Origin of the sequence: Streptomyces sp. ICBB 8177 (genome assembly GCF_003144095.1) — a bacterium.
GTDB lineage: Bacteria > Actinomycetota > Actinomycetes > Streptomycetales > Streptomycetaceae > Streptantibioticus_D.
Map to the genome: position 1 here is coordinate 1571421 of NZ_NSKH01000018.1, position 55930 is coordinate 1627350.

At 73.9% G+C, this 55930-nt stretch carries 54 protein-coding genes and 1 riboswitch (1 of these 55 running past the window's edge); of the genes, 29 read left to right on the forward strand and 25 right to left on the reverse strand.

From position 1 onward, the window contains the following. The 10 genes from sufB to dapD all read left to right on the forward strand — a co-directional run. Positions 1-998, forward strand: partial view of a Fe-S cluster assembly protein SufB gene (gene sufB, locus CK485_RS15525; RefSeq protein ID WP_109450965.1) — the 3' portion only. The gene continues 424 nt to the left of window position 1, outside the view; the window shows 998 of its 1422 coding nt (coding positions 425-1422); the start codon falls outside the window, past its left edge; it ends in the stop codon at positions 996-998. Positions 999-1085: 87 nt separating this feature from the next. Continuing rightward, complete coding sequence (gene sufD / locus CK485_RS15530; protein WP_109450968.1) at positions 1086-2264, forward strand: Fe-S cluster assembly protein SufD; 1179 nt, start codon at positions 1086-1088, stop codon at positions 2262-2264. Next, positions 2261-2599, forward strand: coding sequence for a non-heme iron oxygenase ferredoxin subunit (locus CK485_RS15535; RefSeq protein WP_109450972.1), 339 nt, complete (start codon positions 2261-2263; stop codon positions 2597-2599). The genes sufD and CK485_RS15535 overlap by 4 nt, the downstream gene beginning before the upstream one ends. Before the next feature lie 7 nt (positions 2600-2606). After that, positions 2607-3371 (forward strand): Fe-S cluster assembly ATPase SufC, encoded by a 765-nt coding sequence (sufC, locus tag CK485_RS15540; protein ID WP_109450975.1) that lies wholly within the window; start codon positions 2607-2609, stop codon positions 3369-3371. Continuing rightward, entirely contained in the window at positions 3368-4627 is a 1260-nt protein-coding gene (locus tag CK485_RS15545) for a cysteine desulfurase (RefSeq protein ID WP_199239360.1), read from the forward strand. The genes sufC and CK485_RS15545 overlap by 4 nt, the downstream gene beginning before the upstream one ends. An 11-nt stretch (positions 4628-4638) precedes the next feature. Continuing rightward, positions 4639-5103 carry a Fe-S cluster assembly sulfur transfer protein SufU gene (gene sufU / locus CK485_RS15550; protein ID WP_109450978.1) on the forward strand — a complete coding sequence of 155 codons (465 nt, stop codon included), beginning with the start codon at positions 4639-4641 and terminating at the stop codon, positions 5101-5103. Further along, on the forward strand, positions 5100-5435 hold the full coding sequence (locus tag CK485_RS15555; RefSeq protein WP_109450981.1) for a metal-sulfur cluster assembly factor: 336 nt from the start codon (positions 5100-5102) through the stop codon (positions 5433-5435). Before sufU ends, CK485_RS15555 begins: the two co-directional genes overlap by 4 nt. Before the next feature lie 264 nt (positions 5436-5699). Continuing rightward, on the forward strand, positions 5700-6026 hold the full coding sequence (locus tag CK485_RS15560; protein WP_109450983.1) for a multidrug efflux SMR transporter: 327 nt from the start codon (positions 5700-5702) through the stop codon (positions 6024-6026). Beyond that, on the forward strand, positions 6023-6565 hold the full coding sequence (locus tag CK485_RS15565) for a TetR family transcriptional regulator (RefSeq protein WP_109450987.1): 543 nt from the start codon (positions 6023-6025) through the stop codon (positions 6563-6565). Before CK485_RS15560 ends, CK485_RS15565 begins: the two co-directional genes overlap by 4 nt. A gap of 88 nt (positions 6566-6653) precedes the next feature. Then, positions 6654-7643, forward strand: coding sequence for a 2,3,4,5-tetrahydropyridine-2,6-dicarboxylate N-succinyltransferase (dapD, locus tag CK485_RS15570; RefSeq protein ID WP_109450991.1), 990 nt, complete (start codon positions 6654-6656; stop codon positions 7641-7643). A gap of 83 nt (positions 7644-7726) precedes the next feature. Here the strand turns inward: dapD and CK485_RS15575 are convergent, their stop codons facing one another. Both CK485_RS15575 and CK485_RS15580 read right to left on the reverse strand, forming a co-directional pair. Beyond that, the gene (locus tag CK485_RS15575) at positions 7727-8299 is read right to left on the reverse strand and encodes a DinB family protein (protein ID WP_109450994.1); all 573 of its coding nucleotides are present in this window, start codon (positions 8297-8299) and stop codon (positions 7727-7729) included. 145 nt (positions 8300-8444) lie between these two features. Continuing rightward, positions 8445-10211 carry an endonuclease/exonuclease/phosphatase family protein gene (locus tag CK485_RS15580; protein WP_241968465.1) on the reverse strand — a complete coding sequence of 589 codons (1767 nt, stop codon included), beginning with the start codon at positions 10209-10211 and terminating at the stop codon, positions 8445-8447. A gap of 506 nt (positions 10212-10717) precedes the next feature. On the opposite strand from CK485_RS15580, the gene CK485_RS15585 reads away from it, so the two are divergent. Further along, entirely contained in the window at positions 10718-12295 is a 1578-nt protein-coding gene (locus tag CK485_RS15585; protein WP_109450999.1) for a hypothetical protein, read from the forward strand. 60 nt (positions 12296-12355) lie between these two features. Here the strand turns inward: CK485_RS15585 and CK485_RS15590 are convergent, their stop codons facing one another. Together CK485_RS15590 and CK485_RS15595 are read right to left on the reverse strand one after the other, a co-directional pair. Further along, positions 12356-13795, reverse strand: a complete 1440-nt coding sequence (locus CK485_RS15590) for a TerD family protein (protein ID WP_109451001.1) — start codon at positions 13793-13795, stop codon at positions 12356-12358. Between the two features lie 79 nt (positions 13796-13874). Continuing rightward, entirely contained in the window at positions 13875-14696 is an 822-nt protein-coding gene (locus tag CK485_RS15595; protein ID WP_109451004.1) for an NAD(P)-dependent oxidoreductase, read from the reverse strand. Between the two features lie 208 nt (positions 14697-14904). On the opposite strand from CK485_RS15595, the gene CK485_RS15600 reads away from it, so the two are divergent. The 3 genes from CK485_RS15600 to CK485_RS15610 all read left to right on the forward strand — a co-directional run bounded on the left by CK485_RS15600 (position 14905) and on the right by CK485_RS15610 (position 18209). Continuing rightward, positions 14905-15867 (forward strand): 5-dehydro-4-deoxyglucarate dehydratase, encoded by a 963-nt coding sequence (locus CK485_RS15600; protein ID WP_109451007.1) that lies wholly within the window; start codon positions 14905-14907, stop codon positions 15865-15867. 69 nt (positions 15868-15936) lie between these two features. Next, positions 15937-17169 (forward strand): hypothetical protein, encoded by a 1233-nt coding sequence (locus CK485_RS15605; protein WP_109451010.1) that lies wholly within the window; start codon positions 15937-15939, stop codon positions 17167-17169. Positions 17170-17237: 68 nt separating this feature from the next. Then, positions 17238-18209, forward strand: a complete 972-nt coding sequence (locus tag CK485_RS15610) for an aldo/keto reductase (protein WP_109451013.1) — start codon at positions 17238-17240, stop codon at positions 18207-18209. 65 nt (positions 18210-18274) lie between these two features. Here the strand turns inward: CK485_RS15610 and CK485_RS15615 are convergent, their stop codons facing one another. From CK485_RS15615 to CK485_RS15625, 3 genes are all read right to left on the reverse strand, one after another. After that, positions 18275-18694 (reverse strand): hypothetical protein, encoded by a 420-nt coding sequence (locus CK485_RS15615; protein WP_109451015.1) that lies wholly within the window; start codon positions 18692-18694, stop codon positions 18275-18277. Between the two features lie 75 nt (positions 18695-18769). Further along, positions 18770-19570 (reverse strand): class I SAM-dependent methyltransferase, encoded by an 801-nt coding sequence (locus tag CK485_RS15620; RefSeq protein ID WP_109451017.1) that lies wholly within the window; start codon positions 19568-19570, stop codon positions 18770-18772. A 136-nt stretch (positions 19571-19706) separates the two neighbouring features. Further along, complete coding sequence (locus CK485_RS15625; RefSeq protein ID WP_109451021.1) at positions 19707-20501, reverse strand: IclR family transcriptional regulator; 795 nt, start codon at positions 20499-20501, stop codon at positions 19707-19709. 108 nt (positions 20502-20609) lie between these two features. Here CK485_RS15625 and CK485_RS15630 point away from each other — a divergent pair, with 108 nt between their 5' ends. Both CK485_RS15630 and CK485_RS15635 read left to right on the forward strand, forming a co-directional pair. After that, positions 20610-22172, forward strand: a complete 1563-nt coding sequence (locus CK485_RS15630; RefSeq protein WP_109451024.1) for an aldehyde dehydrogenase (NADP(+)) — start codon at positions 20610-20612, stop codon at positions 22170-22172. A 70-nt stretch (positions 22173-22242) separates the two neighbouring features. Beyond that, entirely contained in the window at positions 22243-22950 is a 708-nt protein-coding gene (locus CK485_RS15635; RefSeq protein WP_241968360.1) for a hypothetical protein, read from the forward strand. A 32-nt stretch (positions 22951-22982) separates the two neighbouring features. Here CK485_RS15635 and thpD read toward each other — a convergent pair whose 3' ends face one another. Genes thpD through ectA form a run of 4 tightly spaced genes read right to left on the reverse strand, consistent with a single transcriptional unit; the run spans position 22983 to position 26191 of the window. Further along, complete coding sequence (gene thpD, locus CK485_RS15640) at positions 22983-23888, reverse strand: ectoine hydroxylase (RefSeq protein ID WP_109451027.1); 906 nt, start codon at positions 23886-23888, stop codon at positions 22983-22985. Between the two features lie 3 nt (positions 23889-23891). Further along, positions 23892-24290, reverse strand: coding sequence for an ectoine synthase (locus CK485_RS15645; RefSeq protein ID WP_109451030.1), 399 nt, complete (start codon positions 24288-24290; stop codon positions 23892-23894). A gap of 55 nt (positions 24291-24345) precedes the next feature. Next, positions 24346-25614 carry a diaminobutyrate--2-oxoglutarate transaminase gene (gene ectB / locus CK485_RS15650; protein ID WP_109451032.1) on the reverse strand — a complete coding sequence of 423 codons (1269 nt, stop codon included), beginning with the start codon at positions 25612-25614 and terminating at the stop codon, positions 24346-24348. 58 nt (positions 25615-25672) lie between these two features. Next, a complete protein-coding gene (gene ectA, locus CK485_RS15655) occupies positions 25673-26191 on the reverse strand; it encodes a diaminobutyrate acetyltransferase (protein WP_109451034.1) in 519 nt (172 codons plus the stop codon). Positions 26192-26603: 412 nt separating this feature from the next. Between ectA and CK485_RS15660 the strand changes: the two genes are divergently transcribed. Beyond that, positions 26604-27695 carry an amidohydrolase family protein gene (locus CK485_RS15660; RefSeq protein ID WP_109451037.1) on the forward strand — a complete coding sequence of 364 codons (1092 nt, stop codon included), beginning with the start codon at positions 26604-26606 and terminating at the stop codon, positions 27693-27695. A 55-nt stretch (positions 27696-27750) separates the two neighbouring features. Here the strand turns inward: CK485_RS15660 and CK485_RS15665 are convergent, their stop codons facing one another. Then, positions 27751-28506 (reverse strand): Clp protease N-terminal domain-containing protein, encoded by a 756-nt coding sequence (locus CK485_RS15665; protein ID WP_109451040.1) that lies wholly within the window; start codon positions 28504-28506, stop codon positions 27751-27753. 268 nt (positions 28507-28774) lie between these two features. Between CK485_RS15665 and CK485_RS15670 the strand changes: the two genes are divergently transcribed. After that, complete coding sequence (locus CK485_RS15670; RefSeq protein WP_109451044.1) at positions 28775-29923, forward strand: SCO1860 family LAETG-anchored protein; 1149 nt, start codon at positions 28775-28777, stop codon at positions 29921-29923. A 142-nt stretch (positions 29924-30065) separates the two neighbouring features. On the opposite strand, the gene cobC is transcribed toward CK485_RS15670, so the two are convergent. The 9 genes from cobC to CK485_RS15715 form a co-directional block, all read right to left on the reverse strand. Then, positions 30066-31577 (reverse strand): Rv2231c family pyridoxal phosphate-dependent protein CobC, encoded by a 1512-nt coding sequence (gene cobC / locus CK485_RS15675; RefSeq protein ID WP_109451047.1) that lies wholly within the window; start codon positions 31575-31577, stop codon positions 30066-30068. Continuing rightward, the gene (locus tag CK485_RS15680) at positions 31561-32916 is read right to left on the reverse strand and encodes a cobyrinate a,c-diamide synthase (protein WP_109453066.1); all 1356 of its coding nucleotides are present in this window, start codon (positions 32914-32916) and stop codon (positions 31561-31563) included. Before CK485_RS15680 ends, cobC begins: the two co-directional genes overlap by 17 nt. A gap of 89 nt (positions 32917-33005) precedes the next feature. Then, a complete protein-coding gene (cobO, locus tag CK485_RS15685) occupies positions 33006-33602 on the reverse strand; it encodes a cob(I)yrinic acid a,c-diamide adenosyltransferase (protein WP_109451049.1) in 597 nt (198 codons plus the stop codon). Continuing rightward, the gene (locus CK485_RS15690) at positions 33602-35662 is read right to left on the reverse strand and encodes a putative cobaltochelatase (protein ID WP_109451051.1); all 2061 of its coding nucleotides are present in this window, start codon (positions 35660-35662) and stop codon (positions 33602-33604) included. Before CK485_RS15690 ends, cobO begins: the two co-directional genes overlap by 1 nt. After that, on the reverse strand, positions 35659-37290 hold the full coding sequence (locus CK485_RS15695) for a cobyric acid synthase (RefSeq protein ID WP_109451055.1): 1632 nt from the start codon (positions 37288-37290) through the stop codon (positions 35659-35661). Before CK485_RS15695 ends, CK485_RS15690 begins: the two co-directional genes overlap by 4 nt. Continuing rightward, positions 37287-38252: a cobalamin biosynthesis protein gene (locus tag CK485_RS15700; RefSeq protein WP_109451059.1), complete on the reverse strand. Its 966-nt coding sequence runs from the start codon at positions 38250-38252 to the stop codon at positions 37287-37289. The genes CK485_RS15695 and CK485_RS15700 overlap by 4 nt, the downstream gene beginning before the upstream one ends. Positions 38253-38305: 53 nt before the next feature. Further along, positions 38306-38435: riboswitch (cobalamin riboswitch) on the reverse strand. A 176-nt stretch (positions 38436-38611) separates the two neighbouring features. Continuing rightward, on the reverse strand, positions 38612-38845 hold the full coding sequence (locus CK485_RS15705; protein WP_109451062.1) for a hypothetical protein: 234 nt from the start codon (positions 38843-38845) through the stop codon (positions 38612-38614). Beyond that, positions 38842-40080 (reverse strand): inorganic phosphate transporter, encoded by a 1239-nt coding sequence (locus CK485_RS15710; protein ID WP_109451066.1) that lies wholly within the window; start codon positions 40078-40080, stop codon positions 38842-38844. Before CK485_RS15710 ends, CK485_RS15705 begins: the two co-directional genes overlap by 4 nt. Positions 40081-40269: 189 nt before the next feature. Then, entirely contained in the window at positions 40270-41661 is a 1392-nt protein-coding gene (locus CK485_RS15715; protein WP_109451068.1) for an FAD-dependent oxidoreductase, read from the reverse strand. A 156-nt stretch (positions 41662-41817) separates the two neighbouring features. On the opposite strand from CK485_RS15715, the gene CK485_RS15720 reads away from it, so the two are divergent. From CK485_RS15720 to CK485_RS15745, 6 genes are all read left to right on the forward strand, one after another. Continuing rightward, a complete protein-coding gene (locus CK485_RS15720; RefSeq protein ID WP_241968361.1) occupies positions 41818-42501 on the forward strand; it encodes a class II aldolase/adducin family protein in 684 nt (227 codons plus the stop codon). An 81-nt stretch (positions 42502-42582) separates the two neighbouring features. After that, complete coding sequence (locus tag CK485_RS15725) at positions 42583-43701, forward strand: alpha/beta fold hydrolase (protein ID WP_109451076.1); 1119 nt, start codon at positions 42583-42585, stop codon at positions 43699-43701. A 133-nt stretch (positions 43702-43834) separates the two neighbouring features. Beyond that, the gene (locus CK485_RS15730; RefSeq protein WP_199239362.1) at positions 43835-45199 is read left to right on the forward strand and encodes a hypothetical protein; all 1365 of its coding nucleotides are present in this window, start codon (positions 43835-43837) and stop codon (positions 45197-45199) included. 187 nt (positions 45200-45386) lie between these two features. Then, positions 45387-46985, forward strand: a complete 1599-nt coding sequence (locus CK485_RS15735) for an ABC-F family ATP-binding cassette domain-containing protein (protein WP_109451081.1) — start codon at positions 45387-45389, stop codon at positions 46983-46985. 448 nt (positions 46986-47433) lie between these two features. Next, positions 47434-47655, forward strand: coding sequence for a helix-turn-helix domain-containing protein (locus CK485_RS15740; protein WP_241968362.1), 222 nt, complete (start codon positions 47434-47436; stop codon positions 47653-47655). A gap of 385 nt (positions 47656-48040) precedes the next feature. After that, on the forward strand, positions 48041-48853 hold the full coding sequence (locus CK485_RS15745; protein WP_109451083.1) for an enoyl-CoA hydratase/isomerase family protein: 813 nt from the start codon (positions 48041-48043) through the stop codon (positions 48851-48853). 35 nt (positions 48854-48888) lie between these two features. On the opposite strand, the gene CK485_RS15750 is transcribed toward CK485_RS15745, so the two are convergent. Further along, positions 48889-49617, reverse strand: coding sequence for a hypothetical protein (locus CK485_RS15750; RefSeq protein WP_109451085.1), 729 nt, complete (start codon positions 49615-49617; stop codon positions 48889-48891). Positions 49618-49798: 181 nt separating this feature from the next. Here CK485_RS15750 and CK485_RS15755 point away from each other — a divergent pair, with 181 nt between their 5' ends. From CK485_RS15755 to amaP, 5 genes are read left to right on the forward strand one after another with little or no spacing between them, the layout of a single operon-like run. Further along, on the forward strand, positions 49799-50299 hold the full coding sequence (locus tag CK485_RS15755) for an Asp23/Gls24 family envelope stress response protein (RefSeq protein ID WP_109451088.1): 501 nt from the start codon (positions 49799-49801) through the stop codon (positions 50297-50299). 28 nt (positions 50300-50327) lie between these two features. Further along, the gene (locus tag CK485_RS15760) at positions 50328-50546 is read left to right on the forward strand and encodes a hypothetical protein (protein ID WP_109451092.1); all 219 of its coding nucleotides are present in this window, start codon (positions 50328-50330) and stop codon (positions 50544-50546) included. Continuing rightward, positions 50543-50941, forward strand: coding sequence for an Asp23/Gls24 family protein (locus tag CK485_RS15765; protein WP_109451095.1), 399 nt, complete (start codon positions 50543-50545; stop codon positions 50939-50941). Before CK485_RS15760 ends, CK485_RS15765 begins: the two co-directional genes overlap by 4 nt. After that, positions 50938-51540: a DUF6286 domain-containing protein gene (locus tag CK485_RS15770; RefSeq protein WP_109451098.1), complete on the forward strand. Its 603-nt coding sequence runs from the start codon at positions 50938-50940 to the stop codon at positions 51538-51540. The genes CK485_RS15765 and CK485_RS15770 overlap by 4 nt, the downstream gene beginning before the upstream one ends. A gap of 7 nt (positions 51541-51547) precedes the next feature. Then, the gene (amaP, locus tag CK485_RS15775) at positions 51548-52144 is read left to right on the forward strand and encodes an alkaline shock response membrane anchor protein AmaP (protein WP_109451100.1); all 597 of its coding nucleotides are present in this window, start codon (positions 51548-51550) and stop codon (positions 52142-52144) included. Between the two features lie 29 nt (positions 52145-52173). Here amaP and CK485_RS15780 read toward each other — a convergent pair whose 3' ends face one another. From CK485_RS15780 to CK485_RS15790, 3 genes are all read right to left on the reverse strand, one after another. Continuing rightward, entirely contained in the window at positions 52174-52938 is a 765-nt protein-coding gene (locus tag CK485_RS15780) for an SDR family oxidoreductase (protein WP_109451102.1), read from the reverse strand. A gap of 3 nt (positions 52939-52941) precedes the next feature. Next, entirely contained in the window at positions 52942-54816 is a 1875-nt protein-coding gene (locus CK485_RS15785) for a glycoside hydrolase family 15 protein (RefSeq protein WP_109451105.1), read from the reverse strand. 96 nt (positions 54817-54912) lie between these two features. After that, on the reverse strand, positions 54913-55881 hold the full coding sequence (locus tag CK485_RS15790) for an SURF1 family protein (RefSeq protein WP_109451108.1): 969 nt from the start codon (positions 55879-55881) through the stop codon (positions 54913-54915). Positions 55882-55930: the final 49 nt, after the last annotated feature.

Consider the following 55930-nt stretch of genomic DNA (forward strand, 5'->3'; position numbering starts at 1 on the left):
AGGACCTGGAGAAGCAGGGCGTCATCTTCCTGGACACCGACACGGCGCTCAAGGAGCACCCGGAGCTGTTCAAGGAGTACTTCGGCACCGTCATCCCGGCCGGCGACAACAAGTTCGCCTCGCTGAACACCGCGGTGTGGTCCGGCGGTTCGTTCATCTACGTGCCGAAGGGCGTGCACGTCGACATCCCGCTGCAGGCCTACTTCCGGATCAACACCGAGAACATGGGCCAGTTCGAGCGGACCCTGATCATCGTGGACGAGGACGCGTACGTCCACTACGTCGAGGGCTGCACGGCGCCGATCTACAAGTCCGACTCGCTGCACTCCGCGGTCGTCGAGATCATCGTCAAGAAGGGCGCCCGCTGCCGCTACACGACCATCCAGAACTGGTCGAACAACGTCTACAACCTGGTCACCAAGCGCGCCGTCGCCTACGAGGGCGCCACCATGGAGTGGGTCGACGGCAACATCGGCTCCAAGGTGACCATGAAGTACCCGGCCGTCTACCTGATGGGCGAGCACGCCAAGGGCGAGACGCTGTCCATCGCCTTCGCCGGCGAGGGCCAGCACCAGGACGCCGGCGCCAAGATGGTCCACATGGCGCCGAACACCTCCTCCAACATCGTCTCCAAGTCGGTGGCCCGGGGCGGCGGCCGCACCTCGTACCGCGGTCTGATCGAGATCGGCGAGGGCTCGCCCGGCTCCAAGTCCAACGTGCTGTGCGACGCGCTGCTGGTCGACACGATCTCCCGCTCCGACACCTACCCCTACGTGGATGTCCGCGAGGACGACGTGTCGATGGGCCACGAGGCGACCGTCTCCAAGGTCAGCGAGGACCAGCTCTTCTACCTGATGAGCCGCGGCATGACCGAGTTCGAGGCCATGGCGATGATCGTGCGCGGCTTCGTGGAGCCGATCGCCCGCGAGCTGCCGATGGAGTACGCGCTGGAGCTCAACCGGCTGATCGAGCTGCAGATGGAAGGCGCGGTCGGCTGACCCGCCGCCGCCCGCACCCTGGCGCGAGCGCGCACTCGCGACGACGACCTTCGACGAGCCCCTCAGAAAGAGAGCTGTACGACAGCCATGGCGACAAGCATTCCCGCCGGTAGCACCACCGACGGTGCCATCCAGGTAGGCCAGAGCGCGCAGCCCGCCGACGCGCGGGTGAGCGCGGCCGCGTCCTACGACGTGGCCGACTTCCCCGTGCCGCACGGGCGCGAGGAGGAGTGGCGGTTCACCCCGCTGGACCGGCTGCGCGGCCTGCACGACGGCACCGCCGAGGCCACCGGGGGCCTGCGGGTCGAGGTCGCGGCGCCCGAGGGCGTCACCGTCGAGACCGTGGATCGCGGCGACGCCCGCCTGGGCCGGGCCGGCAAGCCGGTCGACCGGGTCGCGGCGCAGGCGTACAGCGCCTTCGAGAAGGCCTCGGTCGTCACCGTTCCCAAGGACGCGGTGCTGAGCGAGCCGGTGCGCATCAGCGTGCACGGCGAGGGCGGCACGGTCTACGCCCACCAGCTGGTCGAGGTCGGCCAGTTCGCCGAGGCCGTCGTGGTCATCGACCACACCGGTGACGCGACGCTGGCGGCCAACGTGGAGTTCGTCGTCGGCGACGGCGCCAAGCTCACCGTGGTCTCCGTCCAGGACTGGGACGACACCGCGGTGCACGTCGCCCAGCACACCGCGCTGGTCGGCCGGGACGCCACCTTCAAGTCGGTGGTCGTCACCTTCGGCGGCGACCTGGTCCGGCTGCACCCGCGGGTCGTCTACGGCGGTACCGGCGGCGAGGCCGAACTGTACGGCCTGTACTTCACCGACAACGGCCAGCACCAGGAGCACCGGCTCTTCATCGACCACGACACCCCGCACTGCCGCAGCAACGTCGCCTACAAGGGCGCGTTGCAGGGCCAGGACGCGCACGCGGTGTGGATCGGCGACGTGCTGATCCGCGCGGTCGCCCAGGGCACCGACACCTACGAGCTCAACCGCAACCTGGTGCTCACCGACGGCGCCCGGGTCGACTCGGTGCCGAACCTGGAGATCGAGACCGGTGAGATCGTCGGCGCCGGACACGCCTCGGCGACCGGCCGGTTCGACGACGAGCAGCTGTTCTACCTGATGGCCCGCGGCATCCCGGCCGACGAGGCCCGCCGCCTGGTGGTGCGCGGCTTCTTCGCCGAACTCGTCCAGCAGATCGGCCTGGCCGACCTGGAGGAGCGTCTTCTCACCAAGATCGAGCAGGAGCTGGAGGCTTCCGTCGGATGAGCGCCCCCGGATTCGTCGCCGCCTGCACGCTGGGCGAGCTGGAGGACGACACCCCCAAGCGCGTGGAGATCGACGGCGTGCCCGTCTCGGTCGTGCGCACCGAGGGCGAGGTGTTCGCCATCAACGACACCTGCTCGCACGCCAACGTCTCGCTGTCCGAGGGCGAGGTGGAGGACTGCCAGATCGAGTGCTGGCTGCACGGCTCCAGCTTCGACCTGAGGACAGGAAAGCCGTCCGGGCTGCCCGCCACGCGGCCCGTCCCCGTATACCCCGTCAAGATCGAAGGAGAGGGCGCGGACGCGACTGTGCTCATCTCCGTGACCCAGGAGTCCTGAGGCACCCATGGCAACGCTTGAGATCCACGACCTGCACGTCTCCGTCGAGGCGGAGAACGGCCCCCGCGAGATCCTGCGCGGCGTCGACCTGACCGTGAAGCAGGGCGAGACCCACGCCATCATGGGCCCCAACGGCTCCGGCAAGTCCACCCTGGCCTACTCGCTGGCCGGCCACCCCAAGTACACCGTCACCGGCGGCACCGTCACCCTCGACGGTGAGGACGTGCTGGCCATGAGCGTGGACGAGCGCGCCCGCGCCGGCGTCTTCCTCGCCATGCAGTACCCGGTCGAGGTGCCCGGCGTCTCGGTCTCCAACTTCCTGCGCACCTCCGCCACCGCCGTGCGCGGCGAGGCACCCAAGCTGCGCACCTGGGTCAAGGAGGTCAAGGAGACGATGGAGGCGCTCCAGATGGACCCCTCCTTCGCCGAGCGCAACGTCAACGAGGGCTTCTCCGGCGGTGAGAAGAAGCGCCACGAGATCCTCCAGCTGGAGCTGCTCAAGCCGAAGATCGCGATCCTCGACGAGACCGACTCCGGTCTGGACGTCGACGCGCTGCGGATCGTCTCCGAGGGCGTCAACCGGGTTCGCGAGACCGGCACCGTCGGCACCCTGCTGATCACCCACTACACGCGCATCCTGCGCTACATCAAGCCCGACTACGTCCACGTCTTCGCCGCGGGCCGCATCGCCGAGTCCGGCGGCGCGGAGCTGGCGGACAAGCTGGAGAACGAGGGCTACGAGGCGTACACGAAGGGCGGCGCATCCGAGTGACTCTGACGCTGCCCGGTCTCCTCGACACCGAGGCGATCCGCAAGGACTTCCCCGTGCTGGACCGGCTGGTCCACGACGGGAAGAAGCTGGTGTACCTGGACAACGCGGCGACCTCGCAGAAGCCCCGCCAGGTGCTGGACGCCCTCACCGAGTACTACGAGAGCTACAACGCCAACGTCCACCGCGGCGTGCACGTACTCGCCGAGGAGGCCACGGCAGCGTACGAGGGCGCCCGGGACAAGGTCGCGGCGTTCGTCAACGCGCCCAGCCGCGACGAGGTGATCTTCACCAAGAACGCCTCGGAGTCCCTCAACCTCGTCGCCAACATGCTGGGCTGGGCCGACGAGCCCTACCGGGTGGACAGCGACACCGAGATCGTCATCACGGAGATGGAGCACCACTCCAACATCGTGCCGTGGCAGCTGCTGGCGCAGCGCACCGGCGCGAAGCTGAAGTGGTTCGGCCTGACCGACGACGGACGGCTCGACCTGTCCGCCATCGACCAGGTCATCACCGAGAAGACCAAGGTCGTCTCGTTCGTGCTGGTCTCCAACATCCTCGGCACCGTCAACCCGGTCGAGGCGATCGTGCGCCGGGCGCAGGAGGTCGGCGCGCTGGTCGTGGTCGACGCCTCGCAGGCCGCGCCGCACATGCCGCTGGACGTGCAGGCGCTCCAGGCCGACTTCGTGGCCTTCACCGGCCACAAGATGTGCGGCCCGACCGGCATCGGCGTGCTGTGGGGCCGCCAGGAGCTGCTGGAGGACCTGCCGCCGTTCCTGGGCGGCGGCGAAATGATCGAGACCGTCTCGATGCACTCGTCCACCTACGCCCCGGCTCCGCACAAGTTCGAGGCCGGCACCCCGCCGATCGCCCAGGCGATCGGGCTCGGCGTGGCCGTGGACTACCTGACGTCGATCGGCCTGGACCGGATCGCCGAGCACGAGCACGCGCTGACCCGGTACGCGGTCGAGCGGCTGCGCGAGGTGCCCGACCTGCGCATCATCGGCCCCACCACGGCCGAGGACCGCGGCGCGGCGATCTCGTTCACCCTCGGCGACATCCACCCGCACGACGTGGGCCAGGTGCTGGACGAGCAGGGCATCGCGGTGCGCGTCGGCCACCACTGCGCGCGGCCGGTCTGCCTGCGGTACGGAATTCCGGCGACCACGCGGGCGTCCTTCTATCTGTACTCCACGCCGGCCGAGGTGGACGCCTTGGTCGACGGACTGGAGCACGTCCGGAACTTCTTCGGATAGGGGCCGCACCTGTGAAGCTGGATTCGATGTACCAGGACGTCATCCTGGACCACTACAAGCACCCGCACGGCCGGGGCTTGCGGGACGGGGACGCCGAGGTGCACCACGTCAACCCGACGTGTGGCGACGAGATCACCCTTCGGGTGAGGATCTCCGGCGACGTCGTCGAGGACGTCTCGTACGAGGGCCAGGGCTGCTCCATCAGCCAGGCCAGCGCGTCGGTGCTCAACGATCTGCTGGTCGGCAAGGAACTCGCCGACGCCCGGCGGATCCAGGAGCAGTTCCTCGAACTGATGCAGTCCAAGGGCCAGATCGAGCCCGACGACGCGATGGAGGAGGTGCTGGAGGACGCGGTCGCGTTCGCCGGCGTCTCGAAGTACCCGGCGCGTGTGAAGTGCGCGCTGCTGAGCTGGATGGCGTGGAAGGACGCGACCGCGCAGGCGCTGTCCGCCAAGGAGGCACGGGAGTCGGCATGAGCGAGAACGTCACCACCACCACGCCCGCCTCCGAGGAGGAGATCCGCGAGGCGCTGTACGACGTGGTCGACCCCGAACTGGGCATCGACGTCGTCAACCTCGGGCTGATCTACGGCATCCACGTCGACGACTCCAACGTCGCGACCCTCGACATGACGCTGACCTCGGCTGCCTGCCCGCTGACCGACGTCATCGAGGACCAGGCGAAGTCGGCGACGGAGGGCATCGTCAACGACCTGAAGATCAACTGGGTCTGGATGCCGCCGTGGGGCCCCGACAAGATCACGGACGAGGGCCGGGAACAGCTACGCGCCCTGGGCTTCAACGTCTGACGGCGCGGTTGCCTCAGGGCCGGCCACGAACTCCTTCAGGGGCGCGGGGAACTGCGCGACCAACTTCCACCGGCCGGTGGTCCGGGAACGACCGCGGGACCCCCGACCGGTGGCCGACCGCGGCTCTCGCCGTGGCTGGTCGCGCACTTCCCCACGCCCCTTCGGGTTGGTCCCCGCTGAGCGGCTGAATTCCCGGGAACCGGGTCTCCACGAATGTGGGGGAGGTGTGTACGGCCGTACGCATCGCTATGTACGCTCGTACACATGCCATACGTGACGCTGGCGGGCGCGATCCTCTCCGAGGTGCTGGCGACCACGGCTCTGAAGTACACCGACGGGTTCTCGCGGTTGTGGCCGTCGACGGCGACCGTCGCCGGATACGTGCTGTCCTTCTACCTGTTGTCGGTCACCCTGCGCAGCATGGAGATCGGCACCGTCTACGCCATCTGGTCCGCGGTCGGCACCGCCGTGATCGCCGGGATCGGGATGGCCTTCCTCGGCGAGAGCGTCAGCGCCGCCAAACTCCTCGGCGTGGCCCTGGTGATCGCCGGGGTCGTCGTGCTCAACCTGGGCGGTGCGTCGCACGGATGACCCGCCGCCACGACCCGGACCGCGCGCAGCGGATCGTCGACGCCGCGCTGCGGGTCGTGGGGCGCGACGGCATCGCCGGGCTCAGCCACCGGGCCGTCGCCGCCGAGGCCGACGTGCCGCTGGGCTCCACCACGTACCACTTCGCCACGCTGGACGACCTGCTGGTGGCGGCGCTGCGGCAGTTGGACGAGCGGTTCATCGAGGATCTGCGGGCGCACCCGGGGCTGGCCGACCCGGACGCCGACCTCGCCACCGAAGTCGCCCGGCTGACGGGGGAGTTCCTGCGCGGCGAGCACTCCCGCGCGGTGCTGGAGTACGAGGTCTACCTGACCGCGCTGCGCCGCGAGGCGGTCCGCCCGGTGGCCGCCGAGTTCGTGGACGCCGCGGTGGAGGTGCTGGCCGTGCGGGTCGACCGGGAGACCGCCCGTGCCCTGGTCGCCCTGATCGACGGGCTGGCGCTCCAGACCCTGCTCACAGGCCGTCCGTACGACGAGGACGAGGCACGGGCGGTCTTCGCCCGGGTCATCGGGCCGCGCTGAGCGACTCGCCCCGACCTGCGGTGGAAGGCGGATTCCGGGATGCGGGCCGGTTGGGCATCGGGCACGGCCAGCGACTAGCGTTCGGTGCATGACTGACACGACCACCCTGCGCGCCCTCGGCGCCGCCGCCACCGGCCTCGCCACCGTCGCCGGCGACGGCACCGTCCTCGACACCTGGTTCCCGGCGCCCGAACTGGTCGAGCAGCCGGGCCCGGCCGGCACCGAGCGGCTCACCGCCGAGCGCGCCGCCGAACTGCTGGGCGAGGCCGCGCCCCAGGCCCTCGGTCCCGACCCGCGGCGCGGCGTCGAGGTCGTCGCGGTCCGCACGGTCATCGGGTCGCTGGACGACAAGCCGCTCGACACGCACGACATCTACCTGCGGCTGCACCTGCTCAGCCACCGCCTGGTGCGGCCCAACGGGCAGAACCTGGACGGCATCTTCGGCCTGCTGGCCAACGTGGCGTGGACCTCGCTCGGCCCGGTGCCGGTGGACGGCGTGGAGCGGGCGCGACTGGCCGCCCGCGCCGAGGGCCTGCACCTCGCCGTGTACGGGGTGGACAAGTTCCCGCGCATGACCGACTACGTGGTCCCGGCCGGCGTGCGCATCGCCGACGCCGACCGCGTCCGGCTCGGCGCCCACCTGGCCGCCGGGACGACCGTGATGCACGAGGGCTTCTGCAACTACAACGCGGGCACCCTGGGCACCTCGATGGTCGAGGGGCGCATCAGCCAGGGCGTCGTCGTCGGCGACGGGTCCGACATCGGCGGCGGCGCGTCGATCATGGGCACGCTCTCCGGCGGCGGCAAGGAGATCGTCTCCATCGGGCAGCGCTGCCTGCTCGGCGCCGAGGCGGGCATCGGCATCTCGCTGGGCGACGACTGCGTGGTCGAGGCCGGCCTCTACGTCACTGCGGGCACCCGGGTCACGCTGCCGGACGGCCAGGTCACCAAGGCCAAGGACCTGTCCGGCGCCGACAACCTCCTCTTCCGCCGCAACTCCGTCACCGGCACGGTCGAGGTCCTCCAGCGCACCGGCTCCTGGGGCGGCCTGAACGCGGTGCTGCACAGCCACAACTAGCCCGCCCGCCGCGTACGGTCCGGCGCGGGGACCGCGGGCCTCCGCCCCGCCTCCGTTGCGGACCGTACGCGGCCGGCCTCCGCTCAACTCGCCGCGGTCCCGCGCCCGTCGGCCTCCCGCGCCTGCCGTTCCGCCGCGATCAGCGCGAAGGACGTGCCGCCGTCCAGGCTCTCGCGCAGGATGTCCGCGTGGCCCGCGTGGCGCCCGGTCTCCTGGATCAGGTGCGCGAGTATCCAGCGGGCCGAGCGCTTGGCGCCCGGCGGGAACCACGGCAGGTCCGGCAGCGCCACGGCCACCTCCAGGTCGGGCAGCGCCCGCACCAGCTCCTCGGTCTCCTGACCGGCCGCGCGGTAGGCGGAGACCAGGTCGGCGAGCGTCTCGTCGCCGACCATCCGGAACGAGTCGTGCCAGTTGCTCTCGTCCCTCGCCACCAGGTCCTGCGGCCGCCCGCTCAGGATGCCGACGATCCATTGCCGTTCCACCTCGGTGCAGTGCTTGATCAGCCCGGCGACCGACAGCTCGCTCTTCGTGGGGCGCGCCGCCGCCTGCTCGTCGGTGAGCCCGAAGGCGGCCCTGATCACCGCGTCACGCTGCTCCGCCACGAACATCAGCAGCGTCTCCCGCTCGTCGTTGCCCTCGCCCACGAAGGTGACCATGGCTTCCTCGCTTCCCCGCGCGGGTGCCCCGCGCCGTGTCGTTCACATCCGTTCCGGCTTCCGTCCTTGCGGACAACGACAACGCTAGGGGCCCTTGAGGACGACTTCGGTCCTCAAGGGCCCCGGCTGTTCGCGCCGGAGGCCGCTACGGCCTGACGCGGACCACCTGCGGGTCGTGGTCACTGGTCTGGTCGGCGAACTCGGCGTTGATGTGCACCACGTCGTAGTCCGGGTTCCTCAGGGCGGGGCTGGTCAGGGTGTGGTCCAGCACCTCGGAGTTGCCCTCGTAGTCGTAGGTGTAGCGCTCCTTGACCGGCAGCGTGGTGATCAGGTCCTTCAGCACGCCGCCGGAGGTCAGTGCCTTCAGGGCCGGGGAGAACTGGAAGTCGTTGAGGTCGCCCAGCGCGACCACGTCGGCGTGCCTGTCCACCGCGAGCAGCGACTTGACGAACGCGTTCTCGTCCTGCGCCTGCTGGATGCGCTGCACCTCGCTGGAGCGGGTCGGCGGCTGGAAGCGGCTGTCGAGCCCCTGGTCGCCCAGCTTGGCCACGAAGTGGTTGGCGATCACGAAGACCGTCCTGCCGCGGAAGGTGAACTGCCCGACCAGCGGCTTGCGGCTGGCGTCCCAGGCGGAGTTCGACGGGTCGATGCGGCCCGGTGAGGCGGTCAGCCGCGCCTTGCCGTTCACCTTGGTGACGCCGACCGCGGAGGTCGAGGAGCCGCCGGGGATGTCGTCGAAGCTCACGCGGGCCGGGTTGAACAGGAAGACCTGGCGGATGTTGCCGCCGGGCTCGCCGCCGTCCTGGTCGTTGACCGGGTCGATGGAACGCCAGTCGTAGGACGGGCCGCCGGCCGCCTTGATCGCGGCGATGAACTTGCCGACCGTCTGGTCGCAGTCCACCACGCCGTCGTCGGTGGCGCCGTCGTTGTCCTGGATCTCCTCCAGGGCGACGATGTCGGGGGAGGACAGGTTGTGCACGATCCCGTGGGCCAGTGCGGTGAACTTGCTGTCGGGGTCGCTGGGCGCCAGGTTCTCCACGTTGTAGGTGGCGAGCGCGAGTTGGTCCGCCTTCTGCTTGCGGGTGACCTCGGGCTGGATGCCGCCGGACTTCAGCGCGCCGATCGCGTTAGCGACGACGGTGTAGCCGCCGTACTGGTTGTAGTCCAGCGGACCCGAGGTCGCCCCGGTCAGCTCGTCGCCGACGCTCGCCTGCGGGAAGGCGGCCTGCGAGGCCGGGATGAGCGACTGCACCTGGATGCGGCCGGAGTTGGGGTCGTTGTAGTTCTCGTAGATCGTGCCGCCGCGCCTCGTCGGGTTCTGGTCCGGCTTCGCGGTCACCCACAGCTCGCTGTAGGCGTCGGTCGGGCCGACCACGCGGGCGTTGTCGATCTCGACGTTCATGCCCTCCAGCGACTCGTACAGGTCGAGCGCGTACTTCTTCGGCTGGAGGGTGAGCGGCTCGATGTCGCCACCGGCCGCCTGCGGCGCGTACGCGCTGGGGATGTCGCGGGGGCGCAGCACGACGGGGGCGGGCACCGCGTTGCCGGAGGAGACCACGGTGACGGTCGGCTTGGTCAGCTCGGTGACCGACTGCACGCCGGTGCCCGCGCCGCCCGGGTAGTACTCGGAGACCGTGGCGTCCACCGTGACGCTGTCGCCCACCTTCACCTTCGGCGTGGAGGAGGTGAAGACGAAGATCCCCTCGCTGGTGGCAGGGTTGTCGTCCGGGTTCGGGTCCTGGAACCAGAAGCCCTTGGAGGAGCCGTAGGTCCGTACGCCGGTGACGATGCCCGGCACGCCGCTCACGGCCTGGCCGGCCAGCGGCGACACGCGGGTCGAGCCCTGGATGTCGTGGATGCGGATCTGCGCGGCCGACGCCTGCTGCGGCGCGACGAGCAGGCCCGCGGCCAGCGCGGCGGCGCCGAGGGTTCCGACGGTGGCCGGTCTGCGCACGAAACGCTTGCGGCGAGGGGTCACTTGGGGTCCTCCGAGGACGGTGAGGGTCGTTCTTCCTGTGGGTGACGCGGCTTGCGGGTGACGCGGTTTGCGGTGACGCGGGCTTGCGTGGCGTGGGCCTGCGGGTGGCGTGGCCGGCCCGTGCCGGTCAGGCGTGGGCGGCGCGCCGGGCGCCGCTCGGTGGTGCGTGGTCGTACGCGGTGGTGCTTGTGCTGCCCGGGAACCGGACGTGCGGGAGCCTGGGCCACTGTCGCGGGCGGCCGGTCGCCGGACCGGAAAAGTTGTCGCGGACACGATCTCTACGCGCGTAAATCTGCTGCCGCGGCGCGGGAGTTGTCAAGGGAACAGCCCGTAACTCCGGTTGACGCGAAGGTGAACCGGGCGGGTCCGCCCGTTATGCGTCTACGCTGGGTGGGCGTGCCCTCGCGCGCCGGACGCGACTCGTACGAGGAGAACAACCCATGGCCGCTGACAGCCGCGACATGCCCCCGGTTCGGCTGCTGCCGGACGCCGAACTCGCGCGGCTCGCGCTCGCCGCGCCGCTGCTCGACCACGCCGCGCGGCTGGCCCGCTGGACCGCGCCGAAGGTGGGGGTCAACGCCACCGCCGAGCTGGTCGAGGACGAACTCGCCCGTGCGACGGCCGCGTTGGGCTTCGGCGACGACCCGGAAGGCGCCGCGCGCACCGCCGAGGCATGGGCGTTCGCGGTGGACACCGGACTGGTCGAGGTCGAACTCGACGAGGACACGACGCGCGCGGAGGACCTGGACGCGCCCGCGGGCACCGCGTCACCCGGCAAGGCACTGGGCCTGCTGGACGGCGGCGACCCCCGCGAGGTCATCGAGGTCTGGCGCACCGGACTGGAGTCGGTGCTCACCGAAACCGCCTCCGCGGGCCTCGCCGATCTCTTCGGTGATGCGGATGACCAGGACGCCACCGGTGCCGCGATCGACGGCGCGGACGAGGACGGGTGGGACGGGGACGGCCCGGCGTGGGACCCGCGCGAGGAGGCCGCGTTCCTGGAGGGAGCGCTCGGCAACCTCTATCTGCTGACGGCGCTGGAGGAGGCAGGCCCGGCGCAGGGCGCGTCGGCCGAGGACGGCGGGGAGGGGGTCAAGCCCGTGCCGCTGCCGGTGCTGGCCGCCTCGATGGTCGTCCCCGACGACATGGACGTGCCGACCGACGCCGTGCTGGAGGAGGTGTCGGAGGCGATGATGCGGCTGGACGACCACTTCCGGCTGCTCGCGCCGACCGGCCTGGTCGACTACCAGCCGGTCGACGACGCGTTGATCGCCGAGGAGGCCGCCGCCGAGGTGCCGGGCGAGTCGCCGGAGGCCCCCGCAGACCTCGCCACCGAACTGGCCGCCGACGAGGTCTCGCGGTACGGCATGGTGCGGCTGACCCCGCTGGGCGTGCTCGGGGTGCGCGAGCGGCTGCTGGAGCACGGGGTCCCCGCGCCCGTCGTCGGCGACCTGGCCGGCGCGAGCGCCGACCGGCTGCTGGACGCCCTGGTCTCCTACCCGCAGGCGGCTGCGTACGAGGAGGGCGGCCGGTGGCTGGAGCGCCGGTCCCCGGTGGACGCCGCCCGCGAGCTGCTGGCCGCCGCGCGTGGTGACGGCCCGGACGCCCCGGCGCGCCGTCTCACCTGCCAGCAGACGCTGGGCAGGCTGGGCCCCGAGGCGGAACCGGCGCTGCGTGAGGTGCTGGACGACCGCGAGCTGGGTGGGCTGGCCCGGGTCTGGCTCGTCGAGCGCGGGGCGACCGACGTGCCCGCGCCGGACGAGGCGATGGTCTTCTGGCTGACCGTCGACACCCTCGCCGCGCAGCTCGCCATGGACGACGACCCGGAACTGCTGGGGGAGTTGGTCCGCGACCTGGTCGCCCGGCACGACGGCTTCTTCGACGCGGTCTGGCGGGTCGACCACCCGGCCACCGCCGAGGTGCTGGACGCGATGGGCCGGCTGCACCCGGACAAGCGGACCGCGAAGGAGGCCCGCAAGGCGGCCTTCAAGGCGCGGTCGAAGGCACCGCGCGGCTGAGCCCGGAGGGCGACCCGGGCCGGGAGCGCGTCTCCCGGCCCGCGTCGCCACCTCGCGCCGTCAGAGCGTGGCCGCTCCGTGGTCCACCATGCCGCGTACCGTGCGGGCCTTCACGTACTGGCCTATCGCGGTCATCTCCCACTCCCCGGTGGGCTGCCGGACCAGCTTGCACATCACGACACCGGTCTGCGCCTCGGAGTTGGTCAGGTCGAACCGCACCAGCTCCTCGCCGCTCGCGTCGTCGAGCAACCGGCAGTACGCCTTGGCGACCTGCGTGAACTTCTGCCCGGAGAAGGAGTTGACGGTGAAGACCAGGGAGGTGACGTCGGCGGGCACCCGGCCGAGGTCGACCGTGATCGACTCGTCGTCCCCCGAACCGCGCCCGGTGAGGTTGTCGCCCGCGTGCCGGACCGCGTCGCCCAGGATCCTCAGCCGCCCGAAGTAGCAGGAGTCGCGGTGGTCGCGGCGCGGGCCGTACGCAATGACCGACGCGTCCAGGTCGATGCTCCGCCCGCGCCGGGCGGGCTCCCAGCCCAGACCCATCCGCACCGTGGACAGCAGCGGGCGCCCGCCCTTGACCAGCGAGACGCTCTGGTTCTTCGACAGGCTGACGCGGCCCTTGTCCAGGTTGATCCGTCCGGCGGCCGGAGACGCGGCCGTCGGAGGCGGGAAGGACGCGGCGGGCGGCCCGGCGGGTGCGGGGGCCGGGGCACCGCCGGCCCACGGCGGCGGGAAACCGGCCGGAACGGCTCCGGCGGGCGGCGGCGGAGGCGGGGACGGCGGAGCCGAGGGCGTGAAGGGCGCGGGCGCAGGCGGCGGCGCGGTGGAGGTGAACGGCGCGGGCGGCGCGGCGGGGAACGCGGGTGCGGCGGGCGCCGGGAAGGGCGGGGGAGGCGGCGCGGCCGCCGCGGGCTCGGTCACCGCGGACCCGGCCCCCGAAGACCCGGCCGCCGCCGCGGGCGTACCCACCGCGGGCGTGCTCGCCGGCGCCGTCGGCGCCGCGGGCGTTCCGGCCTGCGTCGTCGGCTCCTCCACCGTGACGCCGAAGTCCGTGGCGATGCCCGCGAGCCCGTTCGCGTAGCCCTGCCCGACCGCGCGCGCCTTCCAGGCACCGCCGCGCCGGTAGATCTCGACGACCACCAGCGCGGTCTCGCTGCCCAGCGCGGGCGGGGTGAACGTCGCCAGCACGGCGCCGCCGTCGGCGTCCCGTATCGTCGCGGTCGGCTCCGCGCCCGCGAAGCCGCGTCCCGCCTCGTCGGGGCTGGCGGTCACCACGACCTTCTCGACGCCGTCCGGCACGGCGCCGGTGTCCACCTCGATCGCGCCCGCGCGGTGCGTGACGCCGGGGGCGGACGGCTGGTTGTAGAAGACGAAGTCGTCGTCCGAGCGGACCTTGCCGTCCGCGGTCAGCAGCAGACCGGAGACGTCCAGCGCGACGGGCGCGGTCACCTCGACGGTCACGCGGGCCGCGGGGAGGGGGATGTTGGAGCCGGGCGTCATAGCGGTCATGCCCTGGGAACGCCCGGCCGTCGCGCGCGGTTCCAGCCGTCAGCGCGCGATTGGCTCGATCACCCGTTCGTCACCGCGGCCAGATCGGCGGGTTGACGCAGAACGGGCCGCCCAGGTGGGTGTGTTCGGGGTCGTCCCGCGACAACTCGCCCTGCTCCGCGACGAGCCGGGCAGCGTACGGCTCGGAGTCGTCGCGCGGCGCGTAGCCGAGCGCCCGCGCGGAGGACAGGTCCCACCACGCCCGGGTGTTGGCGGAGCTGCCGTACACCACGGTGTGGCCGACGTCCGGAGCGGTGAGCGCCGCGTCGAACAGGCGCGCCGCGTCGCCGGGGCTCAGCCAGAGCGACAGCATCCGCACGGTGGTCGGCTCGGGGTAGCAGGAGCCGACGCGCACCGAGACGGTCTCGACGCCGTGCTTGTGCCAGTAGAGGTCCGCCAGGTCCTCGCCGAAGCACTTCGACAGGCCGTAGAAGGTGTCGGGGCGGTGCGGGGTGTCCGCCGGGACCAGCGGCTCGCCCGCCTCCGGGCGCCGGGTGAAGCCCACGGCGTGGTTGCTGGAGGCGAACACGATCCGGCGCACGCCCTCCTCACGGGCGGCCTCGTACAGGTGGTAGGTGCCCTCGACGTTGGCGCGCAGGATCTTCTCGAACGTCGACTCCAGCGAGATCCCGGCCAGATGGAGGACACCGTCCACCCCGCGCACGGCCTCGCGCAGCGCCGCGCCGCACTCCGGGTCGCCCAGGTCGAGGGTGACGGCGTCCGGCTCGCCGGGCACCGGCACCACGTCGAGCAGCCGCAGGTCCCAGCCGTAGCGGGGCAGCAGCTCCCGCATCATGCCGCCCACCGAGCCCGCGGCGCCGGTGAGCAGGAGCGTGCGGCGGGCGGCGGTCATGGGCTCTCCTCCGGTCGGTCGTGCGAGTCAGCGACACGGACATGGTTCACACATACGGACGCCCAGCGTAGGAAGCGCTCACATCGCGGTCAAGGTTCACCCCTTGACCGGCGTCGTGATGGCGGCCTAGCGTTGACCGTGTTCATGAATATGGACAAGAGTCATGAACTCGAACGACGACCTCGCACGATGAACGAAGGGTTCCCGCATGACCGCACTCCCGCTGGCCCGGCGTCTGCGCGGCCCGCTGTTCTTCCCCGTCACCGCCTTCGCCCCCGACGGCACCCTGGCCCTCGACGCCTTCCGCGCGCACGTGCGCGCCGGGATCGAGGCGGGCGCGGGCGCGGTCTTCGCCTGCTGCGGCACCGGGGAGTTCCACGCCCTGGCGCCCGAGGAGTTCCACGCCTGCGTCGCGGCGGCGGTCGAGGAGGCCGCCGGACGCGTGCCGGTCGTCGCGGGCACCGGCTACGGAACCGCGCTCGCCCTGCACTACGCCGGACTCGCCGAACGCGCCGGTGCCGACGGCCTGCTGGCCCTGCCGCCGTACCTGGTCACCGCCGACCAGCCCGGCCTGCTGCGCCACTACACGGCACTCGCCGAGGGCACCGCGCTCGACGTGATCGTCTACCAGCGGGCCAACGCCGTCCTCACCCCTGACAGCGTCGTACGGCTGACCGGGGTGCCGGGCGTCATCGGGCTCAAGGACGGGGTCGGCGACCTCGACCTGATGCAGCGCGTCGTCTCCGCGGTCCGCTCCGCGCGGCCGGAGCGTGAACCGCTGTACTTCAACGGGCTGCCCACCGCCGAACTGACCGGCCTCGCCTACCGGGGCATCGGGGTCAGGCTCTACTCCTCGGCCGTCTTCTGCTTCGCCCCCGAGATCGCGCTCGCCTTCCACCGCGCGCTGCTCGGCGAGGCCGGCGACGGCGCCGGTGCCGACGACGCGGCCGTGAACCGGCTGCTCGACGTCTTCTACCGGCCGCTCGCCGAACTGCGCGACCAGGGCGCGGGATACGCGGTCTCCCTCGTGAAGGCGGGCGTACGGCTGCGGGGCGCCGAGGTCGGCGAGGTCCGGTCCCCGCTGAGCGAGCCCGCCCCGCAGCACGTGGCCCGCCTCGCCGAACTCATCGACCGGGGGCTGGAGCTGGCGGACGAGCTGAAGGGCTTCTAGCGCCCCCGCCCCCGCCTCCGCCCCGAACCGCTCCGCCCCCCACGCCACGCCGCTTCCCCGGGAGCCCCGTTGAACGTCTCCGCCTTCCTCTACCCCTGGGACGTCGTCGGGGACCCGGACGCCCCGCGCCGGCTCGCCGACCTCGGGATCGGCCGGGTGACGCTGGCCTCCGCGTACCACGCGACCCGTGCGCTCACCCCGAGGCACCCGCGCCGGAGGCTGGTCACCGCCGCGCACTCCGCCGTGCTGTACCCGCCCTCGCCGGAGCACTGGCGGGACGCGCCGCTGCGACCGCGTACGCAGCACTGGCTGGAGTGCGCCGATCCGTGGGGCGAGGCGGCGGCGGCGCTGGCGGACGCCGGGATCGAGGTGGGCACGTGGGCGGTGCTGACGCACAACTCCCTCCTGGGCGGCGAGCACCCGCGGTCCGCGGTGCGCAACGCCTACGGTGACCCCTATCCCTGGGCGTTGTGTGCCGCCCGGCCCGAGGTGCTGCGGTACGCGGTCGCCCTCGCGGCGGAGGCGGGGGCGCGGCCCGGGGCGCGGGGGGCCGAGCTGGAGGCGTGCGGCTGGTTCGGCGTGGAGCACGCGAACGCGCACGACAAGACCGCGGGCGTGCCGCTCGGTGGTGCCGCGCGCTACCTGATGTCGCTGTGCTTCTGCGGCACTTGCCGCCACGGTTACGCGCGGCTGGGCGCCGACCCCGACGAACTGCGGTGCGCGGTGCGCGCGGCGCTCGCCCCGGTGTGGTCGGGGGAGCGGGGGCCGGGCCCCGGCCCGGACGACCGCGAGGGGGAGTGGGCCGAGGTCGTCGCGCAGCTCGGCGACGCGTTCGCCGGGCTGACGCTGGCCTGGCGCACCCGCGCGGCCCGCGCGTTCCAGCGGGCGGCGGTGGCGGCGGTGCGCGAGCGCGCGGGCCGACCGGACTTCCCCGTCCTGCTGCACGCCGACCCCGCGCCGCACCGCAGCGGTTCCAACGCCGGGGTGGACGCGGCCGACGTCCTCGGGCACGCGGACGGCGTGGTGCTGCCCTGCACCGGCGCCGATTCGGCCCGCGAGGACGTGCTGCGGCCGTTCCGCACCGCCGCCGAAGCGCGCGGAAGCCGTGACGGCGCACGGCCCGTGATCGCCGCCAACCTCACCATCGTCTCCGGCATGGGCGGCAGCCCCGCCACGCTGGCCGACGACGCCGCCCACGCCGCCGCCCTCGGCGCCAACCAACTGCGGCTCTACCACGCGGGAGTGGCCGCCGACGCGGATCTCGCACTGGCCGGGCGGGCGCTGGCCCGCCTGCGAACGTGATCGCGCCGGGCACGGCCCGGGGGGAGACTGGAGGCGGACCCGAAGGCATTCATGACTGAAGGGCACTCATGGAATACGCAAAGCTCGGCACGACCGGCCTCGACGTGTCGCGGATCTGCCTCGGCTGCATGAGCTACGGCGACCCCAAGCGCGGCAACCACCCCTGGTCGCTGGACGAGGAGGCCAGCCGGCCGTTCATCCGCCGGGCGATCGAGGCGGGTATCAACTTCTTCGACACCGCCAACGTCTACTCCGACGGCTCCAGCGAGGAGATCGTCGGCCGCGCGCTCGCCGAGTACGCGAACCGCGACGAGATCGTGCTCGCCACGAAGGTGCACGGCCGGATGAGGTCGGGACCCAACGGCGGGGGCCTGTCGCGCAAGGCGATCCTCAGCGAGATCGACCACAGCCTGCGCCGCCTGGGCACCGACTACGTCGACCTGTACCAGATCCACCGCTGGGACCCGGCGACGCCGATCGAGGAGACCCTGGAGGCGCTCGACGACGTCGTGCGGGCGGGCAAGGCCCGTTACATCGGGGCGAGTTCGATGTACGCGTGGCAGTTCGCCAAGGCGCTGCACACCTCGGAACGGCACGGCTGGGCGCGGTTCGTCACCATGCAGGACCACTACAACCTGCTGTACCGCGAGGAGGAGCGGGAGATGCTGCCGCTCTGCCGGGACGAGGGCGTCGGCGTCATCCCGTGGAGCCCGCTGGCCTGCGGCCGGCTCACCCGGGAGTGGGACGCGAGCAGCGCGCGCAGCGAGACCGACGAGTTCGGCAAGAAGCTCTACCGGGAGTCCGACCGGGCCATCGTGGACGCGGTCACCGAGGTCGCGGCGGAGCGCGGAGTGCCCCGGGCCCGGGTGGCGCTCGCGTGGCTGCTGCGTCAGCCGGGGATCACGGCGCCCATCGTCGGCGCGACCAGGCCCGAGCACCTGGACGACGCGGTGGCGTCGGTCGACCTGTCCCTGACCGACGAGGAGTGCGCCCGCCTGGAGGCGCACTACACGGCCCGCGACATCGCGGGACACGCGTAACCCGTCGCCCTGCGCCGGGTCTCCTGGGGGCCGCCGTCGCGCGGCGGCCCCCAGGCCCCGGGTGGTCAGGCGCGCGGGGACGGCAGGGTCAGGCCGGTGACCGTGTGGGCCTGGACGACCGTGCCGGTGACCCGGGCGCTGCCACTGATCTCGTTGTGAACGCCGCCGACGCGGGGGCCGAACTCCTCGACCAGGGCGCGCAGTTCGGCCACCGCGTCCGGATCCCTGCGTACCAGGCGGCGCAGGTCGGCCTCCCACTCGCCGCGGATCGCGGCCACCGCGTCGGCGTCCCCGGCGTCGCTCGCGAGTGTCAACTCGGTCCGCGACCGCTCCAGTTCACCGGCGGCGTCCTCGGCGCGGGCCGCGTCGCCCCGGCCGAACAGCGCCGCGATCCGCCTTCTGGCCTGCGCCCAGCCGTCGCTGACCATCAGGCCGACCGGCGTGGTCGCCCCGGACGTCGCCAGCGCCGCCAACTGCGGTTCCATTCCGGCCACTTCCCGCCCCTTCCCCCGCTCGGCGTCCCGCGGGGACACCGCTTCGCCACCCTTCGTCCACCGGCCCTAGTCCTCGGCCCTGACACCGCGGGCCGCGATGGTGACCAGGGGAAGGACGAACTCGCCCTCCGCCGTCTCCGGGCGGGCGGCCAGGTAGGCGCGGACCTTCTCCAGGGTCGCCGCCCGCTCGGCGTCGTCCATCACCAGCAGGTGGGAGTGGGTCGCGACGGTCGCGGTCAGCGTCTCGGCGGTACGCGGCTGGCCGTGGATGAACCTGCGCTCCTCGGTCGCGCCGAACGCCTCGTGCCCCATCAGCGGCTTCGACCGGTCCCCGGAACGGGACAGCGTGGGCATGCTGACCAGCAGGTCCCGCAGCCCCGCCACCCACTCCACCCGGTCGTCGTCCGCGTTCCACAGCGCGCCCAGCACGCCGCCGGGCCGCAGCACCCGGGCGATCTCCGGCAGCGCGCGCTCCGGATCGAACCAGTGGAACGCCTGGCCCACCAGCACCGCGTCGAACGAGGCGTCCTCGGCCGGTATCGACTCGGCGGTGCCGCGGTGTGCGGGAACGCCGGGCAGCTCGCGCCGCAGCTGGTCGAGCATGCCCGCGTCCGGCTCCACCGCGACCACGTCGAGGCCCATGTCCAGCAGTACGGCGGTCAGCTTGCCGGTGCCCGCCGCGAGGTCCAGCACCTTCGGTGCGGATCGGCCGGCGACCGGCTCCAGCAGCCAGTTCACCGCCTCGCGCGGGTAGTCCGGCCGGTGCTCGGCGTACGCGCCCGCCTTCGCGCCGAACGACGAGGCGCGGCGGGCGTACAGCGCGGCGTCGGGCCCGGGAGCGGAGGGGTTCTGGGTCTCGTTGGTCATACCAAGGACCTTAGACCGGCCGCCGCCCGCGCTCCCGCCGCCGCCCGCGTTCGGCGGCTGCCCGCCTTCCGTGGCGGACGCGGTGCCCGCGCTCCCTGGCGGACGCGGTGCCCGCGCTCCCTGGCGGGCGCGGCGGTCACAGACGGCGGGTGGCCAGCGTCAGCCGGTCCCGGGCGTCCAGCAGCGCGTCCGTGATCATCTGCTCGTGCCCCGGGGTCAGCCGGGCCACCGGGACCGAGCAGCTGATCGCGTCACGCGCCGGGGTGCGGTACGGGATCGCCACGCCGAAGCAGCGCAGGCCCAGAGTGTTCTCCTCGCGGTCGACCGCGTAGCCGCGCTCGCGGATCGCGCGCAGTTCCTCGATGAGCCGCTCGCGGTCGGTGATCGTGTGCTCGGTCACCGCGTCCAGCGTCGCGGGCAGCAGCCGCCGCACCTGGTCGTCCTCGTGGGTGGCCAGCAGCGCCTTGCCCAGCGAGGTGGCGTGCGCCGGCAGCCTGCGGCCGACGCGGGTGAACGGGCGCAGGTAGTGCTGGGACTGCCGGGTCGCCAGGTAGACCACGTCGGTGCCGTCGAGCCGGGCGAGGTGGATGGTCTCGGTGGTGTCCTCGGCCAGCCGGTCCAGGGTGGGCCGGGCGGCGGCCACCACCTCGTCGCCGTCGATGTAGGAGGTGCCGACCAGCAGGGCGCGCACCCCGATCCCGTAACGGGTGCCGGTGGCGTCGGTCTCGATCCAGCCCAGGTCCACGAGCGTGCGCAGCAGCATGTAGAGGCTGGACTTGGGGTAGCCCACGGACTCCTGCACGGCGGCGAGCGTGTGCATGCCGGGCCGGCCCGCGAAGAACTCCAGCAACTCCACCGTACGGACGGCGGACTTGACCTGCGAGCCACCGTTCGCGGTGCCGCTGTGGGCGCCGCCGCGCGTGCCGGTCATCCCTCGACCCCTCTTGTCCGTACGGTGCGCCGGACGTAGGCTCGCCGACGACACGGATTCACATTCACGGATGTCGTTCAGTATACCGAACGCGTGGGAGGTCTCGCGGTGACAGCGGCAGCGGAACCAGTCTGGAGCGTCGACCCCAGGACCGGGAAGCGCCGCGAGCAGGTGGCCACCGAGTCCGCGCCCGGCGACATCGACGCGGCCGTGACCGCCGCCGCCGACGCGGCGGGCGCCCTGGCCGAGCTCGCCGCGCGTGCCGCGTTCCTGCGCACCGCCGCAGAACTGCTGGAGGGCGACGCCGAGCGGGTCATCGCCACCGCCGACGCGGAGACGGCCCTCGGCACGCCCCGGCTCACCGGTGAACTCGCGCGCACCGCTCACCAGTTGAGGTCCTTCGCTGACGTGGTGGACGAAGGCGCCTTCCTGGACGTCGTCATCGACCACGCCGACCCGGCGGCGAGCCCCGCGCCCCGCCCCGACCTGCGCAGGACCAAGGTCCCGCTGGGCGTCGCCGCCGTCTACGCCGCCTCCAACTTCCCCCTCGCCTTCTCGGTGCCCGGCGGCGACACGGCGAGCGCGCTGGCCGCGGGCTGCCCGGTGGTGGTGAAGGCCCATCCGGGCCACCCGGCGACCAGCGAGCTGGCCGGTGCGCTGCTGCGCCGGGCGGCGGCCCGCGCCGGCCTGCCGCAGGACGTGGTCCGCGTGGTGCACGGCTTCGACGCGGGCGTCGCGCTGATCCGGCATCCGCTGGTCGCCGCCGCCGGGTTCACCGGTTCGGTGCGCGGCGGGCGGGCGCTGTACGACGCGGCGGCGGCCCGGCCGCGGCCGATCCCGTTCCACGGCGAACTCGGCAGCCTCAACCCGGTGCTGGTCACCGAGGCCGCGGCGGCCGAACGCGGCCCGGACATCGCCGCCGGGCTCGCCGCCTCCTTCACGCTGGGCGCCGGGCAGTTCTGCACCAAGCCCGGGCTCGTCCTGGTCCCCGAGGGCGCCGACGGCGACCGCCTGCTGAGCACGCTCACCGAAGCGGCCCGCGCGGTCGGGCCCGGCGTGCTGCTCGACAGCCGCATCCGCGAGGCCTTCCTCGCCGGGGTACGCGAACGGCTGACGCTGCCCGGCGTCACCGCCCCCGTGGAGCCGGGCGAGGGCGACGGACTGGACGTCCGCGCCGGTTTCCTCAGCGTCCCCGCGAACCTGCTCACCGCGGACACCCACACGGCGCTGACGCACGAGTGCTTCGGGCCCGTCACCGTGATCGCCCGCTACGGGTCACCCGATGAGGTGGAAGCCGTGCTCGCCGGGTTGCCGGGCAACCTGACCGCGACGCTCCACCTGTCCACCGCCGAACGCGACGGCGCGCACGGCGCCGCCGCGCTCCTGGCGCGGTTGTCGGCGCTGGCAGGACGCGTGCTGGTGGGCGGCTGGCCGACCGGCGTCGCGGTCACGCCCGCCCAGCACCACGGCGGGCCCTACCCGGCCACCACCTCGCCGTACACCTCGGTCGGCACCGCCGCGATCGAGCGCTGGCTGCGGCCGGTCGCCTACCAGGACACGCCCGCGGCCCTGCTCCCGCCCGAGCTGCGCGACGACAATCCGCTGGGCGTCGCGCGCCGCGTCGACGGCCGCCGGGAGACCGGGAGCGGGGCACCGGCGCGGCTAGGCTGACGCCGCCGTACGGGCCCGCCCGCGCGGCACGCCCGTACCGCTCGCTTTCCGCACCGAAGGACCGTCCGCCGTGTCTCAGCGCACCCCCGCCACCCCCACGACACCGCGCAGGCGCCGGACCGCGGGCCTGCTCGCCGCCGTGTCCGCGCTCGCCGCACTCGGGCTGACCGGCTGCGGCGCGCACGACGGCACGCCCGCCGCCCGGATCAGCGCGAGCAGCGTCGCCGACACCGCCTCGGGCCCCGCGTCCGCGCCCACCGCCGTGCCCTCCGTGCCGCGCCGGACCGCCGAGGGGCGCACCACGCCGCCGCCGTGGCCGGTGCCCGCCGATCCGGCGGCTCGGGTGGCCGCGGCCGGGCTGCCGATGATGGGCGCCGAGGGCCAGGTGATGCACATCCACGCCCACCTCGACGTGCTGGTGGACGGCAAGCCCGTCGTGGTGCCCGCACTCATCGGCATCGACGAGCAGGCGCAGCGCATCAGCCCACTGCACACCCACGACACCTCCGGGGTGATCCACATCGAGTCCCCGGTCAAGGCGGTCTTCACTCTGGGCCAGTTCATGACCGAGTGGGACGTCGCGCTGGACGCCGGGCGGCTCGGCGGCCTGACGGCCGGTCACGGCGACACCCTGCGCGCGTACGTGGACGGACACGCGGTCAAGGGCGACCCCGCCGCGCTCACCCTCCACGCGCACGACGAGATCGCCCTTGTCTACGGACCGGCCGGCGCGCCGGTCGAGGTCCCCGGCTCCTACAAGTGGCCGCAGGGACTGTGACGTCCCCGACCGGCACAGGAGCGGGGTGACCCTCAGCTCACCGGTGTGAAGTCCCGGGCCCCGATGAACTCGGGGCGCCGGGCCGGGGCCGCGAACGGCTCCACCGCGGTGTTCTCCACGCTGTTGAACACGATGAAGACGTTGCTGCGCGGGAACGGGGTGATGTTGTCCCCGCTGCCGTGCATGCAGTTGCAGTCGAACCAGGTGGCCGAACCGGGCTTGCCGGTGAACAGCTTGATGCCGTGCTTTTCGGCCATCTCGGTCAGCGCCGCGTCGGACGGCGTGCCCGCGTCCTGCATCTGCAGCGAGCGCTTGTAGTTGTCCTTGGGCGTCACGCCCGCGCAGCCCAGGAACGTCCGGTGCGACCCCGGCATGATCATCAGGCCGCCGTTGGTGTCGTGGTTCTCGGTGAGCGCGATCGACACCGACACCGTGCGCATCCGGGGCAGGCCGTCCTCGGCGTGCCAGGTCTCGAAGTCGGAGTGCCAGTAGAAGCCGCTGGCGCCGAAGCCGGGCTTGACGTTGATGCGGCTCTGGTGCACGTAGACGTCGGAGCCCAGGATCTGCCGGGCGCGCTCCACCACCCGCGGGTCACGCACGAGTTCGGCGAAGACGTCGCTGATGCGGTGCACCTCGAAGACCGACCGCACGTCCTTGGACTTCGGCTCGATGATCGCGCGCTCGTCCGCCCGCACGGCCGGGTCGGCGACCAGCCGGTCGAGTTCGGCGCGGTAGCGGTCCACCTCCTGCGGCGTGATCAGCTGGTCCACCGCCAGGAAGCCGTCGCGGTCGAAGTCGCGCAGCCCGGACGGCTGGATCGGGCCGGGGGCGCCGGGCCTGGACCACACCACCGGGTCCTGGCGGGGCGTGGTCACCTCTGCGGTGCCGCGGGTCGGGTACAGGTCGGTGGTCTCGGGGGGCTTCGTCGCCGTGGTCATCTGTCAGGCCTCCTCGGTCAGCAGCGGATAGACGCCGTTCTCGTCGTGCTCCTCCCGTCCGGTGACCGGGGGGTTGAACACGCACACGCAGCGGAAGTCGGTCTTGGGTCGCATGGTGTGCCGCTCGTGGCCGTTGAGCAGGTACATCGTGCCCGGGGAGATCCAGTGGGTCTCGCCGGTCTCCTCGTCGGTCAGCTCGGCCTCGCCCTCGACGCACAGGACGGCCTCGATGTGGTTGGCGTACCACATCGACGTCTCCGTGCCCGCGTACATCACGGTCTCGTGGAGGGAGAAGCCGACGCCTTCCTTGGCCAGCACGATGCGCTTGCTCTCCCAGGTCCCCGACGCGGCCTTGATGTGCCGGTCGGTGCCCTCGATGTCGTTCAGCGATCGGACGATCACGTGGGTGGTGCCTTTCTGTGATGCGTGAGCGCGGCTGCGGACAGCGGCGCGGGGGTCAGGCGGTCTCGCGGACGGCGCGGGCCAGGGTGCGCAGGCCCTCGTCCAGCTCCTCGGGGGAGATGGTCAGGGCGGGCAGCAGCTTGACGACCTCGCTCTCCGGGCCCGAGGTCTCGATGAGCAGGCCGAGTTCGAAGGCGCGGGCGCACACCCGCGAGGCGCGGGACTTGTCGGCGAACTCCAGGCCCCACACCAGTCCGCGCCCGCGGAAGTCCAGCCCGGTGTCCTGGTGTTCGCGCGCGATGTCGCGCAGCGCGGACTCGACCTGGTCGCCGCGCGAGAGCGTCTGCTTCTCCATCTGCCCGTCCGCCCAGTAGGTGTCCAGGGCGGCGGTCGCGGTGACGAAGGACGGGTTGTGGCCGCGGAAGGTGCCGTTGTGCTCGCCGGGCTCCCACACGTCCAGCTCCGGCTTGAACAGCGTCAGCGACATCGGCATCCCGTAGCCGCCGATGGACTTCGAGAGCGTGACGATGTCCGGGGAGATGCCCGCCTCCTCGAAGGAGAAGAACGGTCCGGTGCGCCCGCAGCCCATCTGGATGTCGTCGACGATCAGCAGCATGTCGCGGCGCTTGCACAACTCGGCCAGCCCGCGCAGCCATTCGGGACGCGCGACGTTGATGCCGCCCTCGCCCTGGATGGTCTCCACGATCACGGCGGCGGGCTGGTTGAGCCCGGAGCCGGAGTCCTCCAGCAGGCGCTCGAACCACAGGAAGTCCGGGACCTGGCCGTCGAGGTAGTGGTCGAAGGGCATCGGAGTGCCGTGCACCAGCGGGATGCCGGCGCCGGCCCGCTTGAAGGCGTTGCCGGTGACGGCGAGCGAGCCGAGCGACATGCCGTGGAAGGCGTTGGTGAAGGACACGATCGCCTCGCGGCCCTTGACCTTGCGGGCCAGCTTGAGGGCGGCCTCCACCGCGTTGGTGCCGGTCGGGCCGGGGAACATCACCTTGTAGTCCAGGTCGCGCGGGCGCAGCACGACGTCCTGGAAGGTGCTGAGGAAGGCGCGTTTGGCCGTGGTCGACATGTCCAGGCCGTGCACCACGCCGTCGCGTTCCAGGTAGTCCAGGAGCGCCCGTTTGAGCACCGGGTTGTTGTGGCCGTAGTTGAGTGCTCCGGCACCGGCGAAGAAGTCGAGGTAGGCGTGGCCGTCCTCGTCGTGCATCCAGCTGCCCTGCGCGCGGTCGAACACGGCGGGCCAGCCGCGGCAGTAGCTGCGGACCTCGGACTCCAGGGACTCGAAGACGCTCAGTTCGGGCGGGGTGATGGTCACCGTGGGGCTCCTTGTCGGGAGAGGTGGGGGGAGAGCGGATCGTCGGCGGCGGTTCGCGTCAGCCGAGCGGGCCGATGCGGTACAGCACCTCGGGGTCGTGTCCGTCGGGGAACTGCACGCCGTGGAAGAGCACCTCGCGCTCCACGGTGGCCCCGTGCCGTTCCCCGTACGAGGTGAACAGCCGGTTGGAGGCGTCGTTGTCCGGAGTGATCGTGGTCTCGACGTGGCGTATGCCCTGGGCGGTCACCCGTTCGGTCAGCTCGTCGAGCATCGAGGCGGCCAGCCCGCGGCCGCGGTAGGCGTCGTCCACCGCCACCTGCCAGACGACCAGCGTCTCGGGCCGCTCGGGGCGCACGTACCCGGTGACGAAGCCCACCGGGGTGCCGTCGTCCGCGCGGGCCACGACCGAGGTGCGGGCGAAGTCCCGGCACCACAGCAGGTAGCTGTACGAGGAGTTCAGGTCGAGGGCCTTGGAGTCACGGGCTATACGCCACAGGGCGGCTCCGTCGTCCACCGTAGGGGTGTCCAGACGGCAATCGGTCGATCGTCGTGAATTCGCGGCTTGTGCGGCGGTCATGGCAATTGAATTTACCGATATCGAATGCCTGATGCATCGCCGGAGGGGGTTCCGCTGAAGCTGAAGATGTGTTATCGCGCGCGTGCGCAGGAAGTCCGGATGCGCAACTTATGGCGTTTTGCCTGGATAGAACCGGTGCAAAACGGACTAGGTGTGGACTCGGTCACACCTTCGTAACGGATCTGAGATCTCCCTGACTCGCCTCGCGAGACCGTTCGGGGAGGTTCGGAAGACTTTGCGTTTAAGGCCGGGTCGGCTGGGCAGAAGAGGGCGGGCGAATGCTGTCCCGGTAATTCTGTGGAGAATGTGAGTGCAAGCGTAACGCGTTTATCTTTCAATTGGCTTTCCCGGGTTTGCGCGCCCGTGCAGGGGGCAGGCAGGGCGGATCGCCGCCCCTCGTAGAGTCACGTCCATGACGGATGTCTCGGTGCTGCGCTTCAACGGGAGGGTCCTGGCCGGACCCGACGACGTACGCGACGGGTTGTGGGTGGTCGACGGGCGGGTGACGTACGAGCGTCCCGCGTCGGCCGCCGACGCGCCGGCCCTGACCGGGTGGGCGCTGCCGGGCCTGGTGGACGCCCACTGCCACGTCGGCCTCGACGCCCACGGCGCGGTCGACGAGGCGACCAGCGAGAAGCAGGCGCTGGCCGACCGCTCGGCGGGCGCGCTGCTGCTGCGCGACGCCGGATCGCCCGCCGACACCCGCTGGATCGACGAGCGCGAGGACCTGCCGCGGATCATCAGGGCGGGCCGCCACATCGCCAGGACCCGCCGCTACATCCGCAACTACGCCCACGAGATCGAGCCCGGCGACCTGGCCGCCTACGTGCGCCGCGAGGCCCGGCGGGGCGACGGCTGGGTCAAGCTGGTCGGCGACTGGATCGACCGCCAGGCAGGCGACCTGACCCCCTGCTGGCCGCGCTGGGCGATCGACGAGGCGATCGCCGCCGCGCACGAGGAGGGCGCCCGGGTCACCGCGCACTGCTTCGCGGAGGACTCGCTGGCCGACCTGGTGGAGGCGGGCATCGACTGCGTCGAGCACGCGACCGGCCTGACCGAGGAGACCATCCCGCTGTTCGCGGAGCGCGGCGTCGCCATCGTGCCGACCCTGGTCAACATCGCGACCTTCCCCGACCTCGCGGCGGGCGGCGAGGCGAAGTTCCCCGCCTGGTCGGCGCACATGCGGCGGCTGCACGCCCGGCGTTACGAGACCGTGCGGGCCGCGTACGACGCGGGCATCCCCGTCTTCACCGGCACCGACGCGGGAGGTTCCCTGCCGCACGGCCTGGTCGCCGACGAGGTGGCGGAGCTGGTGGCGGCGGGCATCCCCGCCCCGGACGCGCTGTCGGCCGCGACCTGGGGCGCGCGCCGCTGGCTGGGCCGCCCGCTGCTGGAGGAAGGCGACCCCGCCGACTTCGTCGTCCACGACACCGATCCGCGCGCCGACATCCGGGTCCTCGCCGCGCCCCGCGCGATCGTGCTGCGGGGGCGGGTGGTCGGCTAGCGCGGCGGCGTCCGCGCGGACGGCACCGGGCGGTGGCGTCCGGCGGGACGCAACGTCACTTCACGTCGCGGAGCGCCTTCGTGTACCCCGCCAGGGCCTCGCGGGTCCACTCCTCGGTGCGCTGCCGGGTGATGCCGAAGCCGTTCAGCGTCCGGGCCGCCGGGTCCTTGTCGTTGCGCAGCAGGCCGAGGAGCAGGTGTTCGGTGCCGATGTAGTTGTGGCCCAGGTGGAGCGCCTCGCGCAGCGCCAGTTCCAGGGTCTTCTTCGCGCTGCGGCTGAAGCGCAGCCGGCCGGACTGCTTGCTGCCCGGGCCGAGCTGGGCGAGGACCGCCTCGCGCACCTCGGCCGAGGGGGCGCCGAGCGTCTCCATCGCGCGGGCCGCGAGGCCCTCGGGCTCGGCGAGCAGGCCGAGGACGAGGTGGCCGTTCTCCACGTGGCCGTGGCCGAGCCGTTCGGCCTCGGCGCGCGCCTCGCTCACCGTGTTCCGGGCACGCTGGGTGAAGCGGGTGAACAGGCCGGGAGCGCGGCCGGGGCCGCTGATGTCGTCGATCTCGTCCACCTCGCTCTCCCGGGGGACGAAGCGCTTCTGCGCGGCCTGCTTGCTCACCCCCATGTACTGGCCGATCTCGGTCCAGGAGGCGCCCGCGCGGCGCGCCTGGTCCACGAAGTGCCCTATGAGGTGGTCGGAGACCTCGCCGAGGTGGGCGGAGGTCTCCATGGCGTCGGACAGGTGCTGGAGCGCGTCGCCGTCCGGGTGCCGGCTGAGGACGTGGTCGATGAGGTCGTCGAGTCGTACGGGCTGCTGGCTCATGCGTCAACCGTAGGTTGTCAAAGCCTCTATCGTCAACCGCTAATTGACGGTGTCAGGGAGGCGTGTGCGCATCTGTGGGGCGAAAGAATCGAAAACGAGGCCGGAAACCACCCTTTGGGGTGAAGTAGCGCCAGGTAGCTGTTCTGACACGAGCAGTGCGTAAATATTGCCGGGTCCCAAGGTCGTCGGCTGACGCGCTGTCCCCGCAGCGGCACCGGCGGCCCCTGTCTCCGTGGGGGTTTTCCACTTGTACAGCTCTGTCCTCAGCATGCCCGCGCGCCGTTCCGCAGCCGCGATCGGCGCCGCGGTCGCCCTGGCGGCGACCACCCTCACCCTGGCCCCGGGTGCCCTGGCGGCCACCCCCGACCACCACGGCGGCGCGAACGGCGGCCGGGCCACCGCCGTCGTGCTGCGCGCCGGACTGGACGTGTCGCTGCTGGGCAGGACGGCCGACGTGCCGCTGAACGTCTCGCTCAACGACGTCCACGCCCCCGCCGACGCCTCGCAGACCGCGCTGAGCGCCCGGCTCGGCGGCGTGAACGGCGGTCGCTCCTTCGACGTGCTGCGCGCCGACGTCGCCACCTCCCGCGCCACCGCCGACGCCCACCAGGCGGAGGGCTACGTCAACCTGGTCAACGCGAAGGTGTCCCTGCCCGGCCTGCTGCCGTCGCTGGTGACCGTGCACGCCGCCACCGCCCGCGCGACCTGCGTGGCCGGGCGGCACCCGCAGGCGTCGACCGACTTCGTCGGCACCGTCGACGTGCTGGGCAAGCCGGTCCGGATCACCGTCGGCGGCCCGACCGACGTGCGGGTGGCCGGTGTCGGCGACGTCCGCCTGAGCCTGTCCCAGAAGAGGACGACCTCGCGCACCGCGGCGGCCACCGCGCTCGACCTCAAGGTCGACATCGACCCGCTGAAGCTGGGCGTCGCCCGCATCACGGGTGATGTCACCCTCGTCCAGGCGACCTGCGAGACCCCGAACGGCGGAGGCGGCTCGTCGTCCGGCGGCGCCTCGGGCGGGAGCTCCGGCGGCGGCTCCGCCGGCGCGAGCGGCGGTTCGACCCGTGGGGCGTCCAACGGCGGTGCGAACGGCGGCGGTTCGTCCAGCGGGGCCAGTGCCGGTACGAGCGGCGGTTCGACCTCCGGCTCCACCGGCTCCTCGGGCTCCACCGGTTCCTCCGGCGGCTCGTCGTCCGGCGCCACCGGCGGCAGCGGCTCGACCGCGGGTTCCGGCTCCTCGGGCGGCTCGGGCACCCACACCCAGACGGTCAGCGCGGCGGGCCAGAACCAGAACCTCGCCGAGACCGGTGCCGACTCCGACCTGCCCTATCTCGCGGGCGGCGCGGGCGCGCTGGTCGTGGCGGGCGGCCTCGGTGTCCTGGTGGCCCGGCGCCGCAGGTCCTCGACGGAGGGCTGACGTCAGGCGGCCCCTCGCGGGCCCGCCCCTCGATCGCGGCGGGCGGTGACACGTCCGGCACCGCCCGCCGCCCGGCCGCGTCGCGCCCCCGCGCCGCGGCCGGGCCGTGCGCCCCGGCCGGCCGGAGCCTCCAGGAACCCGGTCAGCCGGTGCGTACGGCGAGCGCCTCGCCCAGCGCCGCGACGAAGCGGTCGCTGGTGTTCCGGTCGCGCACCGCCGCCCGCAGCCAGTCCGGCCCCAGGCCCGGGAAGGTGTCGGCCCTGCGCACCGCGAACCCCAGCGCCCGCAGCCGCTCGCGCACCGCGAGCGCGCCCGCCACCCGCAGCAGGACGAACGGGCCCGCCGCGGGCCCCGCGACCTGTACGCCGCCCGCGCCGGCCGCCTCGACGGTGTCGTTCAACCCGGCGATCCGGATGAGCAGATGGGCCCGGTCGGCGGCGATGCGGTGCGCCGCCGCCTCCGCCTGGGCCAGCGCCCGGGGCTCGCAGCAGGCCTGCGCCGCGGTCAGCGCCGGAGTGGAGACCGGCCACAGCGGCTGGGCGCGCTCCAGCGCGGCCACGGTCTCCACCTGAGCGAGCACGTAGCCGATCCGCAGCCCGGCCAGCCCCCAGGTCTTGGTCAGGCTGCGCAGCACCACCAGACCCGGCAGGTCGCGCCGCGACGCCAGCGACTCGCGTTCGCCCGGCACGGCGTCCATGAACGCCTCGTCGACCACCAGCGTCCGCCCCGGGCGCGCCAGCCGGGCCAGCGCACCGGCCGGGTGCAGCACCGAGGTCGGGTTCGTCGGGTTGCCGACCACCACGAAGTCCGCCTCGTCCGGCACCGCCGCCGTATCGAGCCGGAAGCCGTCCTGCGCCCGCAGCAGCACCCGGTGCACCGCGTGGCCCGCGTCGCGCAGCGCCGCCTCCGGCTCGGTGAACTGCGGGTGCACGACGACCGCGTGGCGCGGCGAGAGGGCCCGGGCCAGCAGGACGAACGCCTCCGCCGCGCCGGAGGTCAGCAGCACCTGCCCGGGCGGCCTGCCGTGCCGCGCCGCGACCGCCTCGCGCGCCGCCCGGCCGTCCGGGTAGGCGGCGAGCGAGGCGATGCTGCCCGCTATGCGCTCACGCAGCCACGAAGGCGGCGTGTCCGCCCGGACGTTGACGGCCAGGTCGGTCAGCTTCGCGCCGTCGTCGCGGACTTCGGCGTCGCCGTGGTGGCGCAGGTCGTGGGTGTCCATGGTGTCGATGCGGTCCCTCGATGTGGTGGTGGTCCGGCGGGCCACGGCGGCCGTCGCCATCGACGCGCGGCCGGGCGGGACCGACCTGCGCTTGGGGACGAGGAGTTCGCCGCCGGGCGCGGACGCCAGCGCGGCGGCCTCCGCGACGCTCGCGGTGCCCAGCGCCTCGCGCGACGCCTGCGACGGGTTCGGCACGGTGATCGCCGCCAGCGTCCCGGCGGGGTGCGTCAGCAGCGGCACGCCCAGGCGTTCCGCCGCACCGAGCAGCCCCGGCTCGCCGGCCTTGGCGTCCACCGTCGCCAGCGCGGCCACCGCGTCCGGCGCGCCGCCCGCTTCCGCCAGGGCGCTCAGCACGAGGGCGTGCACCTCGTCGGCACTCACGCCACGGGCGGCGCCCACTCCGACGACGAGCGGGCGGTCAGCGCGCGACGCCATCGCGCACCGCCCGGGCGGCCCCAACCAGGCGCGCCGCGATCGACGGCTCGGCGGCCCAGTGGACGTGCAGGTACGAGGCGTGGACCCCGCCGCGTACGAAGCCCTCGACGCGCCGCCGCGGGCCGGTCAGCCCCCACGCGGGCTCGGGGCCCGCGCCGGGCTCGGTCACCGTGCGGTGGAACTCGTGCCCGCGCAGCCGGGTCCCGGCGGCGGCCAGCACGTTGTCCGACAGTGCGACGGCCTCCCGGTAGCCCAGCGTCAGCCGCTCGCCCATCCGCGCCGTCGCGTCCAGCACACCGCACATCGGCGCGCCGTCCAACTCCCGTGCCAGGTACAGCAGTCCGGCGCACTCGGCGGCCACCGGCGCGCCCGACGCGGCGAGCCGGACCACCGCCTCGCGCAGCGGTGCGTTCGCCGACAGCTCCGGCGCGTACACCTCGGGGAAGCCGCCCCCGACGACCAGTCCCGCCGTGCCCCGGGGCAGCGCCTCGTCGCGCAGCGGGTCGAACGCGACGACCTCGGCCCCGGCCCCGGTGAGCAGTTCGGCGTGCTCGGCGTACGCGAAGGTGAACGCGGGGCCGCCCGCCACGGCGATCACGGGGGCCGGACCCTCGTGGGCGTCCATCGGCCCCCGCGGCGACCACGGCTCGCACGACAGTTCGCCCGCGCCGCGCGCCAGCGCCAGCAGCGCGTCCAGGTCGCAACCGCGCCGCACCCGTTCCGCCAGCGTGTCGACCGCCTCCACCGCGTCCGTGCGCCGCTCGGCCACCGGGACCAGCCCCAAGTGCCGTGCAGGGGTGTGCAGTCGGCCCTCGCGGCGCAGCACGCCGAGCACCGGCACGCCCGCCTCGTCCAGCGCGTCGCGCAGCAACTCCTCGTGGCGGTCGGAGGCCACCTTGTTGAGGATCACCCCGCCGAGCCGCACCTGCGGGTCCCACGCGGCGAAGCCGTGCACCAGGGCCGCCACCGACCGCGACTGCGACGAGGCGTCCACCACCAGCACCACCGGCGCCCGCAGCAACTTCGCCACCTGCGCGGTCGAGGCCAGCTCGCCGCGCCCGGCCGCGCCGTCGAACATCCCCATCACGCCCTCGACCACGGCCAGGTCCGCGCCGCGCGCCCCGTGCAGGAACAGCGGTGCGATCCGCTCCGTACCGCACAGGTAGGCGTCGAGGTTGCGGCCCGGGCGGCCGGTGGCCAGCGCGTGGTAGCCGGGGTCGATGTAGTCAGGGCCCACCTTGTGCGGCGAGACGGTCAGCCCGGCGCGGGTGAACGCGGCCATCAGGCCGGTCGCGACGGTGGTCTTGCCGCTGCCGGAGGACGGCGCGGCGACGACCAGGCGCGGCGGGGCGGCCTCGCGGGACCGGGCGGCCTCCTGGGGCGGGGCGGCCTCGTGGGGCGGGGCGGCCTCGTGGGGCGGGGCGGCGTTCACCACTCGATGCCCCGCTGGCCCTTCTGGCCGGCGTCCATCGGGTGCTTGACCTTGGTCATCTCGGTCACCAGGTCGGCCGCGTCCAGCAGCGCGGCGGGCGCGTTGCGGCCGGTGATGACGACGTGCTGGGTGCCGGGGCGCTCACGCAGCACCGCGATCACCTCGTCGGTGTCCACCCAGCCCCAGTGCAGGGGGTAGGCGAACTCGTCCAGCACGTAGAAGCGGTAGGTCTCGGCGGCCAGGTCCCGCTTGACCTGCTCCCAGCCCTCGCGGGCCGCCTCCTCGCTGCTGTCCAGGTCGCGCTGGACCCAGGACCAGCCCTCGCCCATCTTGTGCCAGGTGACGGCGCCGCCCTCGCCGGACTCGCCCAGCACCCGCAGCGCCCGCTCCTCGCCGACCCGCCACTTGGCGGACTTCACGAACTGGAACACCCCGACCGGCCAGCCCTGGTTCCAGGCGCGCAGCGCCATCCCGAACGCGGCGGTCGACTTCCCCTTGCCGGGGCCCGTGTGCACCATCGTCAGCGGACGGTTGCGGCGCTGACGGGTCGTCAGGCCATCGTCCGGTACGACACTCGGCTTGCCCTGCGGCACTACGCTGCCCTCCTCACGTCGCGGACGAGCCCGGACACGGTGTCCGCACGAAGCTCGTCCAGCGTCACCACGGTCCCGGCCAACCCGCCCGCCAGCGACGCGGCGAGACCGAGCCGCACCGGGCCGCTCTCGCAGTCCACCACCACCGAGGCGACCTGCTCGGCCGCCAGCAGCCGCGCGGCACGGGAGGCCAGCGCGAGCGGTTCGGGACCGCCGGTGGCCCGGCCGTCGGTCACCACGACCAGCAGCGGCCTGCGTGACGGATCGCGCAACCGCTCCACCCGCAGCACCTCGCGGGCCTTGAGCAGTCCGGCCGCAAGCGGCGTGCGGCCACCGGTCGGCAGCCGCTCCAGCCGCGCGGCGCCCGCCTCCACCGACGAGGTCGGCGGCAGCGCCAGCTCGGCGCCCGAGCCGCGGAAGGTCACCAGGCCCACCTTGTCCCGCCGCTGGTAGGCGTCGAGCAGCAGCGACAGCACCGCGCCCTTGACCGCCGACATCCGCCGCCGGGCCGCCATCGAGCCGGAGGCGTCCACCACGAACAGCACGAGGTTGCCCTCCCGCCCCTCGCGCACCGCCTGCCGCAGGTCGTCCCGGCGCACCACGAGCCCGGGACCGCTGCGGCCGCGGGAGCGCTGGTGCGGCGCGGCGGCGCGCACGGTGGCGGCCAGGTGCAGCTTGGTCAGGGCGCCGCGCGGACGGCGGTCGCCGGTGGTGCGGCCGTGGTCGGTACGGGCCCGGGAGCGGCGCCCCGCGACCCCCTCGCCCAGCCCGTCCACCGTCAGCGCCTTCGCCCTGAACGGCTCGCCCGCGGCCACCGGGGACTGCTCGGGCGCGCCCGCCGCGCCCTGCGACTGCCGGGGCAGCGCGGGGCTGTCGTCCTCGCCGGGGCCGGAGGGCTCGTGCGGGGGAGCGGCGTCGTCCGGCCCGTCCTGCGGCGGCAGGCCGCCGCCTCCGCCGCCCGGCCCGTCGGGGCCCGGCCCGTCGGGCTCCGGGTCGTCCTCGGGACCGTCCTGCGGGTCCCCGGGCGAGCCGTCGCCGGAGCCGGGGGCGTCGCCGCGCGAGTCCTCCAGCGTCCGGTCGAGCTTGTCCTCGTCGAGACCCGGCGCGTCGAACGGGTTGCGGCGGCGCCGGTGCGGCAGCGCCAGCAGCGCCGCCTGCCGCACGTCCTGCTCGGTCACCGCGTCCCGTCCCGCCCAGGCGGCCAGCGCGGTGGCGGTGCGGGCCATCACGATGTCGGCGCGCATGCCGTCCACCTCGAACGCGGCGCAGGTCGCAGCGATCTGCCGCAGGGCGTCGTCACCGAGCCGCACCGAGGGCAGCAACTCGCGCGCCGCGACGACACGTTGACGCAAGCCCTCCTCCTCGTGCGCCCAGCGGGCGGCGAACGCGGCGGGGTCCTCGTCGTAGGCGAGCCTGCGGCGGACCACCTCGACCCGCTCGTCGGTCTCCCGCGAGGCGGCCACCTCGACGGTGAGGCCGAAGCGGTCGAGCAACTGCGGGCGCAGCTCGCCCTCTTCGGGGTTCATCGTGCCGACCAGCAAAAAGCGCGCCGCGTGCCGCACCGAGACGCCCTCGCGCTCGACGTAGGAGGCGCCCATCGCGGCGGCGTCCAGCAGCAGGTCGACCAGGTGGTCGTGGAGGAGGTTGACCTCGTCCACGTAGAGAACCCCGCGGTGCGCGGCGGCCAGCAGGCCCGGCTCGAACGCCTTCACGCCCTCCGCCAGCGCCCGTTCGATGTCCAGCGCGCCGACGAGACGGTCCTCCGAGGCGCCGACCGGCAGTTCGACCATGCGGGTCGGGCGGGCCACCGCCCGCCCGGACCCGTGCGGGGCGTCGGGGCAGGCCGGATCGGGGGCGGCGGGGTCGCAGCTGAAGCGGCAGCCCTCGACCACGTCGACGTCCGGCATCAGGGCCGCCAGCGCCCGCACGGCGGTGGACTTGGCCGTGCCCTTCTCGCCGCGTACCAGGACACCGCCCACGGCCGGGCTGACCGCGTTCAGCAGCAGTGCCAGACGCAGGTCGTCCATGCCGACGATGGCGGTGAAGGGGTAGTTCCTCATGAGGGCTCCTGGGTCGGGTGCGGCGCCGTGGCCGGTTGTGCTGCCCACCCGTTCCGCCCGGCGGAACGACTGCCCACAACCTGAGGTGCTCCGGGCGGGAGGAAGGGCAGGCCCGCCGGCACGCCGTCCTCGATGAGCCGCAGCAGCGCCGACGTGTCCGCGTGCTGCTCGATCAGGTCCGCCAGGCGCTCCAACTGCTCCTCGCGCAGCGCCGCGAACCGCGTGTCGGGGGCCGGTACGAAGCGTCGGCCCGCGTCGGCCGCGACGCGCCGCAGGAACGCCCTGCGGAAGCCGTCGCTCTCCAGGGACCCGTGCCAGTGCGTGCCCCACACCGCGCCCACCCGCAGCCCGTCGAGGAACTCCTCGCCGCCGCCGCGCAGTTCGGCCACGCCGTGGTGGATCTCGTAGCCCTCGACCGGCTCGCCCAGAGCCTTGCCGGACGGCCGGGCCAGCGTCTTGTCCCGCGCGAAGCGGACCCGCACCGGCAGCAGGCCGAGGCCCTCCACCGTGCCCGCGCGCGACTCCACCTCGTCCTCGATGGTCTCGCCCAGCACCTGGAACCCGCCGCAGACCCCCAGCACCGGGCGGCCCTCGGCGGCGCGGCGCGCGATCGCCTCCGCCAGCCCGCGTTCCCGCAGCCAGCGCAGCGCCTTCACGGTGCCGCGGGTGCCCGGCAGCACGACCAGGTCCGCGTCGGCGAGCTCCTCGGGGCGGTCCACGAACCGCACCACGACGCCGGGTTCGGCGGCCAGCGCGTCCACGTCCGTGAAGTTGGACATCAGCGGCACCGCGGCCACCGCGACGCGCAGCACCTGATCGCCGTACGGGGGCGCGACCACCGACTCGCGCACCGCGCCGCGCAGCGATATCCGCAGGCCGTCCTCCTCGTCGATGCCCAGGCCGTGCGCGTACGGCAGCACCCCGAGCGTTTGGCGCCCCGTGACGTCGCGGAGCATCGCCAGGCCCGGCTCCAGCAGCGAGACGTCGCCGCGGAACTTGTTGACGACGTAGCCCGCGACCAGCGCCTGGTCCTCGGCGCTCAGCAGGGCGGTGGTGCCGAAGAAGGAGGCGAAGACGCCGCCGCGGTCGATGTCGCCGACCACCACCACCGGCAGCCGCGCGGCCCTGGCCAGGCCCATGTTGACGATGTCGGTCGCGCGCAGGTTGATCTCCGCCGGGCTGCCCGCGCCCTCGCAGATCACCGCGTCATGGGTGCGCCGCAACTCGGCCAGGCAGTCGGTGACCGTGCCCAGCAACTCCCGCTGCCGTCCCGCGTGGTAGCCGCGCGCGCTCAGTTCGCCGACCGGCTTGCCCAGCAGCACCACCTGGCTGCTGCTGTCCCCGCCCGGCTTGAGCAGCACCGGGTTCATCAGCGCGCTGGGCTCGACCCGGGCCGCCTGGGCCTGCATGGCCTGCGCCCGGCCGATCTCGGCGCCCTCGCGGGTGACGTAGGAGTTGAGCGACATGTTCTGCGCCTTGAACGGCGCGACGCTCACGCCCCGGCGGGCCAGCCAGCGGCAGATGCCCGCCGTCACCACGCTCTTGCCCGCGTCCGACGTCGTCCCCGCGACGAGCAGCCCGCCGCCGGCGCCGGCCCTCCCGGTCCCGTTCGTACCGCCGCCGGTCATGCCGCTCCCTTCCGGCGGCGCGCCGCCGACCAGGCGAGCCGGGCGGCCACCGTGCCGGAGAGCGCCAGGGCGCCCACCCGGCGCGAGAGCCGTACCGCCCGCTCGATGTCCGCCACCTCCACCGCGCGCCCGGCCGCGTTGAGCACCGGGCGGTCCTCGATCCGGCCGCCGTACGACAGCCTCCCCCCGAGCCGCACCCCCAACGCCCCGGCGAACGACGCCTCGACGACACCAGCGTTCGGGCTCGGGTGCCGCGGCGCGTCCTCGCGCCCGGCCCGTCGCGCGCCGTGCGGGTCGCCGCCCGCGAGCGCCGCCAGCGCCGCGGTCAGTCGCGCGCCCGGAAAGCCCAGCACGTCGTCCAGCCGCGCCGACGCCCAGCCGAAGCGCCGGTAGCGCGGGGAGCGGTGACCGACCATCGCGTCAAGGGTGTTGGCGGCGCGGAACCCGACCAGTCCTGGCACCCCGCCCACCGCACCCCACACCAGCGCGCCCACCACCGCGTCGGAGGTGTTCTCGGCCACCGACTCCACCACCGCTCGGGCGATCCCAGGGCCGTCCAGCGCCTGCGGATCACGCCCGCACAGATGGGGGAGCCGCGCGCGGGCCGCCTCGACGTCACCGGCCTCCAGCGCGGCACCGACCGCCCGCGCCTCCCGGCCCAGCGACGTGCCGCCCAGCACCGCCCAAGTCGCGGCGGCGGTCAGCGCGACGGAGGCGGTGACACGGTCGCGGGTCAGCCGGTGCGCGCCCGCGGCCAGCGCCACGGCGCCGCCCGCGCACGCAAGCGTGTGCAGCGCGCCGCGCCCCCTCTCGTCGCGCCACAGGCGGCGTTCGACCGCCCCGGCCACGCGGCCGAACGCGGCGACCGGATGGCCCTTGCGCGGATCACCGGTGAGCAGGTCGCCCGCGTACCCCAGCACGGCGCCGCAGGCGTACGTCAGGGCGTGCCGGGTGCCGGGCATGGCGGAAGTCCTCACTCAGGGTCCGCGCCCTGGTTCGACGTGACCGGCGACGAGAGTCTCCTGGCTCCCGGATCCGCGCGATCCCCGGCCTTCCAGCCGTCTGGCACGGCCGTGGCGCTCGGGAGGGATCGCGCTCCCCGGTGACAGTGGCGGGACCGCGCCGGATTCGCACCGGCTTCCTCTCCTGTCGCCGCTTGGCACCGGGCAGTTCACCACGCCCGGCAACGGCCGTCAACTTCCCCTTGACCTGCGGCGGGAGAGTGTGCGCAGGCCCACACGCGGCACGGCACCCGGCACGACAACAGACCGCCCCGGCACTCCCACGTGGGGGAGCACCGGGGCGGCCCCGGACGCGGGCCTCAGCCCGCGATCAGCCAGATCCCGTACACGACGGCCATGGCGCACGCCGCGAAGCAGGCGTACGCGCCGACGCGCACCAGCGGCCCGCGGCCACCGCCGCCCCGCTCCTCGGCGGTCGCGGCGGCCCGGTCGCCCAGGCCCACGATGCCGAGGGTGAACAGCCCCACCAGGGCGACCGTCACCGCGATGCTCACGCCGAAGACCGAGCCCAGCGCTCCCCAGTCGATGCTCACAGCGCCGCCTTCCGGGTCACGGGCGCCGCCTGCGCGGGCGGCGGGATGGTCGCCGACAGTTCACCGCTGAACGCGTCGAACGCGCCCGGCCCGGCGACGGCGGCAGCGCCGGACGCGGAACCGCCCACCGGCGCCACGTCGTTGACGTTGGTGTGGTCGACGCGGTTGCGCTGCGCGAGCACGTAGGCCCCGGCGCACACCAGCAGGCCCAGCACGCCGACCAGGCCGACGCCCCACGTGCCCTGGTCGGCCACGGCCGTCGCGCCCGCGGCGACCAGGCCTGCGGCGGGCAGCGTGATCAGCCAGGACAGCCCCATCCGGCCCGCGGTGCCCCAGCGCACCACCGCGCCCTTGCGGCCCACGCCCGAACCCAGCACCGCGCCGGAGACCACGTGGGTGGTGGACAGCGCGAAGCCGAGGTGGGAGGAGGCCAGGATGACGGTGGCGGCACCGGACTGCGCGGCGAAGCCCTGCTGCGGCTGGACGTCCGTCAGGCCCTTGCCCAGGGTGCGGATGATCCGCCAGCCGCCGATGTAGGTGCCCAGCGCCATCGCGGTGCCGGCGGACAGGATCACCCACACCGGCGGGTTGGAGCCGGGGGCGATGAGGCCGCCGGTGATCAGCGCGAGGGTGATGACGCCCATGGTCTTCTGGGCGTCGTTGGTGCCGTGCGCCAGGGAGACCAGGCCCGCGGAGGCGATCTGCCCGGCGCGGTAGCCCTTGCGGGTCGACTCCGGATCGGCGTTCCGGCCGATCCGGTACGTCAGCCGGGTGGCCAGCGCGGCGGCGGCCCCGGCGACCAGCGGTGAGGCGACCGCGGGGATCAGGACCTTCATCACGACCGCCTCGCCGTGCACGCCGTGCGCGCCGACGGCGACCAGCGTGGCGCCGATCAGGCCGCCGAACAGCGCGTGCGAGGAGCTGGAGGGCAGGCCCGCGAGCCAGGTCACCAGGTTCCACACGATGGCGCCGACCAGACCCGCGAAGATCACTTCCGGCCTGATGCCGGACTTCTCGTCGATGATGCCGCCGGAGATCGTCTTGGCGACCTGGACGGACAGGAAGGCGCCGGCCAGGTTGAGCACCGCCGACATGGCCACGGCCAGTCTGGGTGACATCGCGCCGGTCGAGATCGTGGTCGCCATGGCGTTGGCGGTGTCGTGGAACCCGTTCGTGAAGTCGAACGCGAGGGCGGTGACGATCACGACTCCGATGAGCAGCGTGAGGTGTTCCATTCACCCGGACAATCGTTTGAACGATCAGAGACGCGGCGACCGTACGGACCCATGGTGAACGGGAGGTGAACTGGCCGCGACCTCCGGGTGCGAGGGGTCGGGAACCGGCCGCACGACCCTCGCGGACCCGCCTGCCCCGGGCCTCGCGGACCGCCGGGTGTGATGCGTCACTCCCGCCGGGGCGCCCGCTCAGGCCCTGCCCGACACCCGGTCCGCCGCCCGCGCCACCGGGTCCGTCCGGGCGCTGTAGGTGTCCAGTTCGCGGCGGTCGGCCAGGCGGTACGCGGCGTACAGGCCGTGGACGCCCAGCCAGCGCAGCGGCTCCGGCTCCCAGCGCCGCACCCGGTGGCCCACCCACGGCAGCGCCGTCAGCTCCGTCGGCCCGGCCTGCCCGGAGTCCAGTCGCACCAGGTCCCGCAGCGTGCGTGCCGCCAGGTTGGCGGTCGCCACGCCGCTGCCCACGTAGCCGCCGGCCCAGCCGAGGCCCGTCGCCCGGTCCAGCTCGACACTGGCGCACCAGTCGCGCGGCACGCCCAGCACCCCCGACCAGGCGTGGTCGATCGCCACGCCCGCGGTCGCCGGGAAGAACCGCACCAGGATCTCCCGCAGCGCCTCGACGGTGGCCGCCTGCGTGCGCCCGTCGTTGTCGGTGCGCGAGCCGAAGCGGTACGGCACCCCGCGCCCGCCCAGCGCGATCCGGTCGTCGGCGGTGCGCTGCGCGTACATGTAGGCGTGCGCCATGTCGCCCAGCGTCTCGCGGCCCTGCCAGCCGATGGTCTCCCAGACCTCCTTCGGCAGCGGCTCGGTGGCGATCATGGAGGAGTTCATCGGCAGCCAGGACCGCTTCTGGCCCTTCAGCGCCGCCGTGAACCCCTCGGTGCAGCGCAGCACGTACGGCGCCCGCACCGTCCCGTACGGCGTGACCGCGTGCTTGGGCCGGATCTCGGTGACCGGGGTCGACTCGTGGATCACCACCCCCAGTTCCTCCACCGCCCGGGCCAGCCCCTGCACCAGCTTCACCGGGTGGATCCGTGCGCCGTGCGGGGTCCAGGAGCCGCCGACCGTGCCCGCCACCCGGATCCGCTCGGCCGTCTCGCGCGCCCCCAGCAGCAGCCGGTCGCTCTCCCCGAACGCCGCCTCCGCCTCGTGGAACGCCTTCAGCCTGCCCAACTGCGCCGGTGTGTAGGCGACTTCGAGCACCCCGCCCTTGTGGACATCGGCGTCGACGCCCTCTTCCTCCGTGACCCGGATCACCTCGTCCACGGTGTCGTTCATCGCCCGCTGGAGGGCGACCGCCGCCTCGTGGCCGTGCAGCTTCGCGTAGCGGTCGCGGCCCGCGATGCCGTTGTAGAGCCAGCCGCCGTTGCGCCCGGATGCGCCGTAACCGCAGAACTTCCGCTCCAGCACGGTGATCCGCAGGAACGGCACCGCCTTCTTCAGGTAGTACGCCGTCCACAGCCCGGTGTAGCCGCCGCCGACCACGCACACGTCGGCCGTCGTGTCCCCGGGCAGCGGCTCGCGCGGCACGGGGATGCCGGTGTCCGCGTACCAGAAGGAGATGCCGCCGTTGACGGTCGTCATGGGATGCCCCTGCGTCGAGTCGCGACCGGTGCGCGCACCGGTGAAGCTGCTGGTGGGCGGGACGTTACTGCCCTGCCGCGGGCCCGGCAACGGTCAACCTGTCAGGATCCGGCGCCGATCCGGACACCGCCGCAGGGGGCGGCTAGAGTGCGGCGGGTGACGGACGAGACGCCGGACGCAGCGGGCTCGCGCGACGAGGAGGCCGAGCTGCGCCGCACCTGGGACGAACTGGTGAGGACCGCCCGGCGGACCACCGAGGACGGGCTGGTGGCCGGCACCTCCGGCAACGTCTCCGCCCGGGTCGGCGACCTGGTCCTGGTCACCCCGACCGGCGTCCCCTACGACCGGCTCGGCCCGGACGACCTGCTCGCCGTCGACCTGGACGGCCGGACCCGCGCCGGCCGGCTGCGCCCCACCAGCGAACTGCCGCTCCACCTGGCGGTCTACCGCGCCACCGGCGCCCGCGCCGTCGTGCACACCCACGCCCCGCACGCCACCGCCGTCTCCACCCTCGTCACCGAACTGCCCGCCGTCCACTACATGTGCGCCGCGCTCGGCGGGCCGGTCCGGGTCGCCGAGTACGCCACGTACGGCACCGAAGAGCTGGCCCGCGCGGTGCTGACCGCGCTGCGCGACCGCACCGGGTGCCTGATGCGCAACCACGGCACCCTGGTGCACGCCTCCACCCTGCGCCGCGCCTTCGACGACACCGCGCAGTTGGAGTGGATGTGCCGCGTCTGGCTGCTGGCCTCCGCCGCGGGCACGCCCGCGCTGCTGCCGCCAGGGGAGATCGACCGCGTCGCCGAGCGGCTGCGCGGCTACGGCCAGCCCGGGGCCTGACCGGGCCCCGCCGCGCCGTCCGCTCACCCGGCCGGGCCCGCCCACTGGTGTCCGCGGCCCGCGTCGCCGACACTGGGAGGGATGCGCATCCGTGTAGCGGCCACCGTCGCCGCATCGTGTGTGGGTGCCGGCGCGGCCGCGGTGGCGGCGGGCCGGTACGCGTCGGGCCTCGCGCTCAGGCCGCGCCCCGACGTCTCGCTCGACGGCTCCGGCGAGAGCCTCACCGTCCACGAGGTCACCGGCGACCGCGTCACCCTCACCCGCTCCCTCGCCTCGGCCCGCCCCGGACTGCTGGGGCTGACCGGCGCCCACTGCCACGCGGCCGTCGGCGACGTCCTGGCCACCTCGCCCGACAGCGTCACCCGCCGCCTGGAGCGCGTGCAGTACGGCACCCTGGAGCCCGGGGCGCGGGTGCGGCTGACCCCGCAGGTGTACGCGGTCGACCCCCGCGAGGCGCTGGGGCTGGAGTACTCCGACGACCGCGTGGAGGGCGAACTCGGGCCGCTGCCCGCGTGGTTCGTCCCCGGCGCCCGCGCCACCTGGGTGATCGCCGTGCACGGCCTGGGCACCACCAGGGAGCACCCGATGGCCGTGCTTCCCCTGCTGTACCGGCTCAAGTTCCCCGTGCTGCACGTCAGCTACCGCAACGACCCCGGCGCCCCCAAGTCGCCCGACGGCATCGGGCACCTCGGCGACACCGAATGGCGCGACGTGGACGCCGCCGTCCGGCACGCCGTGCGCTACGGGGCCGAGCACGTCGTCCTCTACGGCTGGTCGACCGGCGCCTCGATGGCGCTGCGGGTCGCCGACCACTCCCCGCTGCGCGAGAAGGTCAGCGGCCTGGTGCTGGACTCGCCGGTGCTCGACTGGCAGGCGGTGGTCCGCGCGGTGGCCCGCGACCGCGGCATGCCGCAGGCGCTGCTGCCGCTCGCCACCCGGGCCGCCGCGGGCCGCACCGGACTGCACGCCGAGCGGCTCACCGGCTCCGCCGACCCGGCCCGGCTGCGCCTGCCGGTCCTCCTCGCGCACGGTCCGGGCGACACCGTCTCGCCGTACCGCGCCAGCCTGGAGTTCGCCCGGCGCCGGCCGGATCTGGTCACCCTGCACACCGTGCCCGGCGCCGGGCACCAGGAGATGTGGAACGTCGCGCCGGAGGGGTACGAGGAGGCGCTGCGGCGCTTCCTCACCCCGCTGATGTGAGGCCGACGCGGGCGCGCCCCCGGTCGGCGGTACCGCCCGCGCGGCGAAGCGGAGCGCGTCGGGCGGTCCCGCGGCACGCGACCGGACGCACGCTCGTTTGGGAATCCGGGGGCTCACCCGTAAAACTTCTCCCGTGACGTCCCGTTCCCAGCGTGACACCAGGCTCCGGTTGGTCGACCAAAAGCCGATCGCGGCTGTGCGCAGGGCCGCGTCGGCCCGCCGCACCGGGCCGCCCCGCCCGCCCGAGGGCACCCCCGGGTCCGCCGAACTCGCCGCCAGGGCGCGGGCGGTGCTCGCCGACGCGGTCCGTCTCGCCCGCTGGGCCGACGGCCGCGTCCGGCACCCCGCTGCGAACGGCGCCCTGCCCGCCGAGTTGCTCCAACAGGCCGCCGCCGCAACAAAGCTGACGGAGGATCAGGCCAGGGCGGCGTGGGACAGAGCACGGCTGGCCGGACTGGTCGAGCTGTACGACGGCATCGCCCGTCCCGGGTGGCGGCTGCGTGCCTGGGACCGCGACGACACCGCCGCGCTGCGCGGCTGGGTCGCCCTCTTCGACGCCTGGTCGCTGTGCCACCTCGCGCCCGCCGACGCCGACCCCTCGCTCGTCGCCGAGGTAATCGAGGCCGCCCCGCAACTGCTGTCGCTGCTCCACCTGTCCTCCGGCCCGGTGGCCGTGCCGGTGCTGCTGGACCTGCTGCGCCAGCGCGTCGCGGAACTGCGCACCGAACGCCACGAGCCGCCCGCCGACGACCGCGCGGGCACCGCCGACCCGCTGGCCGGGCTGCTGGGGTGGACGCTGGACGCGCTGGTCGCCGTCGGCGCGCTGCGGCCCAGGGCGGACGAGGGGGCCGACGTGGCACTGACCGCGCTGGGCAACTGGGCGGTGTGGGTCAAGCTGGAGCAGATCTGCGTGGCCGCCCAGGGGCCGGCGGGCCACATCGAGCAGTCCGCCGAGGACCTGCTGCGTGCCTGCGCCCAGTACTCGCCCGGCCCTGCCCGCGTCGAGTACAAGGCGTGGCTGGCCGCCCGCCCGGTCCGCGCGGCCGTCGGCGAACTCCTGGAGGTGGCCCGCGGTGACGACCCGCTGCTGCGCGGGCTGGCCTTCGAGGCCCTGCGCACGGTGGGCGCGCCCGCCGAGCCCGCGGTCCGCTCGGTGACCGGGGAACCGGTCCTGCGGCCGTACGCGCTGCTGTGGCTCGCCGAACAGCAGGGCAGCGACCCGGACGAGCAGGCCGCGCTGCTGACCCGCGAGGAGGCCACCTGGCTGTGGGTGGACACCGCCGCCGCGGTCGCCGACCACGGCGAGAGCCATCTGCTCGTCGGCCACCTGGAGACCGCCGTGCAGGACTCGCTGCCCAGCCTGCTGGACGAGGTGCGCGCCACCGGCCACCCGCGCACCGTCCAGGTCCTGGTGGCGCTGGCCTCCGCGCACCCCGACCCGGCGCTGGCCAAGGCCGTGCGGCGGGCGGCCTTCGAGGTGCACCGCGGCGGCGAGTGAGGGGCGCCGGGCCCGGGCCGTACGGCCCCTGCGCGGGGAAAAGGGTTTGCCGGGCCCCGGTAGACTGCATCCCATGGCAGTACTTCTCACGGATTAGACGGCGGCGAAGCGGGCCGGGCCCGCACACTCCGCGCCTCGCGCGCACCCCCTTCCAGTCCGCCGTCCACCATGCCCTGGAGTCCCTTCCGTGATCACCGCCACCGGCCTCGAGCTGCGCGCCGGCGCCCGTGTCCTCCTCGAATCCGCCTCGTTCCGCATCGCCAAGGGCGACCGCATCGGCCTGGTCGGCCGCAACGGCGCCGGCAAGACCACGCTCACCAAGGTCCTCGCGGGCGAGGGCCAGCCCGCCGCCGGATCCGTCACCCGCTCCGGCGAGATCGGCTACCTGCCGCAGGACCCGCGCACCGGCGACCTCGACACCATCGCCCGCGACCGCATCCTGTCCGCCCGCGAACTCGACACCGTGCTGCGCAAGATGCGGGAGAACGAGGAGCGGATGGCCACCGGCAAGGGTGCCACCCGCGACAACGCGATGAAGAAGTACGCCCGCCTGGAGACCGAGTTCCTCACCAAGGGCGGCTACGCGGCCGAGGCCGAGGCGGCCACCATCGCCGCCGCGCTCGGTCTGCCCGACCGGGTGCTCGGCCAGCCGCTGCACACCCTCTCCGGCGGTCAGCGCCGCCGGGTGGAACTGGCCCGCATCCTGTTCTCCGACGCCGACACGCTGCTGCTGGACGAGCCGACCAACCACCTGGACGCCGACTCCATCCTCTGGCTGCGCGACTACCTCAAGACCTACAACGGCGGCTTCGTGGTCATCTCCCACGACGTCAACCTCGTCGAGACGGTCGTCAACAAGGTCTTCTACCTGGACGCCAACCGCTCGGTCATCGACATCTACAACATGGGCTGGAAGCTGTACCAGGCCCAGCGCGAGGCCGACGAGAAGCGCCGCAAGCGGGAGCGGGCCAACGCCGAGAAGAAGGCCGCCGCGCTCAACTCCCAGGCCGACAAGATGCGCGCCAAGGCCACCAAGACCGTCGCCGCGCAGAACATGGCCCGCCGCGCCGAGAAGCTGCTCGCGGGGCTGGAAGAGGTGCGGCAGTCCGACAAGGTCGCCAAGCTGCGCTTCCCCGACCCGGCGCCGTGCGGCAAGACCCCGCTGATGGCCTCGGGACTGTCCAAGTCGTACGGCTCGCTGGAGATCTTCACCGACGTGGACCTGGCCATCGACCGGGGCTCCCGGGTGGTCATCCTGGGTCTCAACGGCGCGGGCAAGACCACCCTGCTGCGGCTGCTGGCGGGCGTCGAGCAGCCCGACACCGGCAAGGTCGAGCCGGGCCACGGCCTCAAGCTGGGCTACTACGCGCAGGAGCACGAGACGCTCGACCCGGACCGCACGGTCCTGGAGAACATGCGCTCGGCCGCCCCGGACATGGACCTGGTCGAGATCCGCAAGATCCTCGGCTCGTTCCTGTTCTCCGGTGACGACGTGGACAAGCCCGCGGGCGTGCTCTCCGGCGGCGAGAAGACCCGGCTGGCGCTCGCCACGCTCGTGGTCTCCAGCGCCAACGTGCTGCTGCTCGACGAGCCCACCAACAACCTCGACCCGGCCAGCCGCGAGGAGATCCTCGGCGCGCTGCACACCTTCACCGGCGCGGTCGTGCTGGTCACCCACGACGAGGGCGCGGTGGACGCGCTCCAGCCGGAGCGGATCATCCTGCTGCCGGACGGAGTGGAGGACCTGTGGGGCGAGGATTACGCGGACCTGGTCGCCCTGGCCTGACGCACCGCTCCGACCGCTCCCGCCGGCCTGTGGCCCGGCCCCCGGAACCCGTAGTGGCGCCGGGGGCCGGGCCACAGGACGGCGGGAGCGATGGGCCGGTCCGTCAGCCTGATGGATCATTCGGCCGACGGTTGATCCGTCATCTGCGTGAGCCGGGCTGGTACCCGGGTTGACGCGGGAGTGATTGTCGTCAAGTCGACTCACCGATCAGTGCCGACCGGCCCTGGCGGTCCTTACTCACCGTGATGACCAGCGCTTTCGCGAACACCCGGACAGAGTCGCAGAAACGTCACAGCACGAAAACCGGGCGCGCGGTGTGCTTCGCCCCGCACCCCCGCTTCCGCACGCCGCCGATGTTGTTTCACAGGTCTTGTCGAATGGGTGGCCAGGAAGCACGGTAGGGGTGATCATGAGAGTCACAGAGCGCACTTCCCTGGAGGAGGCACGGGTGGCCGAGACTCTGAAGAAGGGCAGCCGGGTGACCGGCTCCGCGCGCGAGAAGCTCGCGGCTGACCTCAAGAAGAAGTACGACTCCGGTGCGAGTATCCGGGCGCTGGCCGAGGAGACCGGCCGTTCCTACGGATTCGTCCACCGGATGCTCAGCGAGTCCGGCGTGACTCTGCGCGGTCGCGGCGGAGCGACACGGGGCAAGAAGGCGGCATCGGTCTGACCTGATCCCACCGGGCCCGGCGGCCCTCGCCCGCCGGAGCGGAACGCGACACGCACGGCACGAGTGCCGTCGCGCACGGAAGGTGTGCGCGCGGACGCCCCCGCGTCGGGTACGCCCCGGCGCCGGGGCACGTCGGCCTCGTGGGTGCCCGTCCGATACGCCGTCGTCCGCCCCGGCGTGGACGCGATGCCCCGTGCCGCCGTGTGCGTGTGACGCATGCCCGTGGCCGCACCCCGACGGGCCGGGCTGCCGCCAGGTGCGTGGGCGCCCGCGCACACGGCGGCAGCCCGGACGGGCACCCGGCCGGACGCCGTGGCGGCCGGGTGGTTACTGTTCGGTTCATTACCGACCGGTAATCCCGCCTGTGCCCGCCCGGAGGTGCCCGATGTCCGACCCCACCACCGCCACGTCCACCGGACCGCTGCTCGACCGGGACGGGGTGCGGCTCACCGTCGAGGACGGCGCGGTCGCCACCATCACCCTGTGCAACCCGGCCAAGCGCAACGCCCAGTCGCCCGCGCTGTGGCGGGCCCTGACCGAGGCGGGCCGCCTGCTGCCGGGCGACGTGCGGATCGTGGTGCTGCGCGGCGAGGGCGTCTCGTTCTCCGCCGGGCTCGACCGGCAGGCGTTCACGCCCGAGGGCTTCGACGGCGAGCCGTCCTTCCTGGACATGGCCCGCGGCCCCGAGGCGGAACTCGACGCGACGATCGCCGAGTACCAGGAGGCGTTCACCTGGTGGCGGCGGAACGACGTCATCAGCGTCGCGGCCGTCCAGGGCCACGCCATCGGTGCCGGATTCCAGCTCGCCCTCGCCTGCGACCTGCGGGTCTGCGCGGACGACGTGCAGTTCGCGATGCGCGAGACCAGCCTCGGCCTGGTGCCCGACCTGGCCGGGACCAAGCCGCTGACCGACCTGGTCGGCTACGCCCGCGCGCTGGAGATCTGCGCCACCGGCCGCTTCGTGCGCGCGCAGGAGGCCGAGCGCACCGGCCTGGCCAACCTCGTCGTCCCCGCCGCCGACCTCGACGCCGCCGTGCGCGACCTCACCGCCGCCCTGCTCGCCGCCCCGCGCGACGCCGTCGTGGAGACCAAGGCGCTGCTGCGCGAGGCTCCCACGCGCACGTACGAGGAGCAGCGCGTCGCCGAACGCGCCGCGCAGGGCCGCAGGCTGCGGGACCTGGCGGGCCTGGGGGAGTAGCCCGAGCAGCCCGGCCGCCGCCCCGGCCCACTCGATCAGGCCCGCACGTCCGTGATCACGACCGCGGTCGCCGTCCCGCCGAGGGCGGCGGCCGCGCCGCGCACCGCCCTCGCCACGTCCAGCGCGCGGTGGCCCCCGCGTACGACGACCTCCACCCGGGCCGGGTCCGCCGAGGCACGTGGGGCCGAGGCGACGGCGGCGACACCGGGGAGCGCGAGCAGGGCGGCGCGCAGCGGATCGCGGTCCCCGCGCGGCGGCACCGGCGCACCCGTGCCCGGCGCGACGACCGCCTCGGGCGCTTCGGCCTCCCCGCCCGCCGCGTCCCCCTCGTCCGTCTCGTCCTCCAGCAGCTCCTCGATCCGCAGGTCGATCGCCGCGACGGCCAGACCGACGTCCCGTCGGGCGCTCTCGGCCAGGGTCTCGCGGACCATCGCGGCCGTGTGCGGCAACGGCCGCGCCCAGGTCGCCGCGAACGCCGCCTCGATCCGCAGCGGCCCCGGTGGCAGCCCGCCCGGCGGCGGCGGGGGAGCGGGCGGGGGAGCGGGAACGGAACCGGGGCCGGGATCGCCCGGCGCGGGCCATTCCACCAGCCCGATCCGCACGTCCCCCGGCACCACGCCCGGCAGGTCCGCGAGCGCCGCGCGCAGCACCCGTACCGCCGCCCGCTCCGCGATCCACGCCGCGTCCGCCGCGTCGCCCAGCGGCAGCAGCCTGCCGAGGCCGATCCGCTCGCGCACCGCGCCGCCCGGGCCGTCCGTGGCCATCGTCGCCTCCCTCGTCCGCTCCCGCCCGACCTCCCCATCCTGCCCCCGCGGCGCCGGCCGGACCGCGCCATCACCTGGTCGGGGGCGCCGGTCCCGCTAACCCGGCGCGGAGCCGGGTAGGCGTGCATAGGCTGGGTGGGACGCCTGAGCACGGCCGGACCGACCGGAAGGACGACTGGCGATGACCGAGCCCGCGCACCGGGAGCAGCTCGAAGGCTTCAACGTGGACGACCACGGCAGGACGCCGGGCGGTGCCGTGGGCTCCGTGGACCTCGGCGACCCGGCGCTGCGTGGCCGTACCACCATCGCCGACGGCGTGGTCGAGAAGATCGCCGGCCTCGCCGCCCGCGACGTGGTCGGCGTGCACACCCTCGGCACCGGCTTCGCCCGCACCCTCGGCGCCGTGCGCGACCGGGTGCCCGGCGGCTCCAGGGCCCCGGTCCGGGGGGTGAAGGCGGAGGTCGGCGAGATCCAGACGGCCGTCGACATCGACATCGTGGTGGACTACGGCCTGTCCATCGCCGACGTGGCCCGCGCCGTCAGGGAGAACGTCGTCGCCGCCGTCGAGCGGATGACCGGCCTGGAGGTCGTCGAGGTCAACGTGGCCGTCGCCGACGTGAAGCTGCCCGACGAGACCGACGACGACGGGGACGACGGGTACGACCGGCGGCGCCGTCAGTGACCGGGACACCGAGGACGGGGAGCACAGGATGAGTACAGCCCTGGTGGGCATGGTCGCCGGGATGGCGCTGGGATTCGCCGGGTACTTCGGCGGCTTCCCCGCCTTCCTGCTGGTCGCCGCGCTGGGCGCGGTGGGCTTCGTGGTCGGCCGGTTCCTGGACGGCGACCTAGAGCCGGGTGGCTTCTTCCGGTCCCGCGACTTCCGCTCCCGGGACCACCGCTCCCGCGACCGCGACGGGCTGCGGTGACCGCCGGGCTGCCGCTCGGCCGGCTGCCCGCGGCCGAGCGGGGGGCCACCCGCGTCGCGGACCGGGTGGTCGCCAAGATCGCCGCACAGGCGGCGCGGGAGGCGCTGGCCGGGGCGCCGCGCGCCGACCTCGTGCCGCCCGGCCGGCGGCCGCAGGCGATGGTCACGGTGGTCCCCGCCGAACTGCGGGCCCGCGGCCGTGGACTGGCCCGGGTGCGGCTGGCCGTCGAACTCGGCTACCCGGCCGACATCCGCGGTGTCTGCGCCGAGGTGCGCGGGCGGGTCGCGGACCGCGTCGGTGAACTGGTGGACATGGACGTCCCGGAGGTCTCCGTGGAGGTCGACCGCCTCCACTCGGCGGCCACGACCCGCAGAGAGCGGGGGAGGGTGCGGTGAGCGCTCCGGAGGAGACCTCGGCGGCCGGTGCCACCGCGTACGAGGCGGCGCGGCCGGCCCGGGCCCGGCGCATCTGGTCGGCCCGCAGGATCCCGGCCGCCGTCACGGCCGCGCTGGCGCTCGCGGTCACCGGCCCGCTGCTGTACGACGTGGCCTCGGTACGCGCCGGGCGGCACGCGTCGGCCTGGCGGGTGCGGCTCGCCGGGCAGCTGTCCACCCGGCAGCTGCGCGACCAGTGGGTGCTGATCGGGGCGGGCGCCGCCGCGCTGCTGGGGCTGTGGCTGCTCGTGCTCGCGCTGACCCCGGGCGCGCGTGCGGTGCTGCGTATGCGGCAGGTCGCCGCTCCGGTACGCGCCGGGCTGGACCGGGCCGCGGCGGCCGGGGTGGTGCGGCAGCGGGTGCTGTCGGTGCCGGGCGTGTTCGCGGCGCGGGCCACGGTGACCCGGCGGCGGATCAAGGTCAGGGCGCACTCCCACTTCCGTGAGCCGGACGAGGTGCGGGGCGACGTCGAGGCGGCACTCGCGGAGACGGTGGACGGCCTCGGCCTGGCGCGCCCGCCGCGCGTGACGCTGTCGCTGCGCCGGGCCGGACGGAGGTGAGCGGGGAATGCGGACAACGGCGAACCGCACGCTGCTGAGCCTGACCGGGCTGGTCCTGCTGGCCGTCGGCGTCGCGGTACTGGTCCCCGGACTCGACCTGCCGCACCGCTGGGGCTTCACCCTGCCGTCCTGGTGGCCGTACCGCGGACCGCACTCGGTGCTGCTCAGCCACCACGCCCGCACCCGCTACCGCGGCCGTTCCTGGTGGTGGCCCACCGTCATCGCGGTGCTGTCGGTGCTGGTGGTGGTCGCGCTGTGGTGGCTGGCGGCGCAGGCCCGCACCCGCAGGCTGCACCGGATCACCCTCCAGGAGGCGGCGGAGGGCGACGTGGTGCTGGACGGGCGGGCGCTGGCCGAGGCGCTGGCCGCCGACGCCGAGGAACTGCCCGCAGTGGCCCGCGCCCGCTTCACCCTCACCGGCCGTCGCACCGCCCCGGTGGCCCGGGCGACGCTGCTGGTCGAGCCGGGGGCGGTGCCGGTGGACGTAGTGCGGGACCTCGACGCGGTCGTGCTGGCCCGGGCACGTGAGAGCGCGGGTCTCGACGCACTGGCCGCCGAGGCACGGCTGCGGGCCGGGGCAGAGCGCGGCGGACGGCTCGGATAGCCTCACCCCGCCCAGAGAGTGACGCCGCGTCAGAGGCTGCGCCGGGCGCCGCCGTCCACCGTCAGCGTCGTGCCCGTCACGTACGACGCGGCGGGCGAGAGCAGGAACGCCGCCGCCCTGCCGAACTCCTCGGGCGTCCCGTAGCGGCGCAACGGGATCGCGGCCGCCGCCCGGTCGCGCACGACCCGCGGGTCGTCGCCGCGCAGCGCGTCCAGCTCCCGCACCCGGTCGGTGTCCATCCGTCCGGGCAGCAGGCCCACGACCCGGACGCCGCGCGGCCCGAGTTCGTCGGCCAGCGTCTTCGCCACGCCCGCGAGACCTGGACGCAGTCCGTTGGAGACGGCGAGGCCGGCGATCGGCTCGTGCACGGAAGCCGACAGCACGAAGCCGATCACGCCGCCCTCACCCAGACGCCGCGCGGCCGTCCTGGCCAGCCGGACCGCGCCGAGGAAGACCGACTCGAAGGCGTCGCGCCACTGCTCGTCGCCGATGGCGGTGACCGGCCCGGCCGGCGGGCCGCCCACGCTCACCAGCAGTCCGTCGAAGCGCCCGAACCGCTCGACGGCCGCCGCCACCAGACGATCGGGGGTGGCCGGATCGGCGTTGTCCGCGGCGACACCCGACGCCCGCTCGCTGCCGCCGAGTTCGGCGACGGCCGCGTCGACCGAGGCCTCGTCCCGGCCGCTGACCACCACCCTGGCGCCGTCCGCGACCAGTTCGCGCGCGGTCGCCAGCCCGAGGCCGCGGGTGCCGCCGGTGACCACGTAGACCCTGCCGTCCAGGCCGAGGTCCATGCCCTACGCCTCCTTGCCCGCGTTCTTGCCGCCGCCGTGGTGCTTCTTGCCGCCGTGCGCCGGACGCCGGGCCAGGTCGTGGCCGCCGTTCTCCGCGCGGGTCAGCCGCAGGGCGGTGTTGACCAGGCCGATGTGGCTGAACGCCTGCGGATAGTTGCCCATTTGGCGGCCCGCCACCGGGTCCCACTCCTCCGCCAGCAGGCCCACGTCGTTGCGCAGGGACAGCAGCCGTTCGAACAGCTCGCGGGCGTCCTTGAGCCGTCCGATCGCGGCCAGCGCGTCCGCCAGCCAGAACGAGCAGGCCAGGAAGGCGCCCTCGTCGCCCGGCAGCCCGTCCACCGCCTCGGCGGCGTCCTTGCCGGTGGAGTACCGCCGCACGAAACCGCCGTGGTCCAGCTCGTCGCGCACCGCGTCGACCGTCCCTATCACCCGCGGATCGCTCGCCGGGAGGAAGCCGACCTGCGGGATCAGCAGGGTCGCCGCGTCCAGTTCGGTGGAGCCGTAGGACTGGGTGAAGGTGTTGCGCTCCGGGTCGTAGCCCTTCTCGCACACCTCGCGGTGCACCTCGTCGCGCATCGCCCGCCACCGGTCGACGTCGCCGCGCAGATGGGGGAAGGCCTCGACGGTGCGCACCGCGCGGTCGGCGGCCACCCACGCCATGACCTTGGAGTGGGTGAAGTGCTGCCGGGGCCCGCGGATCTCCCACAACCCCTCGTCCGGGTCACGCCAGTTGGACTCCAGGAAGTCCATCAGCGAGCGCTGGAGGTTCCAGGCGTGCTTCTTGTGCGGAAGCCCCGCGGCGGACGCCAGGTGCAGCGAGTCCATGACCTCGCCGTAGACGTCCAGTTGGAGCTGGTTGACGGCCGCGTTGCCGATGCGCACCGGCGCGGAGCCCTCGTAGCCGGACAGCCACGGCACCTCCGACTCCGGCAGCCTCCGCTCGCCCGCGATGCCGTACATGATCTGGAGATCCGCCGGGTCGCCCGCGACCGCGCGCAGCAGCCAGTCGCGCCACGCGGCGGCCTCCTCCAGGTAGCCGCTCTCCACCAGCGCGCCCAGCGTCAGCGTCGAGTCGCGCAGCCAGCAGAAGCGGTAGTCCCAGTTGCGCACCCCGCCGATCTCCTCCGGCAGCGAGGTGGTGGCCGCCGCGACGATGCCGCCGGTGGGCGCGTAGGTGAGCGCCTTGAGCGTTATCAGCGACCGCAGCACGGCGTCCCGCCACGGACCCTCGTACCGGCAGCGGTCGGCCCACTTCCGCCAGTCCTCGAGGCTCTGCTCCAGCGCCCGGAACGGGTCGACCAGCTTGGGGTGCGGCTCGTGCGACGGGTGCCAGGACAGCACGAACGCGACCCGCTCGCCCGCGCCCACCGCGAACTCGGAGTGGGTCGTGAAGTCCTTGCCGTACGTACGCACCTCGGGGGTGCTGCGGAACCACACCGAGTCCGGGCCCGCGACGGCCACCCGGGTGTGGTCGGTGCGGCGCATCCACGGCACCACGTTGCCGTAGTCGAAGCGCAGCCGCAGCCTGCCGTGCATCCGGACGGTGCCCGAGACGCCCTCCACGATGCGGACCACGTCCGGGCTGTGGTCGCGCTGCGGCATGAAGTCGATCACCTTGACGGTGCCGGACGGGGTCTCCCAGAACGTCTCCAGCACCAGGCTGTCGCCCCGGTAGGCGCGGCGGGTGCAGTACGTGCCGTGGCCGCCGGCGGGCGCGATCCGCCAGTGCCCGTTGTCGTGGTCGCCGAGGAGGGCGGCGAAGCAGGCGGCGGAGTCGAACCGGGGCAGGCACAGCCAGTCGATCGAGCCGTCCCTGCCGACCAGCGCGGCGGTCTGCAGGTCGCCGATCACCGCGTAGTCCTCGATACGTCCCGTCACGGCGCCGCCTTCCTCGCAGATGTCCGACCGCGTGAGTCCCGAAGGATACTTGCCGCGACCGCCGTGACGTGGCGGACCGGCGACCGCGCGGACGGCTTACTCGGTGTCCGGCGCGGCGGCGCGCTCCGCGGCGGCCGGGACTCCCGCGGCGGCCGTCTGGGGCTCCTTGCCGGCGGCGCCGGTGCCGCTCTCGACGGAGGCGTCGGTGGTGCCGGTGCCGCCGTCGTCGGCCTGGGTGTCGTCGCCGGTGGGCGGGTCGTCGCCGCCGGCCGCCTCGGCCCGGGCCCTGTCACGCTTGGCCACCTGGTCGCGGTGCTCACGGCGTACCAGGATGATCCACCCCACCGGCACCATCACCACGAACAGCCACCACTGCCAGGCGTACGCCAGGTGCGGCGGGCTGTAGCCGCCGTCGGTGTCACCGGGGGTCGGGGGCGGCACCTGCTGCGGCTGGCCCGCGGGCGGCGCCGGGGAGGTGTGCGTGACCTCGACGTAGCCGTGCAGCAGCGGCTCGGAGAGCTGGCCGCGCAGCTTGTCGCTGTTGATCAGCATGATCTGCCGGGGCGGCAGGCCCGGCTTGTCCTGGATGCTGGTGCTCGCCGTGGTCTCGTCCGGCCGGATGCGCCCGGTGATCGTCACCTGGCCCTTCGGCGTCGCCGGGACCGTGGGGAAGCTGGTCGGGTCCTCCTGCGAGGCGATCCAGCCACGGTTGACCAGCACGGCCTTCCCGTCGTTCAGGATCAGCGGGGTGACCAGGTAGAAGCCGATGGTGGAGTCGTCGGCCGAGGTGCGGTGCCGCACGACCACCTGGTGCGCCGGGTCGTAGTGCCCGGTGGCGGTGACCGTGCGGAAGTTGTCGTCCGCAGGGACCTTCGCGCCCGGGGAGGTCAGCTTCTCCACCGGCACGGAGGGCGCGGCGAGGCTGTGGGCGATCAGGCTGTTGTCGGCGTTCTCCCGCTCGTGGCGGTGCATCTGCCAGATGCCCAGCTCCACCATGACGGGCATCAGGACGAGGCCGACGAGGGTGAGGATCACCCATTGCCTGGTCAACAGGAAGCGGTACACCCCATGACGGTACAACTCGGTCCCCGCGCGGTTTCAGCGAGGGTCGCCG

Bases quoted from the DNA above. Each gene is read 5' to 3' on its own strand.
- CK485_RS15625 (WP_109451021.1), bottom strand. From the start codon at position 20,501: ATGACCGGCACGCGCGGCGGCGCCCACAGCGGCACCGCGAACGGTGGC.
- dapD (WP_109450991.1), top strand. From the start codon at position 6,654: ATGACTGACACGACCACCCTGCGCGCCCTCGGCGCCGCCGCCACCGGC.
- CK485_RS15700 (WP_109451059.1), bottom strand. From the start codon at position 38,252: ATGCCCGGCACCCGGCACGCCCTGACGTACGCCTGCGGCGCCGTGCTG.
- CK485_RS15745 (WP_109451083.1), top strand. From the start codon at position 48,041: ATGTCCGACCCCACCACCGCCACGTCCACCGGACCGCTGCTCGACCGG.
- CK485_RS15535 (WP_109450972.1), top strand. From the start codon at position 2,261: ATGAGCGCCCCCGGATTCGTCGCCGCCTGCACGCTGGGCGAGCTGGAG.
- CK485_RS15585 (WP_109450999.1), top strand. From the start codon at position 10,718: ATGGCCGCTGACAGCCGCGACATGCCCCCGGTTCGGCTGCTGCCGGAC.
- CK485_RS15780 (WP_109451102.1), bottom strand. From the start codon at position 52,938: ATGGACCTCGGCCTGGACGGCAGGGTCTACGTGGTCACCGGCGGCACC.
- ectA (WP_109451034.1), bottom strand. From the start codon at position 26,191: ATGACCGCCGCACAAGCCGCGAATTCACGACGATCGACCGATTGCCGT.
- CK485_RS15590 (WP_109451001.1), bottom strand. From the start codon at position 13,795: ATGACGCCCGGCTCCAACATCCCCCTCCCCGCGGCCCGCGTGACCGTC.
- CK485_RS15615 (WP_109451015.1), bottom strand. From the start codon at position 18,694: ATGGAACCGCAGTTGGCGGCGCTGGCGACGTCCGGGGCGACCACGCCG.
- CK485_RS15565 (WP_109450987.1), top strand. From the start codon at position 6,023: ATGACCCGCCGCCACGACCCGGACCGCGCGCAGCGGATCGTCGACGCC.
- CK485_RS15665 (WP_109451040.1), bottom strand. From the start codon at position 28,506: ATGAGCCAGCAGCCCGTACGACTCGACGACCTCATCGACCACGTCCTC.
- CK485_RS15620 (WP_109451017.1), bottom strand. From the start codon at position 19,570: ATGACCAACGAGACCCAGAACCCCTCCGCTCCCGGGCCCGACGCCGCG.
- CK485_RS15710 (WP_109451066.1), bottom strand. From the start codon at position 40,080: ATGGAACACCTCACGCTGCTCATCGGAGTCGTGATCGTCACCGCCCTC.
- thpD (WP_109451027.1), bottom strand. From the start codon at position 23,888: ATGACCACGGCGACGAAGCCCCCCGAGACCACCGACCTGTACCCGACC.
- sufC (WP_109450975.1), top strand. From the start codon at position 2,607: ATGGCAACGCTTGAGATCCACGACCTGCACGTCTCCGTCGAGGCGGAG.
- CK485_RS15670 (WP_109451044.1), top strand. From the start codon at position 28,775: ATGCCCGCGCGCCGTTCCGCAGCCGCGATCGGCGCCGCGGTCGCCCTG.
- CK485_RS15595 (WP_109451004.1), bottom strand. From the start codon at position 14,696: ATGACCGCCGCCCGCCGCACGCTCCTGCTCACCGGCGCCGCGGGCTCG.
- CK485_RS15660 (WP_109451037.1), top strand. From the start codon at position 26,604: ATGACGGATGTCTCGGTGCTGCGCTTCAACGGGAGGGTCCTGGCCGGA.
- CK485_RS15715 (WP_109451068.1), bottom strand. From the start codon at position 41,661: ATGACGACCGTCAACGGCGGCATCTCCTTCTGGTACGCGGACACCGGC.
- CK485_RS15555 (WP_109450981.1), top strand. From the start codon at position 5,100: ATGAGCGAGAACGTCACCACCACCACGCCCGCCTCCGAGGAGGAGATC.
- CK485_RS15725 (WP_109451076.1), top strand. From the start codon at position 42,583: ATGCGCATCCGTGTAGCGGCCACCGTCGCCGCATCGTGTGTGGGTGCC.
- CK485_RS15575 (WP_109450994.1), bottom strand. From the start codon at position 8,299: ATGGTCACCTTCGTGGGCGAGGGCAACGACGAGCGGGAGACGCTGCTG.
- CK485_RS15600 (WP_109451007.1), top strand. From the start codon at position 14,905: ATGACCGCACTCCCGCTGGCCCGGCGTCTGCGCGGCCCGCTGTTCTTC.
- amaP (WP_109451100.1), top strand. From the start codon at position 51,548: ATGCGGACAACGGCGAACCGCACGCTGCTGAGCCTGACCGGGCTGGTC.
- cobC (WP_109451047.1), bottom strand. From the start codon at position 31,577: ATGGCGTCGCGCGCTGACCGCCCGCTCGTCGTCGGAGTGGGCGCCGCC.
- sufD (WP_109450968.1), top strand. From the start codon at position 1,086: ATGGCGACAAGCATTCCCGCCGGTAGCACCACCGACGGTGCCATCCAG.
- CK485_RS15755 (WP_109451088.1), top strand. From the start codon at position 49,799: ATGACCGAGCCCGCGCACCGGGAGCAGCTCGAAGGCTTCAACGTGGAC.
- CK485_RS15560 (WP_109450983.1), top strand. From the start codon at position 5,700: ATGCCATACGTGACGCTGGCGGGCGCGATCCTCTCCGAGGTGCTGGCG.
- CK485_RS15750 (WP_109451085.1), bottom strand. From the start codon at position 49,617: ATGGCCACGGACGGCCCGGGCGGCGCGGTGCGCGAGCGGATCGGCCTC.
- CK485_RS15690 (WP_109451051.1), bottom strand. From the start codon at position 35,662: ATGAGGAACTACCCCTTCACCGCCATCGTCGGCATGGACGACCTGCGT.
- CK485_RS15760 (WP_109451092.1), top strand. From the start codon at position 50,328: ATGAGTACAGCCCTGGTGGGCATGGTCGCCGGGATGGCGCTGGGATTC.
- CK485_RS15695 (WP_109451055.1), bottom strand. From the start codon at position 37,290: ATGACCGGCGGCGGTACGAACGGGACCGGGAGGGCCGGCGCCGGCGGC.
- CK485_RS15610 (WP_109451013.1), top strand. From the start codon at position 17,238: ATGGAATACGCAAAGCTCGGCACGACCGGCCTCGACGTGTCGCGGATC.